Source organism: Micromonospora lupini str. Lupac 08, assembly GCF_000297395.2.
Classification (GTDB): domain Bacteria; phylum Actinomycetota; class Actinomycetes; order Mycobacteriales; family Micromonosporaceae; genus Micromonospora; species Micromonospora lupini.
Window position 1 is genome coordinate 4033493 of the sequence record NZ_HF570108.1, and the last position, 57671, is coordinate 4091163.

Consider the following 57671-nt stretch of genomic DNA (forward strand, 5'->3'; position numbering starts at 1 on the left):
TCGTGAACGGGTCGGCGCCGCCGCCGACGGTGGCGGTGATCGGGGCGAACGGGCACGGCCGCTGGCACCGGCGGGTGATCGCGCCGCTGCACGCCGAGGGCCGGCTGCGGCTGGTCGCCCTCGTCGACGTTCAACCGGTGTGCGACGAACCGGACGCGCCGGTGCCGCCCGGGGTCGGGGTGTTCACCGACCATCGGGCGATGCTCGCCGCCACCCGACCGGAGGTGGTGGTGATCTGCACTCCGCCGCACACGCATCTGCCGATCGCCCGCGACGCCCTCGCGGCCGGCGCGGACCTGCTGCTGGAGAAACCGCCGGTGCTGTCGCTGGCCGAGCACGAGGAGCTGACCGACGCGCTGGCGGCGACCGGCCGGGTGGCCCAGGTCGGTTTCCAGGCGCTCGGTTCGGCGGCGCTGACCGCGCTTACCGACGCGCTGGCCGCCGGCCGGCTCGGCGCGGTCACCCGCATCGCGACAGTCGCGGCCTGGCAGCGGCCGGACGCCTACTACGCCCGTTCCCCGTGGGCCGGCCGTCGGGTCCTGGACGGTCGGCCCGTGCTGGACGGTGCGCTTGTCAACCCGCTCGCACACGCGGTGATGCAGTGCCTGGCCGTCGGCGAGGCGCTGGGCGGGGCTCCACCGTGGCCGGCCGCCATCGAGGTGGAGCGCTACCGGGTGCGGCCGATCGAGGTGGAGGACACGGCGGTGCTGCGGGTCCGGTTCCGCGCCGGCCCACCGGTGCTGGCGGCGGTCACCCTCACCGCCGAGGAGTTCGTGGCGGGCGAGGTGGTGGTGACCGGCACGACCGGACAGGCGGTGTTGGAGTATCCGACGGACCGGTTGCGCCTGCCCGGCGACGTGGTGACCCGTCGGGTCCCCGGTCGACGGGGTCTGCTGGAGAACCTGCTCGCCCACCGGGCCGATCCCGGCGGGGTGCCGCTGATCGCGCCGCTGGCCCGTACCGCGCCGTTCACCGCCCTGCTCGACGCGCTGCGGGCCGCGCCGGAGCCCCGACTGCTCGACGGTGACCTGGTCGACGTGGCGGGCGACGGCGGGGGGCGCGTCCGCCACCTGCGCGGCGTTGTCGACGTGCTGCGCCGCTCGGCCGAGCAGGGAGCCCTGCCGAGCGAGTGGGGCGTGCCGTGGGCCGCACCGCCGTACCGGGCCGAACTGACCGTCTAGCCCGACGTGCCGCGGGCGGGTGCGTCGAGCAGGAAGATCAGGTGATGAAAGTAGGTCGGAAACGGTTCTGGGACCTACTTTTCATCACCTGATCGAGGCCGGACGATCGGCCGATCCCGACGCTCGCGTGCGTGCCTTAACGTCTGGCCGCATGGATTCCGTGGACCTGGTCCTGGCCGCCGCGGCCGCCGTCGCCAACCTGGCCCTCGCCGCGGTCCTGCTCAGCCGCAGCCGTGGCGGCAATTCGGTCCCCCGGATCCTCGGCCGCCCGCAGCACCTGCCGCGTCTGCGGGCGGCGATGCACATCTGCCTGGGATTGGGGCTGGGCGTCGGCTGGCTCGCGCGGGACGTCTTCCCGCCGCACTCCACGGGCGACACGGTGGTGTTCACCACGGCGAGGATCCTGCTGGTGGCCGGCGTCGTCACCGCCCTGCTGGGCGCGTTCCGGCATCCGCGCCCCGCCCCTGACACCACCGCCGGCTAGCGCCGTAGCCGCCACCCGTGCGCCAGCGCCACTGCAACATTCCTGCAAACAATAAATATTGACCGGGATAAAAGCGTGAACCTACCGTTCCTGGTGGATGCCGAACCATCACCAGCGAATGGAAACAATCAATGCGTACACCCCTCGTGGGCGCGATGGCGCTTGCCCTCCTGCTGGTCGGCGCACCGGCCGCCGCTTCCCGCTCCGACGTCGTCTCCGCCGACGGGCTGTCCTGGTCGGCCCGTCAGCTCGGCCGGCAGGCGCTGCCCGAGCGGGACGGCTGGGCGGCCGAGGGTGTCGGCACCACAGGCGGTTCGGCGGCGACGCCCGAGCGGACGCGTGTGGTGCACGACCGCGCCGGGCTGGTCGCCGCGCTCGGCGGCGACAACGCCCGCAACGCCACCGACGCCACTCCGAAACTGATCTACGTCGACGGCGTCATCGACGGCTTCGAGGGGCCGGACGGCACCGCGCTGAGCTGCGCCGACCTGGCCGACCCGGCGTACCGGCTGGACGACTACCTGGCCGCGTACGACCCGGCGGTCTGGGGTTGGATGCCGCCGGCCGGGCCGCTGGAGGAGGCCCGGGTGCGTTCGGTGGCCAACCAGACCCGTCAGACGCAGATCAACGTCGGCGCCAACACCACTGTCATCGGGCTGCGCGGCGCGCGGCTGACCGGCCTCACCCTGATGATCGACCGGGCGTCGAACGTCATCGTGCGCAACCTGACCTTCGTGGACGCCCGGGACTGCTTCCCCGCGTGGTCCCCCACCGACGGCGACGCGGGCAACTGGAACAGCCAGTACGACCAGATCTCGGTACGCCGCAGCGAGCACGTCTGGGTCGACCACAACACGTTCACCGACGGCGACAACCCGGACAGCGCGCAACCGACCTGGTTCGGGCGGCCGTACCAGGTGCACGACGGGTCGTTGGACGTCACGCACACCGCGAGCGGCGTCACCGCCTCCTGGAACCGCTTCACGGGACGGGACAAGCTGATGCTCATCGGTTCGTCCAACACCGTCGGCCCGGACGTGGGCCGGCTGAAGGTCACCCTGCACCACAATCTCTTCGACGGCGTCCTGCAACGGCTGCCCCGGGTGCGTTTCGGCCAGGTGGACGTGCACAACAACCTGTACCGGCTCGGCGGCGACGGCTTCCAGTACGCCCTCGGCGTCGGTGTGCAGTCGGCGATCTACGCGCAGAACAACTTCTTCGCCCTCGACGCCGGCGTCGAGCCGGCCGATCTGCTCTACGACTGGGGCGGCACGGCGCTCACCGAGCGGGGCTCGTGGGTGCGCCGGGGCGGCGGCCCGGCCCGGCCGGTCGACCTGCTGGCGGCGTACAACGCGACCCACGATCCCGACCTGGGCGCCGACGCCGGCTGGGTGCCCACCCTGCGCCGCGACCCGGTCCTACCCGCGCCGCTGGTCCCGCTCCTGGTGGGCCCGCTCGCCGGCGCCGATCGGCTGCCGCTCTGACCGCCCGGCTGCGCCGCCGAGGGGCTGCCCGCGGTGATCGACTCCGTTTCCTTGATTCCGCGCTGTCCGAGCGCTCCGGACACCCCGACATCAGGCGGCCGAGTCGATCACCACGGGAACGCGTGGTCGGGTCGGCGACGTAGGGGGCCATCGATGGGGGGAAGATCGGCTATAAGTGACGCATGGACTTCCCGCCGCACCTGGGCAGCATGCCGATGCACGCGATCACCGAGATCCACGGCGAACCGGGCCTGCTGGAGCGCTTCCGGCTGGAGGTCGAGCGCTTCGACGACGCCGAACGCGCCCGCCTGACCGCCGCGCTCGACCTGGCCGCCGAGCTGCACCGCGACGACCGGCGGGTCCGCGAGCCCTACCTCAACCACCTGCTGCGGGTGGCCATCCGGCTGATGCACCACTACCAGGTCCGCGACGTCGACGTGATCGTCGCCGGCCTGCTGCACGACGCGGTGGAGGACCACCCGGCCGAGCTGGCCGAGTTGCCCAACGGCGGCAGCGACCCGACCGGGGCTGCGCTGGCCGCGCTCGCCGCGCGGTTCGGGCCGCGGGTGGCCACCCTGGTCGCCGCCGTCACCAATCCGGTGTACGACCCGCAGCGCGACCGCAACGTCCAGTACCGCGAGCACCTGGCGGTCAGCCTGGACCGGGAACCCTGGGCCCGGGTGATCAAGGTGTCGGACTTCACCGACAACGGCGTCGGGGTGATCCACACCGTCGGGCCAAAGGTCGTCTCGTCGGCCACGAAGTACCGGCCGCTGGTGCCGCTCTTCCGGGATCTGATCGGTCGTCCGGACACTCCGCTGTCGCCGAAGGTCAAGGCGCACATCTTCGGCCAGCTCGACCTGGCCGAGGAGCGGTTCAGCGCCATCCTCGACCGGCCGGCCCACTCGCGCTGACCCGCCGAGCGCGGTCGACGGACGCGCGGCGGATCACACCGGCACACCGCCACCGACTCCCGGCGCGAACGCCGGTGCGTGCAGGCCCGCGCGGACCAGGTGCTCCAGCCAGGGCGTCGGGGCCACACCCAGCTCCCGACCCAGGTCGGCGCGGAACAACTCCAGCCGGCGTACGGCCTCGTTGATGTTGCGTTCGGCCAGGTGCACGGCGATCAGCACGCGGGTGGCGCTCTCCCGCAGCGGCTCCAACTGCACGGCGGTCAACGCCACCTGCACCGCCTCGCTGAACCGACCCTGCGCGGTGAGCCGTTCGGCGAACGCCTCCAGCGCGTACAGCTGGGTCTGGCGCAGCCGCTCCCGCTCGGTCAGCACCCAGTCCTCGTACCAGCCGGGCAGCAGCTCACCGGTGGCCAGCGCGGGCACCCCGGCGCCGACGCCCGCCGGCACCCCGCCGGCCAGCAGCGCCGCCGACGCCGCGCCGAGAGTGGCGACGTCGCTTGTCACACCGGCGGCCAGGGCCAGCCGGTCGTCCTCCTCGACGAGGGGCTCGGGCGTGACCCGGTGCAGCCGCCAGAGCATGGTGCGCAGGTTGGCGCGGGCCCGTTCCTCATGCGATCCGGGCCAGAGAGTGCCGGCCGCCTCCCAGCGGGCGCACCGCTGGCGTACGCCGAGGTAGGCGAGCAGCCGGCGGGCGCCCTGCGGCACCGGGACGGACCGGCCGTCGCGTTCCAGCCCGAAGCCGCCGAGCAGACGCAGCGTGTACCGGGTCGTCCGCCCCGCGCCGGCCTCGTACGCCCCGGAGCGGAGGTCCTGCGTCACCTCGTGAACTGGCATCCCTGCGCCCTTCGCACCCGATCGCCGGTGTGGGGGTCCACGCTCGGGTGTGGACGGTCGGCACGCCAGCGAAGTGTCGTCACACCGACCCGGCGAACGACGGGGATCAGCCGTTCGCCGGAGTCCGCGCCGACCGTTCAGCGCAGCTTGCTCAGCGTCCGGGCGTAGCCGGTCCACTCGGCGGCGTCGCCGACCTCGGCGCGTACCCCCGCGTCCTTCATGATGCCGAGCACCCGCTCGGGCGGCGTGTCGGCCAGCTTGCCGAGCGTGCTGATCCCGGCGCGGGTCAGCGCCGCGCGGGCCTTCGTCGGCACCCCGGCGAGCATCGCGATGTCGGCGTCGGCGACGTTCTCCAACTCGGACTCGATGCCGAGCGCCGCGGCGACCGCCGACTGGGCGCCGACGGTGGTGCGGACGATCACCGCCTCCCGCTCGCTGACCTCGGCGAACATCGCGTCCACACTCTGGTAGGAGGTCTCGGCCGGCAGCACCTTGAGCACGTCGCGGACGGTCCGGCCGTCGGCCAGCTCGTCCTCGCCGAAGGTACGGATGAACTCGGTCAACCTCACCTCCTGCGGGAAGCGCTGCCGGACGTCGCCGTTCTCGGCGGCGTACCGCTCCAGGTAGGCGGCGCCCCGGACCTTCGGGCCGGCGACCACGTCCACGCCCAGGGTCTCGACGGCGGGCAGCACTATCGTGCCGGCCTTGGTCTGCCAGATGCTCACCTTCTTGTCCATGAACATCGTGGTGCCCATGTACCTGCCGAAGTCAAGCGTGCCGATGTAGTTGGGGATCTGCTCGAGCTGGTACGGGCCGGGGCTGACCTTTGTCTCGTGCACTGTGGAGTGCAGCCTGTTGATCTCGGCGCGGATCTCGTCGAGCAGGTGGCGCAGGCTCACCCGCATCGCGGCCATGCAGGAGAACGCCTTGGCCAGGTCGGTGCCGAGGTGGTCGAGGTCGTGCTCGATGCGGTGGAACCGTTCGTTGAAGCCCTGTTCGCCGGGGGTCTGCCCGGCCTGTACGACGTCCTCGCCGTCGACCCAGTCGCTGTGCGCGAAGGTACGGGCGAACGGCGGCGGCGCGCAGCCCGGCTCCACCGCCGAAAACGGCTCGGCGTAGTTGAACACCCGCTTCGCGGTGCCCACGTTCTCGTAGATCCAGGAGGAGACCAGCACGCTGGCGTCCGACTGCGGGATGCCGTGTTTGGTGAACGCCTCGTACAGCTCGGTGACGGTCACCCCGTCGTAGTTGATCTCGCTCGCCATGATGGTGTCCCTCTCAGAGCTGGTCGTACACGCCGCGGTGCCGGCGCTGCTGGAAGGTGCGGAAGGTGCGGGCCACCGCCGGGCGCAGCGGCTCGGCGTCGCCGTCGGCGTCGAGGTCGACGTGGTCCCGCCGGATGCCGAAGGTGTTGATCTCCACGCCGAGCGGGCAGACCCTCGTCAACGTGTTCATCAGCCGCTCGTACTGGGCCAGGGTCAACGCCACCGAATCGGGCAGCTCCACCCGGAACTCGTACGGGTCGGTCCGGCCGGTCCGCACGTAGGACAGCGCCACCACGGCGACCAGGCCGGCGTGGGTGGGCCGCAGCGTGGTCCGCGCGCCGACCGCCTTGATGTCCGCGGTGCCACCGCCGAGCCCCACGGTGTACCAGCGGAAGCCGGTGGTCCGCCGCTCGGCCAGGTTGAGCCCGGCCTGGGGCAGTCCGATCACGCTGCACACCAGCAGCACCCGGTTGCCGGTGTCGACGAGCGGCAGCGCGGCGGCGAGATGCTGGTCGCGCAGCAGGCCGACCAGGCGGGCCAGCCGGTCGGCGGCGGCGGGCTGCCCGGCGATCAGCGCGGACGCCAGCGCCGCCGGCAGCTCGATGGTCTCCACCAGCTCGTCGGGGAGCCGGTTCAGCGCGGCCACCACGGGCGCCGGGTCGCGTACCGCGGGCAGGCCGGCGGCGGCGAGCACCTGGTCGACAGGCTGCCCGGCCGGCCGGGTCGGTACGCCGGCCCACCGGGTCCGGGCCGCCGCGTCGGTAAGCGGCGTCCACGCCGGCTCCCCCGCGCCCGTCCAGGCCGTCGCGGCGGCGGCCAGGCCGGCCAGCAGCAGCGCGTTGCCACCCGGGTCGCCCGGCGCGTGGAACTGCGCCTCGACGGCCGCGTCGGCGCCGACCGTGGCGGCGCTCGGCGCGGTCACCGCCAACCCACGGGTGGGCAGGTGCGACAGGTACATCCTGGTGGTGCTGACCCGGTGGGTGGTCTGCACGCCGCACACCCGCCACAGCCAGACAGCCTCGCCGTCGGCGGCCACCGTGGGCAGACCGGCGGCGCGGGCGGCGGCGATCAGGGCCTCGGCGGTCCGGTCGGCGGTGACCGTCCGGCCGGTGTCCAGCACCCGGTTGCGCAGGTCGGTGGCCTGCGCGGGGGTCGGAAGGCTGACGTCCACGCCGAGACCCAGCTCGTAGCGGCTGCCGCCGGCGTCGTCCTGGGCCCGAGTCACCTGCCACACAAGCGTCGAGCCGAGCGCCCGGCAGACCCGCCCGGCCCGGTCCAGGGCGGTGGCCAGCGGCGGCGCGACGGCGTGCGCGCTGTCGAAGGCGTACGACTGGCGCAGGCTGGCGCGCAGCGCGGTGATCTCGGCCAGCCGGCCGGACGGCAGCGCCCGGCCGGCGTGCGTGGTGTTGTTCGGCGGGGTGTTGGCGGGCAGCACCAGGCGGTCGCGGCGCAGTTGGGCGAGGAAGTTGGTGCGGTGCTGCGGGTCACCGGCGGCGACCAGCCGGATCGCCACCGCGAACCGGTCGTCGTCCTCGCGCACAGTGAACCGGGCGCCGCCGGGCAGGTCGGCGAAGAGCCCCGCGTTCGGGTCGGTGTCCGCGCCGGGACCGTTGAGCAGCCGGCGTACCGCACCCGGGGTGGGCAGCAGGAACCGTCGGTAGAGCCCCAACCGCTTGGCGTACGCCGCGTCCGGCTCGCGGGCCGGCGGGGCGAGCCGCCGCGCGTACACGTCGCCGCTCGCCGGCTCGTGCACCAGCTCGTCGACGAACCGGGCCACCCCGACGTCCGCGCCGATCCGGTCCAGCGCGTCGCGTCGGGCGTGCGCGAGGGTCCGGTACGCGTGCACCTCCCGCGCCGCGCGGCGCAGCCGGTGCTTCTCGTACGACACCAGGTAGAGCAGCCGGCCCAGGTTGCCCTCGACCACGGCCAGCTCGACCAGGGCGGTGAGCGCCGTGCCGGTGACCGCCGTGGCGGCCGCCCCGTCGACGCCACGCTCGGCCGTCACGCCTACGGAGAACGGCGCGACAAGCGGCTCGTCGGCGGTGTCCGGCGCGTACGCCGGCACCGACGCGCCCGCGGCGGACCAGGGCGCGAACACCACCGGCGGCAGCACCCGCTCGCCCGCGCCGCCCGGGTCGACCGTGACGCTCACCCGGACGGTCTCCTCGACCAGGTCGCGGCGCAGCACGACGGTGAGCAGCGGGTGCCGGCTGGTCCAGTCCACCGCGGCGACGCCGGTGGCGGCGAGCGGCACCACGACCCGGCGGACGGTCCCCGGGTACGGGCCCTCCAACTGGTCGACGAGGTTGCGTTCGACGGACGGGTCGGCGCCGTCCACGGGCACCCGGATGTCGGTCATCGCGTCCCCCCGCTCAGACGATCCGGAACGGCCGGGGATCGTCCCGGTCGACGTAGACGGGCACCTGGTTCGCGGCGAGCACCGCGTTGTCCCCGACCGGCAGCCGCTGCACCCCGTCGCCGGTGGGCGCGCTGCCGGTCACCACCACCGCCGAGTCGGCCGGGAAGCGCACGAGCCGCAGCCCGCGTACGTCGGCGACGCCCGGCTCGTTCATCAGCGTCCAGATCACCTCGGCGGCGCGGACCGGCTCACCGAAGGGCAGCTCGTCGACGTAGCGGCGCAGCCGGGCGTGCAGGCGGGCGCGCAGCTCGGTGGCGGCGGTGGACGCGTTCACCGTCTCCTTGGAGCCGGTGGGCAGCGGCAGGCCCCGGATCACCAGGTCCGCCTCGACGCCGATGCCCACCTCGTCGGCCCGGTCCACCGAGGCGAAGATGCCCACCGGGCGCAGGTCCTCGATGACCGACTCGACGGAGGCGTGCAGCCCGTCCGGGCCGTCCCAGATGGCGGCGGCGGTAGGCGCGACGAGCACCGTGACGTAGTACGGGTTGCCCAGGTCGCGTTCGGTGCTGAAGACCCGCTCGATGAAGTTGAAGTTGCCGAAGATGGACTGGTTGAGGTCCAGCCCGCCCCTGCCGTCGAAGACCTGCACCTGACGTACGCCGGGCACGGTGGCCACGGCCAGGCCGATCGCCTCGGCCGTCCAGATCGAGCGGGGCGCGGCCAGCAGGAGCTGTCGGTAGCGGGCGTCGGAGACCTGCTGCTCGCCCCCGGTCAGCGCGACGGTGTGGGTGATCTCCACCAGCTCGGCGCCGGCGGCCTGCTCGGCGTCGTCCAGGTCGGTCAGCAGGGTGTCGGCCCGGTTCCACCTGTCGATCTTCTGCTGAGGCTGGGTGGGGTCGAGGTTGTGCGCCGGGCCGGGATAGAACGCGGCGACGGCCGGTTCGCGCTCGCCGACGGCGGCGGAGAGCACCACCGTCTCGTCCAGGGCGACGTGGTGCCCGCCGGGTGTGGACAGCCGGGCGCCCCGGGGCAGCGTGAGCGGGCTGTGGCCGCTGGGCAGCGCGGCCTTCAACTTCAGCTTCACGGTCCCCCGCGCCGGCAGGTACGGCCGGGCGATGCCCAGCTCCTCGCCCAGGCGGGTCAGCGCGTCGGCGGTCGCCGACACCACGAACGAGTTGTCGTAGACCGCGCCGAGCGCCGCCCACAGTCGCGCGTCCTCCAGCGCGGCCAGTTCCAGGACCTTGCGCAGCACCGCGCCGCTGGTCAGGTCGACGTCCTCGCCGAAGAGCAGCCGGGCGGTGGCCAGCTTCTCGGCGAGCAACCGGGCGAAGGACTTCGGCACGAATCCGGTCTCGACGATGCCGAAGCCTGTCGAGCCGGTGGCGCGTAGCGCGGCAGCGTCGACGGCGAGGACGTCGGCCAGCTCGGCCGGGAGGGTGGGATCAGACACTGGGCAGCTCCCCGAGACGCACCGAGAGCCGGTCGTCGGTGATGGTTTCGAACTGGACCTGCACCTGGAGGGTGCGGGAGGAGCGCAGCGCGGCGGCCACCGCGTCGTCGGCACGACCCGCGCCGAGCCGGCCGTCGTCGAGGTTGACGTCGACGATCTTGCGGACGCGGGGGTCGCGGTCGAGCAGCGTGATGATGCCGATGCGCACCTGTTCGCGGATCAGGTTCGGCTCGATCTGCTCGGCGAGGGCGTTGAGCCCGTCGAAGCCGAAGGTGGCGTCGAAGACGTTCGAGCCGCGCAGCGTGGTCAGCGCCACCGCGAGGCTCTGGGCCACGTTGCCGGTGCCTTCGACGAGGGCCAACGCCCGGCCGTTGGGGCCGTCGTCGAAGACGATGTCGCGGGCCAGGTCCACGCCGGGCATGGTGGGTTCGAAGGCGAGGCCCCAGCCGAGGTAGCGGCGCTGGGCGGCCTGCCGTTCCCGCTCGGTCCGGTCCACCTCAGACCGCCTTCAGCGTGGTCTGCCCGGCGGTGGCCGAAAGGCCGGGGGTGCTGCCGTCGGTGGCGCCGCTGAGGGTGGCCAGCGCCACCCCGACCCCGCCGACGTGCAGCTTCTGGGCGGCGCCTGTCGCCGACACCACCTTCTTGCACTGCACGGTGGAGCTGCTGTCGGTGATCGCGCACCCGGTCACCGACTTGCCGGTGATGCCGTCGAGGCGTGTCACCTGGGCGCCGGCCACGACAAGCTTCGCCTGCCCGGCCGGGGTGACAGTGCCCTGACTCGGGCAGTGCACGTCGCTCGACGTGGTGAGCACGAAGGCCATTCCGATCTCCTCAGTGGACGTTCATCGCGTTGTCGACCTGGACGTCGACGTCGTCGGCGGCGATGTTGACGGTGCCGCCGCTGATGTTCACCGCGCCGTTGCCCGCGTCCAGGTCGATCCGGGTGCCGGTGATGATGATCGAGCCGTCCTGCTTCATGACGATCGACGATCCGCCGGCGGCGTGCTCGATGGTGATGCTGTCAGCCTCGTCGGCGCGGGCCGGGCGCTGGCCGCGCCCCTGGAGTTGGGCGCGGCCCACCCGCACGGTCAGCTCACCCAGCTCGATGACCCGGTTGCCGTCCCCGTCGGTCAGGTCGTGCGCCACCTTGCCGTCGTGGTCGGCGGGCACCACTGTGTCACCGATCGACGAGCGGCTGTTGCTGGCCACCCCGACCGGCAGGGACAGCCACCAGTCCCCCGGCTGAGACACCGGGGCGTGCCCGGTGGGCCAGAGCGCGCCCACCTCCACGGGGTCGTCGGGAGCGCCGTTGCGGTAGGCGAGCGCCACCCGTGTTCCCGGATAGCGGGGCAGGATGAGCCCGCAGCCGCCCCACGCGAACGGGGTCAGGTAGGTCACCCCGGGTAGCGGCGCGGGCTGCTCCCGGCGTACCGGCAGGCGGCGGGCGGCGTTGGGCCGGCCGTCCGGGCGGAGCAGGCCCTCCCACACCGTCTCGGTCTGGGCCGGCGGCTCGACCGCGCCGCTGGCGTTGGTCGGCCGCCGCGCGGACCTCGCCGATCTCCAGGCCACGCGTCTCGCCCCGGGCCGCGCGGGCCGCCCGGCGGACCGCCTCGGCGGCGGCCACTCCGGGCGAGGACGCCGGGCCGGCCGGCTCGGCGGCGGCCACACCGGACGCGTCGCTCCAGGTGTCCCACGCCTGGGCGCCCGAGGTGACCTCGACGCCCTGCACGACGGTCACGAACCCGGCGGTACGCGACAGGGTGTGCCGGGCGGCGCTGAGGTAGAGCAGCTTCGCCCCCGCGCCCAACTCCCCCGTCGACGGGGCGAACGGGGCCGCGAACGAGCCGAGCAGCGCCGCGCCGACACTGCCCAGCGTGGTGGCCTCGTCCACCGCCGGCGGATCGAAGCGCACCAGGTCGCCGGGCTTCAGGTCGGGGCGGCCCTTGAGGGTGAGCGTCCACGCCCGACGGCGCGGCGCGGCGGTGCCGCCGGCCTCGGTGGCCGCGTACGGGTCGGTGTCCTGGGTGCCGTTCTCGGTGCACTCCAGCAGGCCGGTGGCGAGGGTGAGCGGCTTCGGCTCCCCCTCCGGGTACGGGATCGGCCGTTTCCCGACGTGCACGGTGCCGTCGCGGATCAGCAGCATCCCCCGCCCGTACGCGTTGAGCGACTGCTGCACCGCGCCGCCGATGCGCTCCAGGGCGGCACGGTAGAGCAGCCCGGCCCCGAAGGCGACCCGCTCGTCGCCGGCCGCCTCGGTGGCGCCTCGGGTCATCGTGCCGTCCGGGTTGGCGCCCCACCCGGTCACGTCGACCCGGGTCCGCTCGCCGATGGCCCGGATCGCGGCCGTGAAGGTGGTCGCCTCGAACCGTTCGGCGATGCGCTGCCCGAGCCGGGCGTACGCCTGCTCGACGAGGGTCAGTTCGGTGTCGTACGTCCGCTCGCCGGTGAGCCGACGCACCTTTGTCACCCGCAGCACGGCGACGAGCGCCTGGGTCAGCTCGGCCGGGGTCGGGCCGGCGTTGACGCCGACCAGGTTGGTGAAGAACGCGCCGACGGAGGTGTTGGCGTCGCGCCAGTACAGGTGGAGTTTCGCCACCAGCGGCGGCTGCCCCTCGGCGGTGCGCAGCGCGGCGAAGTGCTCGTCGATCAGGCCCTGCACGGTGATCGTGTACGCGCCGGGGCCCAGCCCGTCGGGCAGCGCGGCGTCGATTGCCGCGTAGTAGTCGGCGCTGGACAGGGTGAGCGCGACGTCCGGGCTGAGCCCGGTCGGGGTCTCCCGGTGAAACGTCAGGGTCCAGCCGGCGTCGTTGCCGACCGCGCCCTGGCGCACCTGGCCGGTCTGGAACGGCGTGAGCGTCACCGCAGCACCCTCCGCATCTTCTTGTCGAGCAGGTAGCGGTAGCGCAGCCTGCCGGGGCCCAGCTCGGATTCGACGCGCTGCGCGGGCGGGCGGCGACGCCAGACGAACTCGTTGATCGGCGGCGGCCCGAAGGCGTCGACCGCGCGGTCGGCGGGCCGCCACGCCAGCGTCAGCGTGGAGCCGTAGTCGCCGGAGCCGCGTACCGTCCCGGCGTGCAGCAGCCAGGCGAGCACGACCACCTCGACGGCGACGGGGGTGGGACCGGTGGCGGCTGCCGGACCGGCGTCGGGGCAGACCCGGCGCAGGCCCGCGGCGAGCGGCACCGAGCCGAGGATCCGGGTGCCCTGGCGGACGACCAGGCGCAGTGGCACCCGGCCGACCAGGGCCGGCGTCCGGGGCGTGGCGGGCGGCGCGGGTCGGGGCGTCAGGTCGTCGGCGGAGGTGCTGACCACGGCGAGGGGGTCGGTGTGCAGCCACTGCCGGGCCAGCCCGGTGGGCAGGATCAGCACCGCGTGCACGCCGGCGCCCAGCTCGACGCGGTGCGGCAGGCCGGCGGTGAGGCTCTGCCGGACCTCGGTGAACCCGGCAGGCGCCTCGATGGGCGTCTCCGGCAGCAGGTAGCGGTCGATCGGGAACGGTGGCATCAGTTGCCCAACCCGTCGGCGAGCGCGCCGACTCCGATGCTGGCCACGTCGAGCAGCTTGCCGAGCAGGCTGGGACGGGGCACGTGGACGAGGGTGACGGTGGTGTCCAGGACGTCGCGGCGGGCGGCCGAGGCGTTGAAGGTCAGCGACTGCACCTGCATGTCGGTGCGGATGGTCATCGACGTGACGAGGATCAGCCCGCCGAACTTCCCCCCGGAGTACGCCGCGAGGGCGGTGCCGCGCTTGCTGGCCTCGGCCATGGTCTCCAGGGCGAACTTCCAGGCGTAGCGTTCCGCGCCGACCAGCACCCCGGTCAGCGTGATGGTGTCGTCGTGGGTGGCCACGATGGCCTTGTGCGCCGTCGAGCCGATCGGCGGCAGGTGGTACGTCTGCGCGAGGGAGATGGCGGTGACCGCCCAGAGCGGGATCGGCAGCACCCCGTCGCTGATGATCGCCGACGGCACCGTGCCGTACCGCATGAAGCTGCTGGTGATGGCCATGCTCAACGCCCTCCGACGGGTGGCAGCGGCACCGGCGTGCCGGTGGGTTGGACGGCCAGGCCCAAGTCGCGCAGCGCCTGGGTGATCTCACGGACCTCGCCCGCCGCGCTTGTCACCCGCAGCCGCAACCGCCGCTCCTGAAGGGCCGCGCTGATCCGCGCGGGCCTGGTGGACGCCGAGCCGCGCCTGTTGATCCGGTCGATCTCGGCGGCGGCGTCCTCCATCCGGGAGATCGCGTCGAGGATGCGCGGGTCGGGCGTGAAGCCGGGGTCGTCGCGGCCCAGCCGGGCGAGGGCGTCGCGGAAGTCGGCGGCGTCGCGGCGTAGGTTGACCACGAGGTTGTCGGTGAGCGCGCTGACCCCGCCGACGCTGCTCGACCGGTGCGACTTGTCGTCGATCAGCCACACCCACCCGTCGTGGCCGATGCCGACCAGGTCGGTGCCGGCGACCTTGACGTTGGCGTCCGGGCCCTTGAGGAACAGCTCGATGCTGCTCAGCGAGAACGCCGCGCTGTACTCGCCGAGGACGCCCCGGCCGTAGGTGACCATGTCGTGGCGCAGGTAGGCGCGGAAGCCGGGGCCGTCGTCGGCACGGCCGCCCCGGTCCCGGAAGCGTCGCCACAGGGTCGCCAGGGCCTCCGGGTTGTGCACGGCAAGCTGCTGGGTGAGCCAGACGTCGCCGCCGGCCACCACGGCCCGCAGCTCCGGGTCACCGATGCGGGCCAGTGCCTCGGCGAGACGGGCGTCGCTCATCTGCAGACCGCGCGAGCGGGCCCGACCGAGGTCGTCGACGGCGGTGCGCAACCGGGCCACTTCGTCGGAGCTGAGCCGGCCGCCGAGGCGGGTCTCCAGGTCGGCGACGGCGGCCCGCTTGCCGCCCTCACTCTCGGCCGCCACCGCACGCCACAGCGCGGCCGGTTCCAGCTCGGCGGCGCGGCGCAGCGCGGCCTGCCGGTCCGCAGGCATGGCCCGGAACGCGTCGCCGACGATCGCGGCCGGCTCGGCGTGCCGACCGGCCGCGCCGCCGCCGTCGAACTCGCGCAGCAGCGAGTCGGCGTACGCGGCGGAGTCGTCGGCCAGCCGCAGCGGCGCGTCCCCCACGATGCCGTCGCGGGGTCGGCTCAGCTCGCGCATCTCGGTGTTGAGCTGGTCGAAGTACTCGCCGAGGGTCGCCACCCGCACCCCGTCGGGGAGGGTGCCGCCCTCCAGCACGTGGTCGAGGATCGCGGCGATGTTGTCCCGCAGCACGGCGATGCGTTCCAGCCGGTTGAGCGCGTTGCCCAGGTGCAGGTCACCGACGTCGTCGACGATACGGCGGATGAGGTGTTCCAGCAGGCGGCGGGAGCGCACCTCGCCGGCCTCGCTGTGCGCGGCCACCGTCCGCATGAACTGGCGCAGCCGGGGGTTCGCGTCGGCGGCGGCGTGCACGGCGGCGGCGTCGAGGAACCGGCCGGCGCGGAACCGGCGCGGCCCGGTCACTGTCGCACCACCGGCACGCGCGGGCCGGACGCGGCGGCGTGCGGCGAGTCGAGCACCATGAGGATGAACCGGGCGCCCTCCGGGCCGCCGACCGCGCCGCTGAGCATCGCCTCCCGCTCGACGTACGCGAGCACCGGTTCCATCAGCTTCTGCACGACCCGTTCCAGCACCTCGTTGAGCAGGATCTCGGTGAGGAACCCCTGGAGCAGGTCGCGGGAGGCGGCCTCGACGATCTGCCGGGTGACCCGGCGTACCACGTACCCCCGGGCGGCGCGCAGCCCCGCGCGGACGCCGAAGCGCAGCGCGACCCGGCCGCCGCGCACGGCCGCGCCGCCGATGGTGCCCACCTCCGGGATCAGCGACAGGGCCAGCCCGAGGTACGCGGCGAACAGCTCGACCTCGACCTCGGTGCGGGTGAGCACCAGCTCCGGGTCGAGCATGGAGGAGTAGAGGCGCTCGCGCTGGTGGGCGTGCGCCACGTCGACGGCGGCGACGGCCACCCCGACCACGAAGCCCAGCGGCGGGCAGAGCAGCGACAACGCGATGATCCCCACCATGATGGCGAACGCGCTCAGCGCCTCCCGGCCCAGCTCGGTGCCGAACAGCTCGTCGACTCCTGTGGCGTAGTAGAGGTTGCCGCCGAAGAACTCGCCGAGCTGCTGGTGGGTGACCAGGTGGATGCCCTGCAACGCGAACCGTCCACCGGGGATGGTCGCCGACGGGATGTGCTCGCTGATCCGGCTGGACCGGAAGGCGAACCGCGCGTCGGTGCGGGCGCGGCCCAGCATCTCGGTGTTGTTACGCCGCATGTCCTGCAGCACCCGCCACAGCTCGTCACGGATCGCCGACCGGTCACCGGCGAAGCGGGCCAGCACGTCGGGCACGTCGGTGATCTGCTTGACCAGCGGGTCGATCCCCTCGGCCTCGCCGCGCTGGATGACGAGCGCCTGCTCGATCTCGGCGAGGGTCCACAGCACCGCGTGGGAGTCGCGGATCCGCGTGGCGCCGTCGCGTTCGACGATCTCGCCGGCCGCGCCGGGGCTGGTCAGGGCGGCCTCGGTGGCGAGGAACGCGCTGGAGATGGCGCGGGCTGCCCCGTACCAGGCGGTGGACGGGTTGGCCACGCTCACCGTGGCGAGGACACCACCGCCGGCGTCGGTGTGCGCGGCAGTCCACCGGGCCGCCTCGTGACGGCGCAGCCGCTCGCGCAGCCCCTGCAACTCGGCGTAGTCGGTGAGCTGGGAGACGATCAACCGCTCGAAGATCGGCGCGTACTGGTCGAAGCGGGCGATCCGCGCCTCGATGCCGGTGCGCGAGCTGAGCAGCAGTTGCACAAGCATGGCCTGGCTGCCGACGACGAACAGGTGCCCGACCGCGGCCTTGACGGCCGGGCTGAACGCCTGGACGAAGTGCAGGTTCCAGGAGGCGGACGAGTCGATCCAGCCACCCTGGACGCGGGCGAAGTGCTCGGGCTGGCTGTAGCGGCGCATGACGAGCTGGGCGAGGTGGTCCAGGCGGGGCACCACGCCGGCCAAATGGCGAAGGAACTGCACGGCGGGCGAGGCGACCGGCCGGAAGTCCAGCGGGCCGAGCCCTCCGGTGCCCTGGGGTACGGGTCGAGTGGACGCCTCACGCTCGGCAGCGCCGACCAGCAGGCTGATGGCCGCGGCCCGGCCGCGCAGCACGGCGGCGGCCTGGAGGCAGAAGTTCGCCGGGTAGCGGCACGGCTCGCCCATCTGCAGCCGGAACGCGATGTCGTCCATCAGCCGGCGCAGCTCGTCGCCGTCCGCACCGAGCGCGGCCAGCTCCGGTTCGCCGTTGAACGACGCACACGCGGGCATCGCCGAGTGTCCCGCGCCGACGACGGGGAACCGGCTGCCCTCGGCGCCGACCGGCGCGCTCGGGCTGCTCGGATCGAAGACGAACCCGCCCCGCCGACCGCTGCCGCTGCCGTCACCGACGCCGCCACCCGGGCTGGAGCCCGTCCCGTTGCCAGTGCCGTCGCCCGTGCCGTCGCCCGTGCCGGTGCCGCCCGGCCCGCTGCCGGACCCGGTGCCCGTGCCCGTCCCGGCGCCGGTGCCCGTGCCCGTGCCGCCACCGGGTGGCGCGTTCGGGTCCGGCGGGGCGGCCGGGTGCTGCTCGACGCTGATCGGCAGCAGGTTGGCCGTGCCGGTCCAGTGCATCGTGGCGTCGGTCTCCTCGGTGCCGACCAGCAGCAGGGACACCCCGCCGATGCTGACCACCACCAGGCAGGTAGGCGTCGCCCCGCCCACCGAGGCGAGGATCGCCTCGACCCGCCGGGTCACCTCCGCGTCGACGGCCCGCTCGATCTGCGCCTGGTACTCCTCGGCGCTTGTCGTCTCACCGCGCGGCGAGGCGGTCCGCAGCCGCTGCCGGATGTCGGCGCTCAGCTCCTCGTCGACCATGGCGACCAGGGCGTTCCGGTCGGCTACCGGCCGCCGCTGCACCGTCCCGGGCTGCGGGCTGGGCACCCGCTCCTCCACCTCGAAGTGCGGCTGCGGCGTGGCCCGGAACACCGTCTCGCCGAACCGCTCGAACGTGAGGACCGACAGCGGGGTCGTGGTCACCATGATCGCCCAAACCTGGCGTCCGTCGGAGCCGACCACCCGGGCGATGATCCCCTGGGGGGCGCCCGAGGGCAGACCACCGTGCTGGCGTACCGCCTCGCGGGCCAGCTCGGCGAAGTGGCCCGCCAGGTAGGTGGCCGGGCGCAGCAGCCACTGGTAGGTGACGGCGGGCTGCTCGTCGCCGTCCACCGGCACCTCGGCCGCGTCACCACCGTCGTCGTAGGACGGCACCCGGTAGACGGCCAGCAGGTGCCGCATCCGCTGCGGATCGAACAGCTCGGTCGCCGGTCGGCTCAGCGGCGCGGCCACCCCGGCGGGCAGCCCCGGGTCCAGCCGCGCCGCGCCGAGCACCTCGTCGACGCGCCGGCGCAGCCGGGCCTCGAAGGCCCGCCGGTCGTCCGGGGACACCCGCTCGGCGGCGGCGCCGGTCCACCGGAAGTCCGGCGCCGCGGCGCGTACCTCCAGATAGCCGCCGCGCGGCGCGACCACCTCCTGCCGGGAGCGTTCCAGGGCGCGGGCCAGGGCCGCGGCGAGCGCGTCGGTCACGGCCGCCGGCCGCTCGGTCACCGACCGGGCGTCCAGCCGGATCCGCACCGGCACGTGCACCGAGATGGCCACCGTCAGAACCGCCCGTCCAGGTGCTCGGCGAGGCGGGCCAGCGCGAGGTCGGCGAGCGCGTCGGCGTCGAGGGCGCCGCCGGCCGCGACCACCTCGATCTCCACCGGGAAGTGGTACGCGATGACGGCGCGATCGTCCTCGGCCACCTGCTCGGCCTGCGCCTCGCTGCCGGCCGCCGGCAGCACCAGCTCACCCGCGTGCACCAGGGCCAGCCCGGTACGGGTGACCCGGGCGGCGCGGCCCGCTCCGGTCGCCATCTGCTACCTCCGGTCGATCGTCGGGGTCACGGCAGGACGGACGGGTCGCCGGTCTTCGGGTCGACCGAGGCGGCCAGGCTGAAGCCGCTGAAGGTCGCCGCCGGGGCGCCGGAGATGGTGGCGGTGGTCGGTGTCGCGCTGGTGATCAGGCAGTCCCGCAACACGAACGACGAGAACGACCAGTCGTCGCCGGTGTGCTCCAGCAGCGCGATGTCGAACAGCTCGCCGTCCAGGGCCAGCTTGGTGAGCCGGCCGGCGACGTCCCCGATCGCCTTGACCGTCATCGTGAAGTTCATCGACACCGGCGCGTGGATGGCGCCCAGGTGGGTCACCTCGCACGAGTGCAGCGCCTCGACGTTTAGCGAGAAGGACGGGCTGAACGAGTCGATCGGGCTGATCAACACCGTCTCGGTGCCCTTGGTGTACTGCACCGCGAGGCGGGTCTTCCACTCCATGGTCTGGTTCCTCCGGGTCAGAACTTGGCCACGAGCGTGACCAGCAGGCGGCTCACGGCCGGGCCGTACGTGACGGTGACGACCAGGTCGACCGTGCGGTCGGCGCGGGCGGCGGTGACGATCGAGGTGTCGGTGGCGGTACGGGCCACCTCGGGGATGGTGAGGATGTCCAGCACCGGGATCTCGACGCGGTAGTCGTCGATGACGGCCTGCCGCTTGAGCGGGCCGAGGATGCCGTCCACCTGGGTCTTGAGCAGGGTCATGCCCGGTTTGGTGATGCGGGCGTCGCCGACCAGGCCGATGAGGCCGGCGCGGAGCATGAACTCGATCTGGTCGAGGGTGCGGACCAGGTCGACGTGCAGCAGGCTCGCGTCGGAGGTGAAGAGCCGCCCGTCGGCGAAGTGCAGGCTCTCGCCGGTGATCAGCGTCGGGTCGATGATCGGGGTGAGGTTGGCCTCGGAGAGGCCCTTGATCTCGGCCGGGCTGTACTGCTTGGCCACCGGGATGGCCACCCCACGGATCTTCTTCAGCACGATGCTGTGGTGCACCGGCAGCCCGGCCACGGCGGCCATCGCGGCGGTGGCGGCGTCGCCGTCCGCTCCCCGGGCGGCGATCATCACCATCCGGCTGGTGCTGCTCTTGAGTGGGTTCGCCGTGGCGGTGACGTCCGCGACGTAGGTGGGGACCTTCTCGGTCGCCGGGTTGACCATGGCGAAGCCGATCCGCCGTTGGCCGGCTGCCGACATCGTCTCCACGTGCGCCTTGAGCGCCTGCAATCCGGTGGGCGCCCCCGCTCCGGCCGGGTTGCCGACGCTCGACTCGTTGGCCAGCGACACCATCGTCACGTCGTCGGCGGCCTCCAGACCGCCGAGCGCGGCGGCGTAGTCGTCGCCGGCCACCTTGACCCCGTACACCTTCGCCGGCCGCGGGTCCTGCAGGAACGCCAGTTCCAGGGAGTTGTAGAGGGCGTTGCGGACCACGTTGCCGGCCTGCCGGCGGGCGAAGTTGGTGACGGCGTCGTCGAGGGTCTCGATCCGCACCGGCGTGTTCGCCGGAGCGGAGCCACCGTCGGCAGTGGACGGCGCCTTGCCCACCACGGCGATGACGCCCGGCGAGCGCTGGGCCAGCGGCGCCGGTGGCGGCACGATCCGGACCTCGATGAACGGGAATGCTGCTGTCGGTGCCACGGGTCCTCCCGGACGAAGTTGCTGCTGCGGTCGTTGTGCGGCTGCCTGCCGCTGGTGCTGCCAGCGGCCGGGAGTCTCAGGTCGTCAGGGCAGCCAGGCCGATGCCACTGCGGGCGAGCCACTGGCCGGCTCGGGCGAACCGGGCGGCCCGCTTCTGCCCGGCGGTGCCGGCGTCGCCGCCGGGCCAACCGTCGTCGTCGAACGTCTCGACGGGGACCACCCAGACGGCGACCACCCGGTGCCGCCGCCGGACGTCGTCGGGCGCGGGCGTCTCCAGCCCCAACTCCTCGGCGCGGGCCCGGACCAGCCGCGTCTCGACGAGCAGGTCGGCGAGGGAGAAGCCCCGGTCGCGGATCAGCACGGCGGCGGCGAACGGCAGCGGACGGGGCGTGGGCGGCGCGGCCGGCGGGTCCGCGTAGCGCAGCCGCACGGTGGCGCCGGCGGTCTGCCCGCGCATCCGCGCCACCAGGTCACCCGCGTTCGCGGCGCCGACGCCCGCGAGCAGCCGGTCCAGGTGCGCGTCGGTGAACGCGGCCGGCTGGTGCAGGCCCGCCCGCAGTCGGGCGACCAGTCGGGTACGACGCTCGGTCTCCAACAGCGCCGGGTCGGTCGGCAACGCGCCGAGGTCGGCGATGATCTGCGGATCGACGTCGAAGGCCGGCACCGCCACGTCGAGGTCCTCGACCCGGTCCCGGGCGAGGCTCGTGCGGACCACCAGGCTGCCCCGCCAGAGCGCGTCGATGCGCAGCGCGGACCCGCCGAGGCCGTGCAGGCGCACCCGCAGCTCGGTACGGGTCGTGCCGCCGGAACCCAGCCACTCCCCCTCGGCCAGCGTCGCGGGCGCGGCGGCGAAGCCGAGGGTCAGCTCGTCGAAGACCGCCGCGTACGGGGGCGCGACAGGCATCGCCTCGGTGTCGTACGCGGCCTCGACCAGGTGGGCCAGCGACGCGTCGTCGAAGACGGCGGAGCGGGTGCCCGGATCGGCCAACCGCACCAGCACCTGATCGACGAAGTCCACCGCACCGGCCTCCCCGCTGCCCCCGCCGGGGCACACCGCCCGGCTGGGCACGAGGATCGCGAAGGGGCCGTCACCCGAGCGTCACCACCACCGTCACCGCGCCCGGAGCCGGCCCGGACTGTCGGGAACTGAGCACCGACACAGCGATTCGGTGCCCCCGGCCGGGCACCAGGCGTGATGTGTCGTCCCCCTACCGCGCAGGGCGGGTCCGGGAAGCGGTCAGGAGGGCGGGGCCTCGTCGAGGGTGACGCGCAGCGGGTGCGGGGCGTTGGTGGCGAGGTCGCCGAGCACGGTGAGCAGCAGGGCGTACTGATCGGTCGGCTCGTCGACGAGCAACTGGCCGGCGTCGGTGATCAGCAGGGTGAGCGGGCCGGCGTCGAGCCGGTCGGCGAGCACGTCGGAGAGGGCGTCCCAGGTGTCCCCCAGGTACGTCGGCAGGGCCAGCGCGGTGGCCAGCGCGGCGAACAGGCCGGCCCTGGTCCGGGTAGCCGCTCCGACCAGCACCACCGCGTCGGACACGTCGTGATCGTCGTCGCGGCGGACGATCAGCCAGTCGGGTGTGCGACTCGCGTTCTCATCGACCATCAGGTGCCTCCTGATCGGACCGGGCGACATCGGACCGGGCAACGTCTGACCGGGGCGACGCGGGCCGGCCGACCGCCGCCGGCCGGCCCGGGTCGGTCAGAGCCGGTAGAAGTCGGTGTAGTGGTTGGGCGAGAACCAGGTGGCCCCGGTGCTGCGGTTCACCACGATCCGGTACGCGTCGCGGGCGGCGCCCTGGGTACGCGGATACACGTCGTACTCGTAGTAGGTGGCGTTGGTGGGCAGTTGACCCTCGTAGTTGTAGAACTGGCCGCCGGCGAAGTTGGACAGCCCGCCGCTCCACGAGTACCAGCCGCGGCTGGTCGGGAAGCCCTTGGCGGACCAGCCGGAGCGGGCGGTACGCGCGTCCGCGCAGCGGCTGACGGTGCAGGAGCCGTAGACCGCCGCCGACGCGGAGTCGGTCAGGCGAGGGGCCACCACGGACGGGCCGACAAGCGCGGCGGCGACCATGGTGAGGAGCAGGGCGAGGGTGGTGGTACGCCGGCGGATCGCGCCGAGCGTGGCCAGCGGGGACACGAGGGTGGACACAGGCTGCCTCCAGACCATCCGATCCATCGATCCGCGTCGCTGGCGGATCGGAGTCAGTCTCGCCGTTGCCGGCCGCCAGCGACAGCCCTCGCCAGCCCAACTGCTCCACAATGCTCGGTGAACCGCGGACGATCGGCCCCTCACCGGGCGGGGGCAGCGGGAGCAGCCCGACGCCGGCCCAACCTGGGGCCATCGGCGCGGCTACGGGCATATCGGTCATCGGTTGTTAGCGTGACAGACGGATCGGTGACCGTGAAGGGGTGCCATGACGGACGCTCCCGAGGAGAGGCCGAGGCCCGCGGACCTGTGGCGTCGGCGGGGCGTCCGTGGGCTGACCATCGCCCGGGACGTGAGTGTCCGCGGTTGGCGGTGGTGGGCACGGACGTGGGATCGGCTGGTGGCCGCGCTCCAGGACGAGGCGCCCGTCGGGGCCGGGGCCGGCCCGTCCCCGCCGGGGCCGCTCATCGAACAGCGCGACGCGCCCCGGCTGATCGCGGTCCCCGCCCGGGGCTACGTGTACGCGTTCTACGTCCGCGCCACGTTCGCCTGGTCGTCACCGGCGAGCCTGCGCGCCGAGGTGTTGAGCTGGTACGTGCAGTACTTCCAGCCGAACGCGATCCAACGGCTCACCCGGCTCGCCGCCGACGCCGCCCGGGACCTGCCGCCGCACCGGGCAGGTGATCTGGAGGTGGCGTTGCAGCGGGCGCTCGCCGACGAGCCGGAGTGGCGCTACCAGCGCGGCGACGTCCTCATCACCTGCCGACCCGACGCCGCCGTCCGGCTCGACGAGCGGATCATGCCGGCGCTCCAGCCGCACGTCGACCGGATGGTGAAACTGGAGTACCAGTTCGACGAGCAGTTGCGCAGGGCCACGTACGCCGAGGAGCTGAGCCGGCGGTGGACGACGATCCTGGGCGAGCACCTCGACGCGGACGCCGACCAGGAGGTGGCGGACGCCCGTCAGCACCTGCTCGACGCCCAGCGGGAGGCCGCGCGATGGATCGGTGAACTCCTTCACCTCCGCGCTACCAAATCTTGATCACGTAAACGAGGAAAGCTGGCTAGCATCCTTCCGTCCTTCCGCTCGGGAAGGCACGGGGGAGGAACGTACGCCATGGAACTCGAACGCAACTGGAAGCCGTACGCCAAGGGCCCGGCGCTGCTCGTGCTGGCGGTGGTCCTGGCGTTCTCGCCGGAGATCCTGTCGGCGATGGGCCGGGAGTTCACCTTCGGCAACTGGGTCGGCTACGTGATGGCTCTGCTCGCCCTGATCGGCGGCCTGGGCGCGGTGCGGGAGAGCCGCCAGGCGTTCGCCGTCCGCATCGGTGAGCAGGGCATCAACTGGACCAGGGGCGAGGCGACAGTGGACTTCGCCTGGTCGGACGTGACCCGGGTCGCGGTCGAGAAGAAGCCCAACGCCGGCAAGCTGGAGAAGCCGAGCATCCTGACCGTCTGGGTCGCCGACCAGACCGAGCGGGCGCTGTCGCCCGACATCGAGCTGACCGGGCTGCGTGGCTACCACGTCGCCGACCTGAAGAGCACCAAGCAGTCGCGCGACCAGGTCGAGGCGGCCCTGCGCCAGTACGGCGGAGACCGCTACCCCGCACCGGCCAACTGACCCGTCGCCCTCTCGGAGCCCACAATGTCGACGATGCCCACGCCCGGGGCCGTACCGCCCCCCGCCCTCCGCCCGCCCGCCGACGGGGAGTGCCAGTTCTGCGGCAGCCATCCCGCCGCCCACGTGTCATTCCAGTCGATGACCAGCATCGTGATCCTGTACGTCGTCTCCGCACAACGCGGCTGGATGTGCCGCAACTGCGGCCTCTCGCTGTACCGTCACCACGCGAACAAGACCATGCTCGCCGCGTGGTGGGGCGTCGGCATCATCGGCATTCCGATCTTCCTCGGCATCGACCGCCTCCGGCTGCGTCGCATCCTGCGGCTCGCCCCGCCCCAGCCCACGCCGGGGGTCGCGGCATCGCTGCCGGCGCCCCTGGACCCGGGCAAGCCGCTGATCCAACGCCCGGGCGCCATCCTGAGCATCGTCCTGGTGACAGTGCTCGTCCTGGTGATCGGCTGCGGAGCCCTGGCCTTCGGCGCCTCGGAGTAGCACTCCTCCCGCTCATGATCACTTGATGCTGAGCAGTTGTCAGAGGCCCCGGAGAACTGTTCAGCATCAAGTGATCACGAGTGAGTGCGGCGACTGTCGAGGATTGCCAGGGTTTCCTGCCGGATCTGGGCGGGGTTCGCCACGAGGCGGCGGTGAGTGAAGCGGACGACGAGAATCCCGATCGTGGCCAGTAGGGCGTCGCGGCGAAGGTCGATCTCGCGCTCGGCCGGATCGGCGTGGGTGCCGGCGCCGTCCAGTTCGACGTTGACGCGCTCCACCTCGGCGAACATGTCGAGATAGATGGTTCGGGCACCGACCCGCACCCGCACCTGTCGGGTGAACGCCGGCATACCGGGGCCCGTGAAGACTCGATCGTGGCCCCAGATCTCCAGCGGGCTGCGGCAACCGGCGGCGAGCCGATCCAGCAGATCGCGCAGCGCGGCGCGATCGGTGATCCGTGGCACCTCGGCGAGGGCGGCGACGAGTCGCTGTGGCGTGGTGAGCCGGTCGTTGACCGCCCTGATGAGGGGCCCGGGGCGGTCAACTGGCGGCAGCAGCGGCCAACAGTCCACCAGGGTCCGGTCGAGCCGCGTCACCGGCAACCCACCCCGCACCACCACCTGCGGCGGCCCAATGGCGAAGCCGGCGCGATGGCGTACCACGAGATGCGGCCGACCCCGCAGGCCCGACCCGGCGGGCAGGTCGAGGTGCACCGGCTCGTTGGGTGGCTGGCAGCGTAGACCCCAAATGTCGAGCGCGGTCAGTCGACTGAACGCCCCACGGCCGTCGGCATACGCGAGGGCTGCCCCGCGCGCCAACTCGGGCTCGACCCGGGCCAGAATCGGCCCCTCCGCACCCGTGCTGGCGATCAGGGTGGCGTCCAGGTAGACCCCGGGCAACGGGCGCACCAACCGACCCGCCCGACAGGCAGCCTGGACTGTCCAGTCAGGTGCTACTCGCACCACGTCCTGCCAGGTGCAGATTCCACCGCCGGAGACCAGCAGGGCACGCAGTCGCGGGTCCACGGGCCCGACCCTGCCGCACCAAGCTGCGTGACATTGCTGGTTTGAAACCCACTGTGGACAAGGCATGAACCTGTGGACAGCGGCCCACACCTGGTCCGTTTGTGATACGGCCCGTCAGGCTCCCCGGAAAGAGCATGAATGGAGAAAGACACTCGGCGGACGGGATGAGATCGTGGCTGCGCGGCGACTGTCACGCCGCCCCGCACGGGCAGCCCGCCGCGAGAGGCGCGGCCCGGTCGGGCCGCGGTTAACGGCTGGAGGGCGGATCATCATGGCGCACATCGATCTCGGGATCGACGAGAAGGAGTTTCCCGGCGTCACCGGCCCGATGCGGTACCGCCCGGAGACGGCGAAGCCGCTCAACGAGCTGGCCGAGGTGCTGCTGCGCGGCCCGCACACGCTTCCGGCCGGCGAGCGCGAGCTGATCGCCGCGTACGTCTCCGGGCGCAACGAGTGCACCTTCTGCTGCGCGTCGCACTCGGCGTTCGCCGCCGCCCAGCTCGACGAGGGCATGAGCCTCGTCGACCAGGTACGCGCGGACCTCGACACCGCCCCGATCTCGGCCAAGCTGCGGGCGCTGCTGCGCATCGCCGGCGCGGTGCAGATCAGTGGCCGCAACGTCACGACCGAGCTGGTCGCCGACGCCCGCGCCGAGGGCGCCACCGACCTGGAGATCCACGACACCGTGCTGATCGCCGCAGCGTTCTGCATGTTCAACAGGTACGTCGACGGCCTGGGCACCTTCGCGCCCGAGGGCCAGGAGGCGTACGCCGGAATGGCGCACCGGATCGTCGAGTTCGGCTACGGGTCCCCGGCCGGCGCGCCGGCGGTCTGAGCACAACCACGGGTGACCGCACCCCGATCCCCCTGCGATCGTCGACTGGCACGCCCGATGAAGCCCGTCGGCCGTGCGGTTGGAGGGATCGATGGACCGTCCCCGTTTTCTGCTCGACGCCGCCCAGCGGCTCCGAGCCGACATGGTCGACCGGCTGAGCACACTCGTCTCCCGCGAGTCGGCGCCGGGTTCGCTGCCCCAGCTCGAATCCTGCGCCGACCTGCTCGCCGACTGGGGGCAGGAGGTGCTCGGCCGGCCCACCCACCGGGTCGTGATCGACGGTCTGCCGCACCTGCTGTGGCCGGCCACCGACCAGCGTGTGCTGCTGCTCGGCCACTTCGACACCGTCTTCCCGGTGGGCACGATCCGGGCCCGGCCGTTCGACGTGCGTGGAGACGTGGCGACCGGGCCCGGCGTGTGCGACATGAAGGCCGGCATCGTGCAGATGGTCACGGCCCTGGGCCTGGTCGAGGACACCTCGACCGTCGGCGTGCTGCTCACCTGCGACGAGGAGACCGGGTCCGGCACGTCGCGGGACCTGATCGAACGGGAGGCGCGACGCTCGGGCGCGGTACTGGTCTGCGAGGCGGCCACCCCGGACGGGCAGCTGAAGGTGGCCCGCAAGGGTGGCTCGGTCTACCGCGTCACCGTCTCGGGTCGGGCGGCCCACGCCGGCGTCGAGCCGCAGCGCGGGGTCAACGCCACTGTCGAGGTCGCCCACCAGGTTCTCACGCTGGGCAGGCTCGGCGCGGCCGACAGCGACGGCACCTCGGTCACGCCGACAGTGCTGTCCGCCGGCACCACGACGAACACGGTGCCCGAGCGCGCCAGCCTGGCCGTGGACGTCCGGGCCTGGACGAGGGACGAGCTCGAACGCGTCGACCACGCCATCCGCGGGCTCGTTCCGTTCCTGCCCGAGGCGACGCTCGCCGTGCACGGTGGCATCAACCGCTACCCGATGTCGGCGGAGCTGGCGCGGCCACTGCTGGAGGTGGCCCAGTCGATCGCCCGCCGGCTGGGCATCCCACGCCTGACCGGCGCGTACGCCGCCGGCGCCTCCGACGGCAACTTCACCGCAGCGCTCGGCGTGCCGACGCTTGACGGCCTGGGCGCGGTCGGCGGTGGAGCGCACGCCGCCGACGAGTACGTCTGCCTCGACCGGATGCCCGAACGAACGGCGCTGCTGGCCGGGCTCGTCGACGCGCTGTCCACGATGGAGCGTCTCGGACCGCGACGCGTCGACGACATCCCGTAACGTTCTCGGTGCCGGCGAACGACCGGCAGCGAGGACGCGACATGACGACGGGACAGCAATTGGGCCCGCCCCCGCTCGGCGTCGAGGAGGAGTTCCTCGTCGTCGACGCCGACCGGGGCGAGGTCGTACCGCGGGCGGCCACCGTCGTCGACGGCGCGCGCCCGACGCTCGGCGCCCGGGTGGGCGGCGAGATCACCACCTTGCAGATCGAGACGCGCACCGACCCGTGCCAGAGCGTCGACGACCTCGCCGCCCAGCTCGTCGAGGGCAGGGCCGCCATCCAGGCCGCCGCCCGCTCGGCGGGCCTGCGGGTGATCGCCAGCGGCTCGCCGGTGCTGGGCCAGGCGGTGCCGCCGCCGCTGACCCAGGGGCCACGCCAGGATCGGGGCACCGCCACCTTCCGTGGGCTGCACGACGAGCTGGCGATCTGCGCCGTCCACGTCCACGTGGAGCAGCCCGACCGGGACCGGGCCGTGCTGATCGGCAACCACCTGCGCGCACACCTGCCGGCGCTGCTCGCCCTCACCGCCAACTCGCCCTACTGGGCGGAGCGCGACACCGGCTACGCGAGTTGGCGCAGCGTCACGTGGGGGCGCTGGCCGGTGGCCGGCCCGCCGCCGTACCTGACGTCCGCCCGGCAGTACGACGACCACGTGGACATGCTTCTCGACGCGGGCGCACTCGTCGACCACGGCACGATCTTCTGGGATCTCCGGCTGTCCACACACCACCCCACGCTCGAGGTACGGGTGGCCGACGTGCCCGTCACCGCCGCCGAGTCCGCAGCACTCGCCGCCCTGGTGCGGGCCCTGGTGGTCGTCGCCGGCGAGGCCGTCGACCGGGGCGACGAGGGCCCGCGGCTGGTCCCCGAGCTGCTGCGGCTCGCCTACTGGCGGGCCGCCCGCGACGGCATGGGCGGCCACGGCGTCGACGTCGCCACGGGTCGGCTGCTGCCCGCGGCGGCCCTCGCCGAACGGCTTGTCGAGCGCGCCCGGCCGGCGCTGGACGCGGCGGGCGACCGCGAACGGGTGCAGCGCTGGCTGACGTGGCTCGCGGCGGACGGTGACGGCGCGACCCGTCAGCGGGCCGCCCACGCGGTGCGCGGACGACTGACCGACGTCGTCGACGAGATCGCCAGCCGGACCGCGCCCGAAGAGGGCACACCTGCGTAACGACAAGCCTGCCGGGCTCGGCGATGCTGGAGGAACCGGATGTCGGCGGCAGGCAGACGCTCCCCGCGCAGACCGGCACACTGAGGCAGGGGAGGCCACAGGTGAACGACACCGACCTGATACCCAGGGTCCCCGTCCAGCACCACCGCAGGCCGCCGGCGGAGATGGTGCGCGAGGCCGAGGCGTTCGCGCAGCGGATGGCGCAGCGCCGGTCGGTGCGCGACTTCGCCGGCGATCCCCTGCCCGACGGGGTGGTCGAGGCCGCCATCCGAGCCGCGTCGACAGCGCCCAGCGGCGCCAACGTGCAGCCGTGGCGGTTCGTCGTCCTGACCGACCCGGCCCGCAAACGCCGGCTGCGCGAGGCCGCCGAAGCCGAGGAACGCGCGTTCTACGACCGTCGCGCCTCGGCGGAGTGGCTGGGTGCGATCGCCGCTCTCGGCACCGACTGGCGCAAGCCGTTCCTGGAGACCGCACCGGCCGTCATCGTCGTGTTCGAGGTGCACCAGGGGCCGCACAGCCCGAAGCCGTACTACGTCAAGGAGTCCGTCGGCATCGCGGTCGGCCTGCTGATCACCGCGCTGCACCACGCCGGCCTGGTCACGCTCACCCACACGCCCAGCCCGATGCGGTTCCTCAACGAGGTGTGCGAGCGGCCACCGGAGGAGCGCCCGTACGTCGTCATGCCCGTCGGTTATCCCACCTCGGACGCCCACGTCCCCGACCTGCCCCGCAAACCCCTCGACGAGATCATGATCCGGTGGTGAGGTCCCCGGTCAGGAACTCGACCAACGGCTCCACGTGTCGGTCCGGACGTCGCCACTCGGCGAGCAGATCCTCCAGCAGATGCTGCTCGGCGACGAGTTCAGCGCCGCGGTAACGCCTGATCACCGGGTGGATGAAGGCGCTCTCCCGGGCGCGGTCGGGGGTCGGGTGCCGGTCGATGGCGAAGACGTCGCCGTAGTCGTCGCGGCCCCACCGCAGCGCGAGCGTGTACCACTGCGTGGCTGCCGCGAAGCGCTCCACTGCGTAGTCCTCCGGCAGGTCCTCGTAGTGGTGGATGTCGCCTGTGGCGTCGTCGCGGACGAAGACGTCACACAGGTACTCGAACTGCGTCCACAGCGCCGAGGACCAGTTGACCCGGTCGAGCATCAGCTTCGTCAGCGACACGGCGTCGGCCGGCGTCGTCGCGTACGACAGCGGCACGCCGTCGTAGCGCTCCCGCAGGATCCGGGTGAACGTCCGCAGGTTGTACCGGAAGCCGTCGATGAACGGCGACGACGCGTGCTTGGCGTCGCGGGCCTGGGCGATGGTGCCGGCGAAGTACAGGTCGTCGACGTTGCTCGACTGCCAGTCGGGGCGCAGACCGGGCATGCGGCCGTCGCGCACCATGTCGGGTCGGGACGTCTCGTCGAACAGCGCCGTGTCCATCCGGAAGCCCGTGCACCGCAGCACCGTGTGGTAGTCCAGCTCGGCGGTCTCCCCCTGGGCATGGGTGTACGTGATCGACACCCGGAACCGCCCGTCGACGGGCCGGATCTCGTCGATCGTGCAGTCCAGCACCGAGTGCAGCGTCTTGAACTGGTAGCTGTCGAGGATCGCGCCGTACTGACCGCGTACGTCACCGGGGTGTTTGGTGTTCCACGCCAGCCGCAGCGGCTGCCGGCTGGCGAGGTGCACCATCGACGCCCGGCCGAGGATGGCCGACGCGGTCTCGAAGGCGGAGTTGCCCTTGCCGATGATCAGGACCCGCTGACCGTCGTACGCCGTGGGGTCGACGACCATGTCCTCGTACCCGATGGCATGTTCGATGCCCTTGATGGCCGGCACGAAGGGCCGGCCCCAGCCGGTCGCGACGACCAGGCAGCGCGCACGCACGTCGCCTCGGTCGGTGCTGACGGTGAAGCCGTCGTCGGTCCGCGTGATCCGCTCGACAGTCGTGCCGAAGCGGATGTTGAGCTGGTGGACCCGCTGGAACTCGGCGAGGTAGCGCACCAGGTCGTCGGCGGCCGGCAGATACTCGTCGCTGAAGCGTGGGAACAGCAGGTCCGGGGAGTCGTTGAGCAGCGAGTTCCAGTCCCAGCGCAGGCGAATCTCCGGATCGGCGCTGTCGGTGTGCACCTTGTTCAGCGAGATGAGCCGCCGGTGGCGCGGAAACCGCCGGAAGAAGCCGCCGGGCTCGTCGCCGCTCTCCAGTGTCAGGTAGTCGGCGCCGTGTTGCTGCAGGTAGTAGCTCAGTTGGAGGCCGGCGGGCCCCGCCCCGACGATGACGTACCGGTGTTCGCTGCTGACCATCCTGCGGCCCTTCGACGGAGGAACGAATCCATCGACCATGGGATGCGAAGCGAAAAGTGTCAATGCCCGGTCACTGCCGGTCACTTCGACGAGATTTGTTGGCGGCGAGGCCGACGAGTGCGGTGACGATGGTCCCGACGGCCGCCACCGAAGCGGTCGCCGTACCCTCGGGGCCGGGCAGCGGCGGCCACCAGAAGTACCGCGCTGGGCCCGCGCCGACCGCCAGGGTTCGCTGCGGCAGGGCGAGCGGCGACAGCCAGCTCTCGTGCCGTCAGGGGGAACCGTCGAGATCAGCGACGGCGCGTAGACCATCACTGTCCCGGATGACAATTTCGCGGTAACCCGTGCCGATGATTCCGGCCCCACGCAAGCTCCCGAGCGCCTTTTGCACGCTGATCTCTGCGGCTCCACACAGAGTGGCCAGTTCACTCTGGGTGAGGCGCACGTTGATGACGAGCCCTTCGCAGCTCCGTCGGCCGTACGCCGCAGCAATCTCCCACAGCACGCGCGCCAACCGGACCTTGACCGAATAGGAGGCGAAGTCCACCCGTCGTCGGTTGGCCCAGCGCAACCTGTCGGCCACGATGCCGGCGACCTCCATGGCGGCGTCCGGATTGGCTCGGAGAAACGCACGGAACTCGCTGCGGTGGACGATCCGAACGATCGAAGATCGGCAGGCGGTGACCGTCGCGGTCCTCGGCGTTCCGTTCAGCGCGGAGATCTCGCCGACGAGATCGCCGGACATCCGGATCGCCAGCAGCGCCTGTCGGCCGTCGGCCATCTCGACGGTGACCTTGGCGAGTGCATCGTCCAGCAGGATGACGTGCGATTCGAGAGCACCCTCCCGCAGCACGACCTGGGACTCCTTAACCGAACGACGGATCGCAACGGCCAGAAGACGATCCCTAGCGGTCTTCTCGATTCGGCCGAGGAATGTCCCGGGCAACCAAGTGGTGTTGTCCACGTACCACCTCCGTCCCGCTTGGAGATCATCCTTCACGTTCCGCTGCAAGATCGCTACCGACGGCAGCCCCGGTTTAGGGCATCAGCCGGGTCGAGAAGGTCGAGAGAAGCATCAGTCCCGCAGCCGACGCCATCGCCACCATGAGCCATGGCATGCTCCGGCGTACTCGTAGGTGCTTCGCCATAGCGATGCGGGCGAGCACGGTGACGAGGTCCCACACCTCGTCCCTGTGGCGTCTGATCGGCGCCGCAGAAGGGCTTCCCCTTCCTCGGACGAGGTTCGGAAAGGCGAATCGGTTGGCGGTTCTGGCACCGTCGAGACGAGGTCGAAGCGCCAAGACCAGCAGCCAGGCGGCCGACGCAATACCGATGACGAAGAGGATCACCAGAAGCACAGCCAGCAAGACGGTGACCGGGGCTCCTCCAACCACGTGTGGCACGACTTTGTCCACTACTGCGGCGGCCACTCCACCCTCGATCGCGAGCAAAGCAAAGGCCTTGGTGTCCGCGTGACGAATCGAGGTCTGGAGCGAGGCTACCGTGGCGAGGCCAACCTGGAGATCACGCCAGGGATCGAGGTGAGGCTGTCTGGCGGTGCGCCGAGCGTTTCCCATGCTCCCAGTGAAGGCTGGCGACCAGACGAATATGGAGTCGAAGTACGTGTTGTCGTCCACCCGACGGTGTAGCCACAACCCCTATTTCTATGGAATTTCCAGCGCGCCGAGCCGATAGAGATGACGTTGACCAGCTCACCGTCATCACTGGAAGGGTGGATCGCGTGCCTGACTTTGCCGATCCGGACCGTCGCATGCTTGTCGCAGTGGATATGGAGCGCTACAGCGGGCGGGACAACATCCTGCAGCATCGGGCTCAACTGGCCTTTCAGAAGATCATGACGGAAGCGTGTGAGGAACTGGGCTTCGACCGGACCAACTGGCTCATCCAGCAGGGAGGCGATGGAGAACTGGCGATCCTGCCCCCTGGAGCGAGCGAGCGGGCCGTGGTGACGCGGCTGACACCAACCGTTGACCGCCTCCTGCGCGAGCACAACCTCGGCCTGGCTCCGGAGGCGCGGATCCGGCTACGCATCGGCGTCCACGAAGGGTTGGTCCATCTTGACGGCGCGAATGGCTATCCAGGGGACGCGGTCGTGACCGTTTGTCGGTTGGTCGACTCACCGCAGCTCAAGGACGCGCTGCGACAGTTCGCCGGCGCTGCGGTTGCTCTGATCGTCTCGGACCGGATTCACCAGGACATCGTCCGCCACTACCAGGACCTGAGGCCGGAGCATTTTCAGCGGGTGTTGGCGGAGGTCCCGGGGAAGAACTTCGAAGCCGTCGCCTGGATCTACGTGCCCGGTGAGAACATCGCCGATGCGGTCACGCACGACGGCGAGAGGAGCTTCTCTCCTCGTAATGATCCGAAAGAGAATGGTGGGGGCGCGGGCCGGCGCAGCCGCGTCCCATCTCCGCAGCCCTCACCTGGCGGACAGACCTTCCAGAACATCACCTCCCACGGGGTCAACGCCTTTGGAAACGGCAACATCATCTCCACATCAGACAGGCCTGACGACACGGAGTCATGGCGGTTGAACTCGTGAACGGATCGCAGCCCGTAGACGGTACCGCTGTGCCGGGCACCCCCGAGGACGGCAGTGGACGCAAGGCGGTCGTCCCGCTACAGGTTCCGGCGGACGACCCGTCTGTGCAGATGGGGGCTCACAGCCAATCGGACAGCGGTCAGGAGGAGAACATTCCTCCAGATTCACTCCGGCTGGACCCACATGTGGGCGAAGAGCTGTACGGCACCAGCTTCGAGGCCAACTACTCCCGCGTTCACGCCCGCGGGGCGAACGCCTTCGGCAACCACAACACGATCCACTACATCACTTATCAAGGCCAACCAGCCGCCAAGCCATTCATTCGGGATGCCGTCGAAGTGCCGGACCTCCTCGCGGTCTACACCGGGACGGATTCGGACAGCGAGCTGACCGCCTTGCTCGACCAACGCTCCACCGCCTGTCTGACCGGCCGACCCAACACCGGCCGATTCAGCACAGCATGCGCCGCGCTGGCGCGACGCCACGATGCGAAGCGTGTGCGCGAGGTGCTGCTGCCCGAGGAGATCAAGGCGGAGGCCCTCCATCACGCGGCTGACAGCCTCATGACAGATCACGGTTACGTCCTCCGACTGCCCGGCAACGGACATGTCGAGGCAATGCGTGTGCTGGCTGACATCTTCCGGCAACGCTCGGCCAGCCTGCTCCTGATTCGGAATGACGAGTCGCGCGCCCGCAACAGGCACAGCGCGGAGGTCCCGCACCGCGGTCCCGACCCGGTGGCTGTGTTCCGCAGACACCTGCAGCACCAGCTCTGCAATCGTGCGGACCTCAGCGAGGAGGAGAGCGAGCGCCACGTCGAGACTTACCTCCTGCACCCAGATCTCACTGCGTCGATCGAGAGGACGTACAGGCCCCTCGAGGTGGTGCGGCTCGCGAAGGATGTCGCGAATCGCCATCCCGCTGACCAAGAGGCACTCGCCGACATCATCGGGATGTCCCAGCCGAGCCGTAGGGCACGCGCAGCCGAAATCCTTCGTTCCGAGGCCACCGGCGGAGATCGACGTCCGCGTCGAGCCGACCAGCACGAAAGAGCCTTCCGCATTGCGTACGCCGTCTTCGCCCAGCAACCCCTGCACTACGTCTTCGAGGCCGCGAGCCTGCTGCTCGAGGAGATCGACGGACAGGCCAATCGGCCGGACTGGGGCCGGATGGCTTTGCAGCACCCGGTGTCCGAGCTGCTCGGACCACTGGATGTCGACTGGCGGGAGGGCCAAGAGGCCGTGCGGGCACGCGGTGGCGTGTCCCGGTCGGCATGGCTACGTGACGCCGCCCTGCGTGGCGCCATCATCGACGAAGCGTGGCACGAATTCGACAGCACCAGACCCGCGATACTCAAGTGGCTCGACACCCTGGTCGCTTTCGACGAAGAGCTGGTGCGCCGCGCGGCCGCCGAGGTGGCGGGGTTGCTCGCCCACCATGACTTCGAGCGGGTCTGCACAGACCTGATAGACGGCTGGGCGTCCTCGCCCAAGCCTCGGACCCGTCAAGCCGCAGCCCGGGCGATCGTCGCGGCGGACATGGGCGGCCAGGTGCACCACCTCGTCCGCCGAAAGGTGCAGGAATGGACCGGCGGTCACCGCAACTACCAGCGGGACGCGGCCGCTCTCGTCTACGCCAGCGGACTCCAGCAACCGGACCTGAGCTGGAGCCTGGCAGATCTGCGCCGCATCGCAACCGATCGGATGCAGCAGCACACCTCCGCGGTGGCGGAAGGTATCCAGCAGCTCTTCAACCACTTTCCCGACCGCGTGGACGAGGTCGTCTCCGAGCTGGCGCGGTGGTCGGACGACCGCCAGTTGCGGCGGCACGCCGGCAACGCGCTCCTCAGCCTGACGCAACGGACCGTTGACGACCTTCCAAACGCCCCGTTTGACCTGATGACGAAGCTCGCGGCAAGCCAGGTTGACGCCGACGACCTCGCTCGACTTTGGCGTGTGTCGCTGCTCGCCTCACGCACCTCTCGGCAGGCATGGCCGATCTTCGGCCAGTGGCTGCACAAGGCCGATTCCGATGACACGTTCCGTAAGTCGATCAGTGCGTTGGTGACGGACCTGGCGGCCGATCCGGCCCTACGGCGTCGACTGCAGTTCCATCTCGTCCGCCTGACCGAGTTCCAGAGCGGCCTGCCCACGTGGCTCGAGAACGCGATGAGGGAGTGGTGACATGACAGACACCCCCAGGGCAGGATATCCGCGGACGGCACTCTGGAGTCGATTCGGGGCGTGGTGGCTGAAGCTGTGGCGTCGTCTGCTCCTTGCACTGCAGGGGCCAGAGCCGATCCCCGCGCCGTTTACGCCACCACCGCCACCCCCGGGGCGGTTGACCGAACGCCGCGACGTCTCGGCGCCGATCGTCGTGCCCGCCCGTGGGTACGTCTTCACCTTCCACGTCCGCGCTGCGTTCGTCTGGTCCTCCGAGGGATTAATGCGGGAGACGCTGACCGGCTCGGCGCAGTACTTCATGCCGTACGCCATTCGCGCGCTGACCCGCCTGGCCGCTGGCCGCGCCCGCAACTTCGCCGCCCACCGGGCAAGGGATTTCGAGGTGGAGTTGCAGCGGGCGCTGGCCGAAACCACACCGTGGCGTTACGAGCGCGGTGGTGTGCAGGTCACCTGCCAGCCGTATGTGTGGGTTGAGCTCGACGAGAGTGTCAAACGCGCCATCCGCCCTTACTGGGAACAACTCATCAAGCTCGACTGCGAGTACGACGTCGACGTGAAGCGCGCTCAGTATGCCGATCGCCTCAGCCGGCAGTGGTTGTCGATTTTGGAGCAGCTGGCAGAGAATCCGGTCGCCGGGGGCGCAGCCAAGATGACCAACGAGAGCCTCGCCGCCGTCGTACAGGAACTCATTGCTCAGCAGCAGGCCGCTAAGCAGCGACTGGACGACCTGCTCGCCGAGGGCCTGCGTAGCGACGACGCCTACGAAAAGGCAACCTCGTTCGACTACCTCTTCGAACGGCTCAAGGCGCAGGGAAGGCCGGCGTCCGCAGAGCAGAGAAAGCAGGCTCGGAAGGGTTCCGCACCCGATCCCGGCAGAACCTGACAGCCTGAGCCACGCGCGGACGTTCGGGTGTCCCTGACCCGCTCTCTCGAAGAGGCCGGGCCAGGGGCCAGGAGCCGCCGATCGCTCAGTTATCAGGAGTCCCATCGGGGAGGCTAGGTGGCTGGCGGTCGACGTCCACTCAATCTTCCTCGTCGTCCCCGCGCTGGCGGAGCGCCCGCTCGGCAATTCGGCTCGAGAGCTTTCCCGTCGCCCACTTGGCCCGGCCGAGGGTCTCGTTGCCAAGGCGCCTGGCGGCACCAACGCCGTCTGCTCCGGTCTCGAGCGCCTTGTCCCTCGCCTCCTTGGCCGCATCGGTCCATCGTCGCGCCTCCGATGACTCTCGAGCGCCCTCGATCCCGAGCCGCCCGTGGAAGTCGACGATGGCAATCGAGACGTGATTGCTCGACTGCACCACGGCCGGGGAGTCCATTGGATGCATCAATACCTTGGAGTTGGCCTTGCCAGCAGCAGCATCCATGCGGGCCAGCAGGCGCTCGGTGCACCGTGAGATGAGTTCGAGGCGGTTCTTCCGGGCAGCCTTCAGGCCGAGGCGATGCCCGTCCAACTCACCTGGTGACGCGTCCAGAACCCGGTCGAGTTCAAGCACGGCGATCGCGTCCTGCAGCTGGAAGCAGCGCGCCAGGACGGCGAGCCACTCCTGCCCTTTGGACTCTGCTTCCTTGGCTGCCTTGGCGAGATCCCCGATTGCGGTCTTGCGCTCCAACTTCTCCGCGAGCGCGTCGAGTTGACGCAACGCATACGCCTGGGTTTCCGCGATTGTTGTCGGGGCTCCCTGCACCTTCGACCACGTAACCTCCTCGACCCGACCCCTCGCCTCTCGGATGGTCATGGCCTCCTCGATGACGAAGCCGACTCCGATCATGCGGGCCAACACCGCGTCCTTCTGGGCGCGAAGCACATCGTCGACCTTCTCGTCGATCGTGGCGAGATAATCGGTGATTTCCTTCATGCTCTGCTGCATCGCAACCTGCGCCATAACTCCCGCAGCACCAGCCAGAATCGCCGGATTGCCCAGCATCGGCGCCTTCGAGATCTGGAGCCATGACTTGATCGAGCCCGGCTGTCCCACCATCGCATGGCTAACGCCTGGCGTCTTGCTCTGCATCAGCCCAAACCTCTGGACACGCTGTGCGGACTCCTTGGTCAGTTGCACCCAGCGGCCTGAGTTGGCAGCTACCTCGGCACCTGTCTGTGCGGCTGCAGCCCCGGTGCTGAGGACTGATCCGAGCCGTCGCAGTCCGAGATCTTTCGATGGCAGTCCCTCAGAAATGAGGAAGCGATCAACAGTCGCCGGATCCCCGATGACCGCCAGACCATCGCCGTCACTGATCAGCTGAATCTCGTTGTCCATCGTGGGCTCCTGAGGTGCGGGAAGGGTAGACAGGATTGTCCTTAGCGTTGTTCGCTGCTTCGCTCTGCGGCCACGAGCAGCCATGACCGGCCGCGCCGACGTGAGCCGCCAGTGACTCCGGCGCCTGCTCGCCAGCCGTTTCGACTAATCCGAGGTTGTGGTTGCCCTCGACGACGGCGATCAGCCGCTCCACGATCGCCCGGCACTCCTCCGACCAGTGTGCCGACGGCGGGGCGATCAGCGTCGTCCAGGTCTCCGACCTGCTTCTGCAACTCGGACAAGAGCAGGTCTCGGTCGATCACGCGCCGACTCTAGTCGTCCTGTGGACGGGACGGGGATGCCCAAAAAGGCTCGTGTAGGTAGCTGGACCGTTACCTACGGCTCACGCATCCAGGTCTTCGGGTCGGTCACGAAGATTCCCTTGCCCTGATGCCGCCGGATCACTCGAAGCGCTTCCAGCCGGACGTAAACCATTTGAATCGTGGATGAACTGACTCCGAAGCGGTCAGACATGTCAGCGATCGAGGGCAGCTTGTCCCCCGACTTGACCTTCCCGCTGCGCAGGTCCCCGATGATCTCGTCCGAGATCCGGATGTAGTCCGGTGTCTGTGGCATGGCACTCCTTGCGTGGCACGCCAATTTGATCACGACACGCACCGGCGAGACAACTATGCGTTGCGGGCGACAACTTAGGCATATATGGTTGATCGCGAGCTGCTCCTCGCGTGGCAACGAGTTCGGCTCATCCCCTGGTCGGGGCGGGTGCGTGTGCCCGTCCCGACCCCACCGGACTGCTCTGCTGTCGTACCGCCGAATCGGGCTGCGGCGGCGGAGCGGGCGGGTCGTCCGCGGCCCCCGCGCGGACGGCCCGCCCTTCCCACCTACCACTGGGACCGTCCGCGCTCCCGCCTGCCCCAGAAAGGACCGACGTGGCTCAGGTGTACGGCTACCCGGCCCGGTTGACGCCGCACGAGGTGCGAACCCGCGCGTTCACCGCGCAACTGCGCGGCGTCGACCCCGATGAGGTACGCGAATTCCAGGCCCGGGTGGCCGACGAGCTGACCATGCTCAACGAGACGGTACGGCTGCTCAGTCGTGAGAACGACCGGATCGGGCGGGCGCTGCGTGACTGGCAGATCATGCACGCGCAGGAGTGCCGGCCGCCCCACCACAACTCCGGGCACTGGTGACCGGGCGCCCCTCCCCCGGCGACCTGCTCGCCATCGACGGTCACACCTCGGTGCAATTCGGCGGCGACCGCGCGCTCCGGCAGCTGATCTGGTCGAGCAGGATGGTGAGGTGCCGAGGAGCCTGCTCGCACTCCACCCGCACCTAATCTCGCCCGCCCTTCGGCACGCCAGCTCCGCACCGACGCCACGTCCTGCTCGGGAGGCCCGCCCATGAAACAGCCTCTCATCAGCTCGACGGTTGGGTCGCCCGACGCGTAGCCAGGATGGCAAGCGTTTCCCGACGTACGTCGTCGGCCTCGTGAACCAGGCGGCGGTGGGCGAAGCGGACCACCAGGATCCCCACGGTCGCCAGTAGGGCGTCCCGGCGCAGGTCGATCTCCCGCTGGCGTGGGTCGCCGTGTGTGGTGGCCCCGTCCAGTTCAATGTTGACCCGTTCCCGCTCGGCGAACATGTCGAGGTACACGGTGCGCCGCCCGAGGCGCATCGGTACCTGCCGAAGGAACGCCGGCATGGCCGGGCCGGTGAAGACGTGCTCGTGCCCCCACATCTCCAACGGGCTGCGGCATCCGTCGGCGAGCCTCGTCAGCAGTGTCCGGAACGTTGCCCTGCCGATCAGCTTCGGCGCACTGTCCAGTGTCTCCGCCAGCCGTTCGGGTGTGGTCAGCCAGTCGTTGACCGCCCGGATCACCGGTGCCCGCCGCTCGACGGACGGCAACATCGGCCAGGAGTCGACGAGCGCCTGGTCGAGCCGGGTGACCGTCAGACCCCTGCGGACGACGACGTGGGGCGGTTCGATGCGCAGGTGCCGGTGTCGATGCACGACCAGTCCGGGTCGGGTGCGGAGGCTGGCGCCCACCGGTGTACTCAGGTGCACCGGTTCACCAGCCGCCTGCGGGCGCAGCCCCCAGGCGCTGAGGGCGCTCAGATGACTGAGAGCCCCGCGGCCGTCGGCCCAGGCGAGAGCGGCACGCTGGCCCAGAGCAGGGCCGAGCCGGCTGAGGACGGGGGCACCCGACCGGCTGTCCAGCAGGTGCGCCGCCACGAACACCTGAGGCAGTACTCGCACCAGGTCGCCATTGACGCAAGCCTGCCGAAGCGTCCAGGCGGGCACCACCTGTCGGGCAGCCCCGAAGGTCACCAGCCCACCGTTAAGCTCCACCAACTCCCGAAGCACGACGTTCACGCAAGTAACCGTGAGTGCAGGCCAGGAGCCCTCGCAACCACGCCACGCGCCCTCTGTGGACAGCCACCGACCTGTGGATCGCGCCCCGCGAGCACACGATTTCTGCTACCGCACGGATCGGTGGCAGCTCAGCAGGGCGGGGCTCGGCGTGTCGAGTTGCTCAGCTGCCACCGATTTTGGGACAGCGGCCATCCGAATCGCGCCCACGCCGCTCAGTTCCGCGCCGTCGGGATCCGTCCCTCGGCCGGTCGCCGAAACTGCTCGACGGTGCCGCCACGCACGCCGAGCCCACTGCGCGCGGCCTGGTAGAAGCCGTCGCGGGCCTCGTCGGCCTGCCGGACCATGCCATCGAGGTCGACCGGTGGATCCGGCAGACTCCGCGCCGCCTGCTCCAGGTTCCGTACCGCACGCCGCCAGGTGGAGGCCGCCCGTACCGTGGCGGCGTCGCCGAGCAGCAGGACCGCCTCCCAGGTGAGGGTATGACGGACGTCCGCGTCGGCCAGCCGGGCCATCCCGTCCTCGCGGTCAAGCGCGGGGGTACGGGAGCCGGGTCGGTGGCGGCTCAGCATGCCCAGCGAGACCAGATGGATTTCCTTCACCGCACGGGTGAAATCGGCGTACGCGTCCAGCCGCCGCTCGTCCCAGCGGACCGTCTGGCTACGTCGCCACCGGCCACGCTCGGTCACCGTGGTGGCGGCCATCGTGCCGATGGTGCCGACCAGCACGCCGAGCAGGGCGGGTAGCTGCGTCAGAACGTTCTCCATGTGCTGAGCCTGTCATCCCGCCAGCGTGTTGGTCTCGCCGTACTCGCCGCAGGTCAGGCGGAGGGTCGCCCCCGGTCTGTGTGTCGACCGTCCCGACGCGGTCAGGGACGGATCCGTTTTCGCGTACCGTTGATCAGCAGTTCGACGAGTTTCGCGAGCCCGGCGGCGCCGTACCTGTCGTGCGCCTGCCGGACGGTCTTCAGCAGAGGCGCCGCGCGGTCGAGGATCACGCCTTCCCGGGCGAGCACGAAGTAGAGCGCCAGCATGGCCGAGCGCGCGTTGCCGTCGTCGAACGGGTGGAAGAACGCCACGTCGAGGTAGACCCGCGCGGCTCGGGAGGGCAGGGGCAGGGCGTCCTCGGTCGCTTCCCGTAGACACGCCTCGAACCGGGTGGGGAGGTCGGCGTGCCAGTAGTAGCGTTCACGGCCGCCCTTGGCCCAGGCCGGGCCGTTGCGGAACGCCGGCGCCGGCACACCGAGCAGCATGCCCTGCCACTGCGAGAGCATCGCGAACGTGAGCGGTCCGCCCGCTGCCGCCGCCCGTCCGGCCTGCTCGACAGCGGCGGTCAACTGCGGGCCGTCCGTTGGGCGGTCGGCTGCGTGGCGGGCGATGGCGTCCTCGCCGGTACGGACGGGACCGGCAACGGGTTCGGACGCGGTTGCCCAGTCGACTCGGACACGAACGGCCTGCCACGTCTCCAGGTCATCGGGGCGCCTGCCCTCGGGCCTGCGCTGGTGTCGGGTCCGCGCCTGTCGGGTGGGTGTTCGGGACGACGGCCAACCCTGCGGCCAGGTGTCGGGCCACTCGTCGGTGGCGTGGACGAACGAGGGCGGCGGGTCGACCAGGGACTCGCCGACGAGCTGCCGCGCGAGGCGCTCCGCGACGTCGACGACCTCGGCGGCGGACGGCTGCGTCCAACTCCGGAATCGTCCGCCGATCGCGTCGTCGATCAGGGTCGAGTGTCGGTCCTCGGGCACGTCGGCAGCGACGAGAAACCAGGAGAGAACCTGTTCGCAGTGGCCGTACCAGCCGCTGTCGCTGCTCGTGCGGTCCACGGTCAGGTTGACGAGTTGCGCGACCGCGACCTCCCAGGCCGCGACGAGGTCGTGGGGCGACTTGTCGGAGTCGGGTAGCGGCAGGAAACGATCGAATCGCTCGGCCAGGTCCTCCAGCCACCCTCGCCACTGCAGCAGTGAGTCGGCGACGAGGGCCAGGGTCTCCTCGGGTGAGCTGATCGAGTCCGAGGCGCAGCACCAGCCGTCGCCCGGGCCACCGTCGTAGTCGCCCTCGCCCTGGGACCAGCACCAGCCGTTGGCCCAGCGTCCGTAGTGGTCGACGAGGGCGTGGCTCACCGTCTCCCGCCACCGATCCGCTTCGGTGCGGCCGACGAGCCGGGATCCCTCCCATCGGCACGGTGGCGGCACCGGAGGCGCGAGGGACCGCACCACCTCAAGCGCCTCGGTGGGATCGAAGGGGTGTCGTGCGGGGTCGACCTCCGGCCAGGTGAGTGAGCGTGGAAAGATCCGGTGCCACGATTCGTCAGCCGTCATCGGCAGCCATCCTGCCATTGGGCGGCGCGTCGCCAACCGGGTGTACGACAGAACGCCTCTGCGCTGTCGGCCGGACGAGGAGCCACCGTCCGCCTGCTGTTGGCCGAAAACGTCACCTGATTGACGGACGTCGTCGTCACACCGAGCGTCCATAGTGGTGGGCGATCGGCGATGTCACACAGAACGGACAATCGATGAGCGCAGTGGCGAATCTGGGTCGGATGGGCATCTCGTCTCTTCCGGCCGACCTGCTGGCGCGGACCGACCTCGAGGTGCTGTCCCTGTACGGCAACGACATCGACGCGCTGCCGCCCGAGATCGGCGCTCTCGACCGCCTGGAGAAGCTTGACCTCGCCGGGAACATGTTGACCACCCTGCCGCCCGAGATCGGGGACCTGAAGCAGCTTCGCGAGCTGGACCTCGGCGCGAACCAGCTCTCCGTCCTCCCCGACGAGCTGGGCGCGTTACCCGAGCTTCAGTTGCTGGATCTGCGGAGCAATCAGCTCACCAGTCTCCCGACGACCCTCGCGCCACTGCTGATGCGAGGTCAGTTGACGATCCGGCTCGACGACAACCCGCTCAACCACGCCCTGGCCGAGACGCTGCGCCGGGGGGACGCCGCGCTTGGCGCGTACCTGCAGAGCCTGGAGGACGGGGTTCCGCAGTTCGAGGCCAAGGTCCTGCTGGTGGGCGAGGGCAACGTCGGCAAGACGTCCCTGGTGGGGGCGCTCAACGACGAGCAGTTCGTGCCGGGACGGCCGACGACGCACGGCATCCAGATCCGGGAGTTGACGCTGCCGCATCCGTACCTGGACGAGACGTTGACCCTGCGGACGTGGGACTTCGGTGGCCAGGAGATCTACCGGGTGACGCACCAGTTCTTCTTCAGTCGGCGGGCCATCTACCTGCTGGTCTGGCACCCGCGGGAGGGGCAGGAGCAGGGCGAGGTGGAGGGTTGGCTGCGCCGCATCCGACTCCGGGTGGGTACGGCGGCGTCGGTGATGATCGTGGCCACCCACGCCGACGAACGACGGCCGGAGCTGGACTTCCCGCGCCTGCGGGAGGTCTTCCCGGACATGCTCGCGGGGCAGTACGCGGTGGACAGCGAGACGAACAACGGCGTCTGGGCGCTACGTGACGCCATCGCCGCCGAGGCGGCCCGGCTGCCGCAGATGGGCCAGTTGGCCAGCCGCCGGTGGGCGAGCGCCCGGGACGCGATCCTGGCCCAGGCCGGCGCCCAGCCGCAGATGTCCTTCGAGGACTTCTCCGCGATCTGCCGGCGTCATCGGGTACGCGACGACGAGATCGGCCACCTGGCCGAGTTGCTCCACGACCTGGGCCAGATCATCTACTACGGCGACGACGACGGCCTGCGCGACATCGTGATCCTCAATCCCGAGTGGCTCACGAAGGCGATCAGCCACGTCATGGAGGACCGCGGGGTTCGGGCCGACGACGGGATCCTCGACCACCACGAGTTGCGGCGCATCTGGCGACGGCGCGACGACGGCCTGTCGTACAACCCGGTCCACCATCCGTTCTTCCTCCGGTTGATGGAGAAGTTCGACGTCTCGTACCGGCTGAGCGACGGCGACCGGAGCCTGATCGCCCAGTTGGTTCCGTTCGAACGCCCCGCGTTGCCGTGGGAGGCGTCGCATCCGGTCGCGGACGGTCGCCGGGTGCTGCGGCTGACCTGCGAACTCGACGAGAGCGCTCCGCCGGGCCTGGTCGCCTGGCTCACCGTGCGGCACCACGACGCGTCGACGGGTCGGCACTGGCGGCGGGGCGTCTTCCTGCGCCACCCGATCGACGCGTACCAGTCCGAGGCGTTGGTGGAGTTGGAGGCGGACCACAAGTTGGCCATCGAGGTCCGCGCCCCGTCGCCGGACCTCTTCTTCAACGTGCTCCGGGACAGTCTGGAGCGTCTTCTCACGACGCGCTGGCCGGGTCTGCCCTTCAAACTGTTCGTGCCCTGTCCGAGTCGCGGCGCCGGTGGCGTGGCGTGCGCCGGCCGTTTTCCGCTCGACGGGCTGATCAAGTTTCGGGAGCGTTCGATGCGGCCGCCTCCGGTCCACACCGTCGGCCTGTTCGACCCCGAGCTGACTTCCTGGCCGTCGAACCGGCAGGAGGTGATGCTGCCCTGCCTGACCTGCCAGCGGGACCACGATGTCGCCGGCCTGCTGACCGGGTTCGTGGTGCCACAGCCCTTCGGTGTCGAGCTGAACCGGCTGGAACGGCGGTTGAGCACCCTCAGCCAGGAGGTCGGTCTGATCGGGGACCACATGGCGGAGACGGCCTCGTTCGCCGCGGACACGGCCCACCACCTGCGCCGGCTGGTGCAGGCCGTCGGTACCGAGGTGACCGACTGCCCACGGCTGTTCACGGTCGCCACGATCCCGCCCGTCGGTTGGCGCCGTTTCTGGTTCGGGCAGCGCTCCATTCGGATCACGCTGTGGTGCGAGCAGCCCGGGGAGTGGCACACCTGGGACGGGGCCAGCTACGTACTGACCCAGCCGCGAGCGTGGCTGCGCACGGCCGCCCCGTACCTGAACCTGGTGTTCAAGACCCTGCGCCTCGTGTATCCGGTCGCCGCCTCGGTCGCCAGCTATGTCACGCCGGATCTGGACAAGGCGCAGCGGGAACTCGACCTGATGAAGAGCCTGGTCGACGCGTTGCCCACGTCGCTCGCCGAGGACGCGCTGACGCCGCCCGAGTCACGGCACACCCTGTCCGTGGCGGAGGGCGCGGCCCTGCGCTCGTTCAAGGTGCTGCTCATGCAACTGGACGCCACGCGAGCCTTCGGCGGCCTCGGTCGGGTGCTCACGCCCACCGGAGAGTTCCTGTGGGTGTGCCCGAGCCACCGACGACTGCACGACCCGGGGCTGCCGGTGCTGCCCGCCTGACCGTCCGGGTCAGGCGGCCAGGGTGGCGTAGCGGCCGTTGCGGTCGAGCAGGCTGGCGTGGTCGCCGGACTCGACGATGCGGCCGTGGTCGAGCACCGCGATCTGGTCGGCGTCGCGGACGGTGGACAGGCGGTGGGCGATGGTGATCGTGGTCCGCCCCTGCGCGAGCACGTCGAACGCCCGCTGCACGGCGCGTTCGGTCTCCGTGTCCAGCGCGCTGGTGGCCTCGTCGAGGACCAGGATGCGCGGGTCGCGCAGCAGCGTACGGGCGATGGCGAGCCGTTGCTTCTCGCCGCCGGAGAACCGGTGCCCCCGGGAGCCGACCATCGTGTCGTAGCCGTCGGGGAGGCCGGCGATGAGGTCGTGGATCTGGGCGGCGCGGGCGGCGGCCTCGATCTCGGCGTCGGTGGCGTCCGGCCGGGCGTAGCGCAGGTTCTCCCGGACGGTGGTGTGCAGCAGGTACGTCTCCTGGCTGACCACGCCGACGATCGCGGCCAGGTCGGCCAGGCGCAGGTCGCGCAGGTCGACGCCGTCGATGGTGATCCGGCCGGCGGTCGGGTCGTGCAGGCGGCTGACCAGGCCGGCGAGGGTGCTCTTGCCGGAGCCGGTCTCGCCGACGAGGGCGAGGCTGGTGCCGGCGGGCACGTCGAGGGTGATGCCGGCGAGGGCTGCGGTGTCGCTGCCGGGGTAGCCGAAGGTGACGTCGGACAGGCGCAGGTGCCCGCGGACCCGGGCGGGGTCGAGGCGGACCGGGTCGGCGGGGTCGGCCACGTCGATCGGCAGGTCGAGGTACTCGAAGATGCGGGCGAACAGGGCCAGCGAGGCGGTCAGTGACACGCCCACGTTGAGCAGGCCCATCAGGGGCCGGAACAGGCCGCCCTGCAGGGCGGTGAAGGCGACAAGGGTGCCGATGCTCAGCGTGCCGGCGGTGCCGGGCAGGCCGGCGGCGAGGTAGATGACGGCCGGTACGGCGGCGAAGATGATGCTCATCGAGGCCATCCGCCAGCGGCCGGCCAGCTCGCTGCGCAGCTCCAGGTCGACGAGGCGGGCCGAGGAGGCGGCGAACCGCTCGATCAGGGCGGGGCCGGTGCCGAGGGTCTTGGCGAGCTGGACCCCGCTGATCGACAGCCCCTCCTCGACTGTGACGTTGAGGTCGGCGAGTTCGCGCTGGCGCTGGTCGGTGATCTCGCGGCGCATCCGGGCGACCCGGCGGGTCAGCCAGATGGCCGGCGGCAGCACCACGACCGAGACGAGGGAGAGCTGCCAGGAGAGCGCGACCATGGCGACGGCTGTGGCGACGACAGTGGTGAGGTTGGCGGCGACGGCGGTGGCGGTGGAGGTGACCACCGACTGCATGCCGCCGATGTCGTTGGTGATGCGGGACTGCACCTCGCCGGTGCGGGTGCGGGTGAAGAAGCCCAGCGACTGCCGCTGGAGGTGGCTGAACACGTCGGTGCGCAGCCGGTGCATGACCCGCTGCCCGACCTGCGTGGAGATCCAGGTCTGGACGACGCCGAGGGCGGCGGTCACGGCGGCCACCGCGACCATGCCGAGGACCAGCCAGACCAGCAGGGTCACGTCACCCTGCGGGAGGGCACTGTCGATGACGGTACGCAGCAGGAACGGGCTGGCCATCGCGACGATCGAGGAGAGCACGATGATCGCGGTGACGATGATCAGCGCGGGTCGGTGCGGGGTGAACAGGCGGCCGATGCGACGCAGGGACACCTGGCGGGCCTGCGTCGTCTCTTCGGGGCTGACGGTGCGGTGGCCGCGGTCGCGGCGCGTGGGGGTGGGTTCCAAGGGGCACTACCTTCCGTTCGGGATATGCTGAGGTTACCTCAACATGAGGTAGCAACGGTATCGGCTGCTACCGTATTCCGGTGACCGAGGACACCACCACCGACAGCGGCGACGAGAGCCTGGCCGAGACGTTCTGGGCGGTCGCGTCCCGTCTGCGCCGACAGACCCGGGATTCGTTGGCGCCCTGGGACGTCACCCCCAGCCAGTCCCGGGCGCTCGGCGTGCTCGGGCGCCATGGAGAGGTACGCCCCGGCACGCTCGCCGAGCACCTGCACATCGCGCCCCGCTCGGCCACCGAGGTCATCGACGATCTCCAGGCCCGAGGGCTCGTCGAGCGCCGACCCGACCCGGGCGACCGCCGGGCGACCCTTGTCGCGCTCACCGCCGAGGGCACCCGGATCAGCGCCGACATCCGGGCCGCCCGCCGCGCCGAGGCGGACCGCTTCTTCGGCCACCTCGACGACGGCGACCGCGCCGAACTGGCCCGCATCCTGCGCACCCTGCGCGCCTGAGACCAGCGGGTTTGCCCCCGCCGCGCTTGGGTAGCCAGCGGCCCCGTTCGTTAGCCGGACCCCGCCACCACCAGCCGGGGAGAGGTGACAGGAGGCGCTGATGTCTGCCCTGAACCACCACCGTCCCGGCTGATGTGCGGGATCAGCGGGGAGGCGCGCTTCGACGGCCGGCCGCCAGACGCGGCGGCCGTCACCCGGATGACCGAGGCGATGCGCTCGCGCGGCCCGGACGACGAGGGCCTGTGCGCCGACGACTGGGTGATCCTCGGACACCGCCGGCTGACCATCATCGACCTGTCCGATTCCGGCGGCCAGCCGATGGTGCGCGACGACCTGGGCCTGGCGCTGGTCTTCAACGGCTGCGTCTACAACTACCCCGAGCTGCGCGAGGAGCTGCGCAACGCCGGGTACGAGTTCCACTCGACAAGCGACACCGAGGTGATCCTGGTGGCGTACGCCCACTGGGGTGAACGCTTCGTCGACCACCTGGTCGGCATGTTCGCGATCGGGCTTGTCGACCGGAACCGGCGGCGGCTCGTCCTGGCCCGCGACCGGCTCGGCATCAAACCGCTCTATCTCGCCGAGACCCCCGGGCGGCTCCGGTTCGCCTCCACCCTACCCGCGCTGCTGCGCGCCGGCGACGTGGACACCGGCATCGATCCGGTGGCGCTGCACCACTACCTGTCCTGGCACTCCATCGTGCCGGCGCCCCGGACCGTGCTGCGCGGCGTCCGCAAGCTGCCACCGGCCACGGTACGGGTGATCGAGGCCGACGGGCGCAGCCGGGAGCAGGTGTACTGGCAGCCCGACTACGTGCGCGAGCCGGCCGACGCGGGCATGGACGCCGCCGACTGGCGGGCCGCGATCGGCGACGCGCTGCGCACTGCCGTACGGCGACGGCTGGTCGCCGACGTCCCGGTCGGGGTGCTGCTCTCCGGCGGCCTGGACTCCAGCCTCATCGTGGCGCTGCTCGCCGAGGCGGGCCAGGAGCACCTGCGCACGTTCAGCATCGGCTTCGACAGCCGGGGCGACGAGTCCGGCGACGAGTTCCACTACTCCGACCTGGTGGCCCGCGCGTACGACACCGACCACCACCGGATCCGGCTCGCCGACGACGACCTGGCACCCGCCGTACGACGGGCGGTGCTGGCCATGACCGAGCCGATGGGAAGTCACGACGTGGTCGCCTTCCACCTGCTGTCGGAGCAGGTGGCGCGGCACGTGAAGGTGGCGCAGTCCGGGCAGGGCGCCGACGAGGTGTTCGCCGGCTACGGCTACCACCAGCCGCTGACCGGGGCGCCCCGCCACGGCGCGGCCGAGACGTTCGCCGCCGCCTTCTTCGACAGGGACCACGACGAGCTGCGCGCCATCGTCGGCCCGGCGTACACGCTGGAGCACGACGCCAGTCGGGACCTGCTCACCGAGCACCTCGCCGCGCCCGGCGCGCAGACCGCGCTGGACGCCGTGCTGCGCCTGGACACCCACCTGATGCTCCCCGACGATCCGGTCAAGCGGGTGGACAGCATGAGCATGGCGTGGGGGTTGGAGGTGCGCACGCCGTTCCTCGACCAGGACCTGGTCACCCTCGCCGCGCACTGCCCACCGGAGCACAAGGTGGCGCAGGGCGGCAAGGGCGTGCTCAAGGAGGTCGCCCGGGAGGTGCTGCCGGCCGAGGTGATCGACCGGCCGAAGGGCTACTTCCCGGTGCCGGCGCTGCGCAACGTGGACGGGCCGGTGCGCGAGCTGGTGGCCGAGGCGTTGCAGGCCCCTGTCGCGCGCGAGCGGGGGCTGTTCCGACCGGAGTACGTGGCGCGGCTGCTCGCCGAGCCGGACCGAGCCGAGGCCGCCGCCGGCAGCAACAAGCTGTGGCAGCTCGGCCTGCTGGAACTGTGGTTGCAGACCCACGACATCCGCTGAACCGCACCGCCGTACCCGCCAGACACGGGCCGCCCGTCAGCCGGCGGCGGTCTGGACGGCGAGGTCGTCGATGACCGCGCGCAGGTCGCCGGTGTGCTCCAGCACCCGTCGCTGTCGGGTCGCGCCGGTGCCGTCGCGACGCAGCCGGGCCAGTTGGGCCAACACGTACCCGAGGTCGCCGTGGCGCAGCAACGCCGGGGCGATCGCCGCCATCAGGTCGTCGACCAGGTCCCAGGCCGGTCGGGTGCCGCCGGCCCGCAGGTCGATCAGTTCGCCGTCCAGGCCGTCGTGGGCCGCCCGCCAGTGCGCCGCGGCGACGAGGCAGTCGCGCACGGGCGAGGCGGGCACACCGGCGCGTACGTCGTCGGCAAGCGTCGCGACCAGGCTCCGAACCAGGGCGGCGACCAGCACGGCGTCGTCCACGGTCGGGCAGACGTCACCGACGCGGACCTCCACCGTCGGGTACGCCGACGACGGCCGGGCGTACCAGTAGACCATCGCCGCGTCCAGCATGATGCCGGCGGCGATCAGCTCGTCGACGGTGCGGTCGTAGTCGGCGACGGAGTCGAAGTACGGCGTGGGGCCGATGCTGGGCCAGCGTTCCAACTGCATCGACCGCCAACTGGCGTGGCCGGTGTCCTGCCCGTCGTGCAGCGGCGAGTTGGTGGTGATCGCCTGCACCACCGGCAGCCACACCCGCAGGTGGTTGCAGACCTGCACGGCCAGCTCCCGGTCCGGCAGCCCGACGTGCACGTGACAACCGCAGACCGCCGGGTCGTGCGCCACCGGCCCGTACCGGCGTGACATGGCGTGGTAGCGCGGCCGGTCGGGCACCGTCCGGTGCGGCTCGGCCACCGGGGTGGCGCCGACCGCCACGAGCCGGGCCCCGGCTGCGGCGGCGGCCTCGACGGCGGATCGGCGCAGCGCCACCAGGTGGGTGCGCAGCTCGGTGAGGTCGGCGCAGACCGGCGTGACCATCTCCACCATGCTGTGCCGGAACTCCTGGCGGCTCTGGTCGCGGGCCGGGCCGCGCAGCGCGGCCAGCACCTGGTCGGCCACCGGCAGGTTCCGGCCGCTGTCCGGGTCGAGGAGCAGGAACTCCTCCTCGACGCCGAGGGTGAGCGTGCCGAGGTCGGGCACGGTGTCGACGGTCGTCGGACGGTACGCCATGGCCCCTCCCATCCCCTGCTGTGGCCGGCCGCTCGGCTTTCCCGGCCTACCCCGGTGACAAACGCGCGCTCAGGGCCGTGGCGCGTGCGGTGAGGAAGGCGCGTTCGGCCGCGTTGTCCGTCAGCGCGGCGGCTGTCCGGTACGCCTCGACGGCCTCACCGGCGCGGCCGAGCCGGGCCAGCAGGTCGGCGCGGACGGCGTGCCGCACGTGGTAGCCGTCCAGGTCGAGGCGGTCCACCTCGGCCAGCGCCACCGCCGGACCGGCGACCTCGGCGAGCGCGACGGCCCGGTTCAGCGCCACCACCGGGCCGGGGGCGACCACCGTCAGCTGGTCGTACAGCTGGAGGATCTGGCCCCAGTCGGTGCCGGCAGCGCGAGGCGCGGCGCTGTGCACGGCGGCGATCGCGGCCTGGATCTGGTACGGCCCCGGCCGGTCGCGGCGCAGGCAACGACGCACCAGCGACTGCCCCTCGGCGATCAGCGCGCTGTCCCACAGGTTTCGGTCCTGCTCGGGGAGCGGCACCAGCTCGCTGTCCACAGTGGTCCGCGCGCCCCGGCGGGACTCGGTGAGCAGCATCAGCGCGAGCAGGCCCAGCGCCTCCGGCTCGTCGGGCATCAGCTCGACGAGCAGCCGGGCCAGCCGGATCGCCTCGACGCACAGTTCGGCGCGGACGAGCTGGGGGCCGGCGCTGGCCGTGTAGCCCTCATTGAAGATCAGGTAGAGCACGGCGAGGACGGCGTGCAGCCGGTCGGGCAGGTCGGCGTCGCGGGGTATCCGGTACGGGATCCGGGCGTCACGGATCTTCGACTTGGCCCGGACCAGCCGTTGCGCCATCGTCGGCTCGGGCACCAGGAACGCGCGGGCGATCTCGGCGGTGCTCAGGCCGCCGAGCAGGCGCAGGGTGAGCGCGACCCGGGTGGCCGGGGCGAGCGCCGGATGGCAGCAGGTGAAGATCAGACGCAGCCGGTCGTCGCGCACGGGTCCCTCCTCGGCGGGTGGATCGGCGGCGCGCAGCAGAGCCGCCTGGGCGTGCCGGTCGGCCCGGGACGCCTCCCGGCGCAGCCGGTCGATGGCCCGGTTCCGTGCCGTGGCGATGATCCAGCCGGCCGGGGCGGGCGGCAGGCCGGCCTCCGGCCACCGCCGCACCGCGATGACGAACGCCTCCTGGACCGCCTCCTCGGCGAGGTCGATGTCGCCGAGGAGGCGGGCCAGCACGGCGACCGCTCGGCCGTACTCGGCGCGGAACACCGCCGCCACATCGAGCACGGTCAGTCTCCGGCCCCGGGCCGGAAGGGGCGGACCTCGATCGGCAGGGTGGTGGCCAGCGCGTAGCGTCGACCCCAGTCCAGGGCGGCGTCCAGGTCCGGCACGTCGATGATGGTCACGCCGCCCAGGTACTCCTTGCCCTCCACGAACGGTCCGTCGGTGACCAGGACGTCACCGTCGCGGACGCGCAGCACCGTGGCGGTCTCCGGCCCGTGCAGACCCTGGCCGAAGACCCAGGACCCGGCGGCTGCCAGCTCGTCGCGCAGCTCGCCGACCTCGCGCATCACCTGTGCCAGGAACTCCGGCTCCGGCACCCCACCCTGGGGCTGGTGCATGCTGAGCAGGTAGAGCGTCATCGTTCCTCCTCGTGGCGGCCGGCGCGACGCCGACCTCTCATCCTCCATACGAACGACTACCGCCCACCTCGACAGGCCGGCCGGAAAAAAATCGGCCGTCCCGGCCGCGGGTGTGCAACCGTCCGCCGGCGGCCCCTGTCGTACGCCAGGTAACGGCACGGTGGCCAGCGCGTACGGGCTGCGGTGTCGCGCCGTCCGGGGCCGGGTGCGATGGTGTAGAAAGGCGGAGTGAGCGCAGCGGTGACGCAGGTGCCGGTCTTCGACCGAAGGACGGTCCACGGTGGCTGACCACGACCAGCCGCCCATCCCCCGCACTGTCGGCACCGCTCTGGTGCAGCTCGGCGACGTACCCCTGGCGGATCTGCTGGCCGGCGCCGGTGACGGCGTCCTGGCCCACGTGCTGGGCTCGTTGGTCGCCGAGGGTGAGCCGGGCCGGCCCGGCGACGTGTCGGCGTTCGAGTCGAGCTTCTGACCGTGCCGGCCGACGCCCCGCCGTCGGCCACCCGACACCGCCCTGCCGTGGCCGCGCCCCGCATCCGCCAGGTGGTGCTGAAGGTCCACTCGCGATGCAACCTGGCCTGCGACTACTGCTACGTCTACCAACACGCCGACCAGGACTGGCGGGCCCGGCCACGGGTCATGGGCCCCGGCACCGTGCGCCGGGTCGCCGACCGGCTCGCCGCGCACGTGGCCCGGCACGGCACCGACCGGCTCCGGGTGGTGCTGCACGGCGGGGAGCCGCTGCTCGCAGGCCTCACCGTGCTCGACCGGACGGTCCGCACGCTGCGCGCCGCGATGCCCTCCGGCGTCATGGTCGACGTGGCGATGCAGACAAACGGGCTGCTGCTGGACGAGGCGGCGCTCGACCTGTGCCACACGCACGGCATCGACGTCGGGGTGAGCGTCGACGGCGACCGCGCCGCCAACGACCGCCACCGTCGCCACGCCGACGGGCGGGGCAGCTTCGACGAGGTGGCTGCCGCGCTGCGCCTGCTGAGCCGGCCCGAACACCAGGCCCGCTACGCCGGTCTGCTCTGCACCGTCGACCTGGCCAACGACCCGATCGCCGTCTACGAGGGCCTGCGGGAGTTCGACCCGCCCCGACTGGATCTGCTGCTGCCGCACGGCAACTGGACCGCTCCCCCACCCGGACGCCACCCCGACGACCCCGCCACCCCGTACGCGGACTGGCTGATCGCCGTCTTCGACCGCTGGTACGCCGAGACGCCCCGGCGGACCGGCATCCGGCTGTTCGAGTCGGTGATCGCGCTGCTGCTGGGCGGACGCAGCGGCACCCAGGCGCTGGGCGCCGCCGAGCCGGACGTCATGACGATCGAGACCGACGGCACCATCGAGGGCACCGACACGCTCAAGACGACCACCGCGTCGGCGATGCGGACCGGCTTCGACGTCTTCCGGCACAGCATCGACGAGGCGCTGCGGCACCCGTCGCTGGCCGGGCGTCCCACCGGAACCGCGGCGCTCGCGCCGGCCTGCCGGGCCTGCCCGGTCGTCGACGTCTGCGGCGGCGGCCTGTACGCGCACCGCTTCCGCGACGGCGCCGGCTTCGTCCACCCGTCGGTCTACTGCCGCGACCTGCTGCGGCTCATCGGGCATGTGCGGACGGTGGTGACCGCCGACCTGGCCGCGCTGCGCCGCCGCGTCACCGCGGCGAGCGTGCCGACGCCGGCGGCCCAGCCGTGACGGCCCCGCTGTCGGCGGCGCAGCTCGCCGGGCTGGCCGGCGGCCACGGGGACGCCGCCACGGTCGCGGTGTTGCGCGGCGGGCAGCTCGGTCGCCGTCGCCTGCTGACCGTCGCCGCGGCCCGCGCCTGCCACGGCGAGCCACTGGTCCGGCAGAGTCTGGACCTGCTCACCCGGGCCGAGCACGCCGACCCGGCGGCGGTCGCCGCGGTGCTGGCCCACCCACCGGTCACCGGATGGGCCCGCGCCGCGCTCGACGGCGCCGCCGGTCCCGTCTACCTGGCCGCGCTCGCGGCGGCGGCGGCGACCCGCGCCGGGCTGACGTTCACGCTGACGCTGCCCCGCCCGGCCGACGGTGTGCTGCCGCTGCCCACCGTCGGCGCGGCGACGGGCCTGCCCCTGGACAGCCCGGTGCGGTTGTGCGGCGAGGCGGGCACGCTGCGGATCGACGCCGGCCGGGGCGGCGCGCACGACGACGGCGTACGGATCGAGGCGGGCGGTGGCCGGCTGCTCGACGCGGGCGTCGGCGGGATCGGCTGGTTGCCGGTGCGCAGGACCACGCCGTTTCCCGCGGTCGAGGTGCTAATCGACGACCAGGACCCGTGGCGCGACTGCTACCACCGGCCGTCCGCGCCCCGACTGGACGACGTGTCGGCCGACCGACTGGACCGGCTCACCGTCGAGGCCGGTAGGTGGCTACGGGCCCACCTTCCGGCGCACGCCGACGCTCTGGCCGGGCTGCTGCGCACACTCGTGCCGCTGCGACCGCCGCCCTCGGGCAACCCGGTGAGCGCCACCAGCAGGGACGCGTTGGGCGCCATCGCGCTCTCCGTGCCGGTCGACGCGCGTACCCTCGCGCTGCTGCTCGTCCACGAGTCGCAGCACACCAAACTCGGCGCGCTGCTCGATCTGGTCCCACTGCACCGGGTAGGTGGGCAGGCCCGCTACCGGGCACCCTGGCGACTGGATCCGCGCCCGGTCGGCGCGCTGCTGCAGGGCGCGTACGCGCACCTGGGGGTGGCCGAGGTGTGGCGCTGCCGACGGCACGAGGGCATCGCCGCCGCGTTCGAGTACGCGTACTGGCGGGAGCAGACCATCCGCGCGGTCCGGCAGCTCGCCGACGCGGCCGAGCTGACCGAGGCCGGCCGGTCGTTCGTGGCCGACATGGCGAGCACCCTGCGCGGCTGGCGTGACCCGGTCGACGGCGCGGTCGAGGCGGCGGTGCGCGACGTGGCGGACGCCGGCGCGGTGCGCTGGGGCCTGGCCAACCTGGTCCCCGACCCGGACGACGTGGAGCGCCTGGCGCGCGCGTGGCGACAGGGCGTGCCACCGGATGCCGGCCGTTCGGTGTCGACAGTCGTCCCGGCCGCGGCCCGCCCCGCCCTCACGGTGGGCGGCGGTCCCGAGGGCGCCGTCCGCCATCGCCTCCTGGGCGCCGGCGGGCCGCCGGGGTCGAGCCCGAGCGACCAGGCGTACGCGGCGGGCAACCGGGAGGACGCGTTGGCCGGGTACCGCCGACGTGTAGCGGCCGACTGCGGGGACGTCGACGCCTGGGTGGGGCTGGCTCTGAGCGCCCACCACACCGGGCAGCCGGCGGCGGCCGGGGTGCTGACCAACCGGGCCGAGCTGGTGCGGGCGCTGAGTCACACGCTTCCCGACGCCGACCCGCTCGCGCTCGCGGCCTGGCTGGCGCAGCCCACCCCACCGGTCGCCCGCGGGCAGTAACGCCGCCGGGCCCGGGAATCGACGCCTGGGCGCAGTCGCGTCCTTTGCTCTGCTTCAACGGACGCAACACCCGCGGCCACGCGGGGTGTTGCGGGCCGCCGGACGCCCCGCCGGGGGTGCAGTCCGCGTCCTTTGCACTGCTTCAACGGACGCAACACTCGCGGCCACGCAGGGTGTTGCGGGCCGCCGGACGCCCCGCCGGGGGTGCAGTCCGCGTCCTTTGCACTGCTTCAACGGACGCAACACTCGCGGCCACGCAGGGTGTTGCGGGCCGCCGGACGCCCCGCCGGGGGTGCAGTCCGCGTCCTTTGCACTGCTTCAACGGACGCAACACTCGCGGCCAATCTCTGTTGCGTGGAGTGAAGCAGAGCAAAGGACGCACGAGAGGTGGCCGAGGCGGAACCGAGACGCGACCGAGGCGGGACCGCGACGCGACCGAGCCGGGACCGCGACGCCGCCGGGGCGTGGCCGCGCAGGACGGCGAGGCGGCGAGGCGAGGTGGCGAGGCGAGGTGGCGAGGCGAGGTGGAGGCGAGGTGGCGAGGCGAGGCGAGGTGGAGGCGAGGTGGCGGGGCGGGGCGGGGCGGGTCAGAGCAGCGCCGGTTCGATGTAGGCGTTGGAGCGTTCCCGCTGGCGGGCCTGCATCACCCGGGGGTTGTCACCGCCGAAGAGCTGCACCAACTGACCGAACGCCTCGTCGTAGAGGGCCCGGCCGGCGTCCGCCTCGCTCTCGGTTGCCTGCCGACTCAACGCCAGGTTGACCGAGGCGGAGAGCGTGTCCGGGTGCTCGGCGCCCAGCGCCCGGGTCAGCTCCACGTACGCGGTGGTGTCCAGCAGCAGGGCGTTCTCCCGGTCGCCGAGGGCGAACAGGTCGTTGGCCAGGTTGAGGGTGGCCAGCAGGGTGTGCGGGTGTCGGTCGCCGAGGCTGGTCAGCAACTGGTCGCGGACCCGCTGGGACAGCTCCCGGGCCTGGATGTGGTCGCCCTGCTTGCGCAGCAGCACACCGAGGTTGTTCAGGCAGGCCAGGGTGATGGCGTGCGACTCGCCGAGCACCTCGTTGTAGCCGTCGCGCAGGCGACGTGCCACCCGCAGGGCGGTCTGGTTGTCGCCCACCGCCGACCAGGTGGTGGCCAGGGCCATCTCGGCGGAGAGCGTGTCGGCGTGCTCGCCGCCGAGGGTGCGCTGGTAGCGGACCACGGTCCGCTCGATCAGCCGGTGCGCGTCGGTGAAGC

53 protein-coding genes (1 of these 53 cut by a window edge) are annotated in these 57671 nt (G+C 71.8%); 21 read left to right on the forward strand and 32 right to left on the reverse strand.

Annotation, left to right across the window (positions count from 1 at the left end):
* Window positions 1-2: 2 nt before the first annotated feature.
* The 4 genes from MILUP08_RS19650 to MILUP08_RS19665 all read left to right on the forward strand — a co-directional run bounded on the left by MILUP08_RS19650 (window position 3) and on the right by MILUP08_RS19665 (window position 4063).
* Window positions 3-1181 (forward strand): Gfo/Idh/MocA family protein, encoded by a 1179-nt coding sequence (locus MILUP08_RS19650; RefSeq protein ID WP_007460798.1) that lies wholly within the window; start codon window positions 3-5, stop codon window positions 1179-1181.
* 151 nt (window positions 1182-1332) lie between these two features.
* Window positions 1333-1665 carry a hypothetical protein gene (locus MILUP08_RS19655; RefSeq protein ID WP_007460799.1) on the forward strand — a complete coding sequence of 111 codons (333 nt, stop codon included), beginning with the start codon at window positions 1333-1335 and terminating at the stop codon, window positions 1663-1665.
* Window positions 1666-1796: 131 nt separating this feature from the next.
* Window positions 1797-3149, forward strand: coding sequence for a pectate lyase family protein (locus tag MILUP08_RS19660; protein WP_007460800.1), 1353 nt, complete (start codon window positions 1797-1799; stop codon window positions 3147-3149).
* Window positions 3150-3331: 182 nt separating this feature from the next.
* A complete protein-coding gene (locus MILUP08_RS19665; protein WP_007460801.1) occupies window positions 3332-4063 on the forward strand; it encodes an HD domain-containing protein in 732 nt (243 codons plus the stop codon).
* A 33-nt stretch (window positions 4064-4096) separates the two neighbouring features.
* Here the strand turns inward: MILUP08_RS19665 and MILUP08_RS19670 are convergent, their stop codons facing one another.
* From MILUP08_RS19670 to MILUP08_RS19755, 18 genes are all read right to left on the reverse strand, one after another.
* Entirely contained in the window at window positions 4097-4897 is an 801-nt protein-coding gene (locus MILUP08_RS19670; RefSeq protein ID WP_007460802.1) for an AfsR/SARP family transcriptional regulator, read from the reverse strand.
* A 137-nt stretch (window positions 4898-5034) separates the two neighbouring features.
* On the reverse strand, window positions 5035-6162 hold the full coding sequence (locus MILUP08_RS19675) for a hypothetical protein (protein ID WP_007460803.1): 1128 nt from the start codon (window positions 6160-6162) through the stop codon (window positions 5035-5037).
* 13 nt (window positions 6163-6175) lie between these two features.
* Window positions 6176-8521 (reverse strand): hypothetical protein, encoded by a 2346-nt coding sequence (locus MILUP08_RS19680; RefSeq protein ID WP_007460804.1) that lies wholly within the window; start codon window positions 8519-8521, stop codon window positions 6176-6178.
* A 13-nt stretch (window positions 8522-8534) separates the two neighbouring features.
* A complete protein-coding gene (locus tag MILUP08_RS19685) occupies window positions 8535-9971 on the reverse strand; it encodes a baseplate J/gp47 family protein (protein WP_007460805.1) in 1437 nt (478 codons plus the stop codon).
* The gene (locus MILUP08_RS35985; RefSeq protein ID WP_007460807.1) at window positions 9964-10467 is read right to left on the reverse strand and encodes a GPW/gp25 family protein; all 504 of its coding nucleotides are present in this window, start codon (window positions 10465-10467) and stop codon (window positions 9964-9966) included. The genes MILUP08_RS19685 and MILUP08_RS35985 overlap by 8 nt, the downstream gene beginning before the upstream one ends.
* A 1-nt stretch (window position 10468) precedes the next feature.
* Complete coding sequence (locus MILUP08_RS19695) at window positions 10469-10792, reverse strand: hypothetical protein (protein WP_007460809.1); 324 nt, start codon at window positions 10790-10792, stop codon at window positions 10469-10471.
* A gap of 10 nt (window positions 10793-10802) precedes the next feature.
* Window positions 10803-11222, reverse strand: a complete 420-nt coding sequence (locus tag MILUP08_RS35990; RefSeq protein ID WP_167626057.1) for a hypothetical protein — start codon at window positions 11220-11222, stop codon at window positions 10803-10805.
* Window positions 11149-12831: a hypothetical protein gene (locus MILUP08_RS19705; protein WP_007460813.1), complete on the reverse strand. Its 1683-nt coding sequence runs from the start codon at window positions 12829-12831 to the stop codon at window positions 11149-11151. The genes MILUP08_RS35990 and MILUP08_RS19705 overlap by 74 nt, the downstream gene beginning before the upstream one ends.
* Complete coding sequence (locus MILUP08_RS19710; RefSeq protein WP_007460815.1) at window positions 12828-13475, reverse strand: hypothetical protein; 648 nt, start codon at window positions 13473-13475, stop codon at window positions 12828-12830. The genes MILUP08_RS19705 and MILUP08_RS19710 overlap by 4 nt, the downstream gene beginning before the upstream one ends.
* Window positions 13475-13975 (reverse strand): hypothetical protein, encoded by a 501-nt coding sequence (locus MILUP08_RS19715; RefSeq protein WP_007460817.1) that lies wholly within the window; start codon window positions 13973-13975, stop codon window positions 13475-13477. The genes MILUP08_RS19710 and MILUP08_RS19715 overlap by 1 nt, the downstream gene beginning before the upstream one ends.
* Before the next feature lie 2 nt (window positions 13976-13977).
* Complete coding sequence (locus MILUP08_RS19720) at window positions 13978-15453, reverse strand: hypothetical protein (protein ID WP_007460819.1); 1476 nt, start codon at window positions 15451-15453, stop codon at window positions 13978-13980.
* A complete protein-coding gene (locus MILUP08_RS35995) occupies window positions 15450-18659 on the reverse strand; it encodes a hypothetical protein (protein ID WP_007460821.1) in 3210 nt (1069 codons plus the stop codon). The genes MILUP08_RS19720 and MILUP08_RS35995 overlap by 4 nt, the downstream gene beginning before the upstream one ends.
* A 2-nt stretch (window positions 18660-18661) precedes the next feature.
* Complete coding sequence (locus MILUP08_RS19730; RefSeq protein WP_007460822.1) at window positions 18662-18916, reverse strand: hypothetical protein; 255 nt, start codon at window positions 18914-18916, stop codon at window positions 18662-18664.
* Between the two features lie 26 nt (window positions 18917-18942).
* Window positions 18943-19371 carry a hypothetical protein gene (locus MILUP08_RS19735; protein ID WP_007460824.1) on the reverse strand — a complete coding sequence of 143 codons (429 nt, stop codon included), beginning with the start codon at window positions 19369-19371 and terminating at the stop codon, window positions 18943-18945.
* A gap of 17 nt (window positions 19372-19388) precedes the next feature.
* A complete protein-coding gene (locus MILUP08_RS19740) occupies window positions 19389-20558 on the reverse strand; it encodes a hypothetical protein (protein ID WP_007460826.1) in 1170 nt (389 codons plus the stop codon).
* 76 nt (window positions 20559-20634) lie between these two features.
* A complete protein-coding gene (locus MILUP08_RS19745; RefSeq protein ID WP_007460828.1) occupies window positions 20635-21576 on the reverse strand; it encodes a hypothetical protein in 942 nt (313 codons plus the stop codon).
* Between the two features lie 219 nt (window positions 21577-21795).
* Window positions 21796-22161, reverse strand: coding sequence for a barstar family protein (locus MILUP08_RS19750; protein ID WP_007460830.1), 366 nt, complete (start codon window positions 22159-22161; stop codon window positions 21796-21798).
* 96 nt (window positions 22162-22257) lie between these two features.
* Complete coding sequence (locus MILUP08_RS19755; RefSeq protein WP_420329274.1) at window positions 22258-22629, reverse strand: ribonuclease domain-containing protein; 372 nt, start codon at window positions 22627-22629, stop codon at window positions 22258-22260.
* Between the two features lie 343 nt (window positions 22630-22972).
* Here MILUP08_RS19755 and MILUP08_RS36000 point away from each other — a divergent pair, with 343 nt between their 5' ends.
* From MILUP08_RS36000 to MILUP08_RS19770, 3 genes are all read left to right on the forward strand, one after another.
* Window positions 22973-23746, forward strand: coding sequence for a hypothetical protein (locus MILUP08_RS36000; RefSeq protein ID WP_007460833.1), 774 nt, complete (start codon window positions 22973-22975; stop codon window positions 23744-23746).
* 75 nt (window positions 23747-23821) lie between these two features.
* Window positions 23822-24325 (forward strand): hypothetical protein, encoded by a 504-nt coding sequence (locus MILUP08_RS19765; protein WP_007460834.1) that lies wholly within the window; start codon window positions 23822-23824, stop codon window positions 24323-24325.
* A gap of 33 nt (window positions 24326-24358) precedes the next feature.
* A complete protein-coding gene (locus MILUP08_RS19770; RefSeq protein WP_144056972.1) occupies window positions 24359-24817 on the forward strand; it encodes a hypothetical protein in 459 nt (152 codons plus the stop codon).
* Window positions 24818-24891: 74 nt separating this feature from the next.
* Here the strand turns inward: MILUP08_RS19770 and MILUP08_RS19775 are convergent, their stop codons facing one another.
* Window positions 24892-25842 (reverse strand): DUF559 domain-containing protein, encoded by a 951-nt coding sequence (locus tag MILUP08_RS19775; protein WP_007460838.1) that lies wholly within the window; start codon window positions 25840-25842, stop codon window positions 24892-24894.
* 271 nt (window positions 25843-26113) lie between these two features.
* Here MILUP08_RS19775 and MILUP08_RS19780 point away from each other — a divergent pair, with 271 nt between their 5' ends.
* The 4 genes from MILUP08_RS19780 (at window position 26114) to MILUP08_RS19795 (ending at window position 29868) form a co-directional block, all read left to right on the forward strand.
* On the forward strand, window positions 26114-26677 hold the full coding sequence (locus MILUP08_RS19780; RefSeq protein ID WP_007460840.1) for a carboxymuconolactone decarboxylase family protein: 564 nt from the start codon (window positions 26114-26116) through the stop codon (window positions 26675-26677).
* Window positions 26678-26768: 91 nt separating this feature from the next.
* A complete protein-coding gene (locus MILUP08_RS19785; protein ID WP_007460842.1) occupies window positions 26769-27932 on the forward strand; it encodes a M20/M25/M40 family metallo-hydrolase in 1164 nt (387 codons plus the stop codon).
* Window positions 27933-27973: 41 nt separating this feature from the next.
* Complete coding sequence (locus tag MILUP08_RS19790; protein WP_007460844.1) at window positions 27974-29104, forward strand: carboxylate-amine ligase; 1131 nt, start codon at window positions 27974-27976, stop codon at window positions 29102-29104.
* 164 nt (window positions 29105-29268) lie between these two features.
* Window positions 29269-29868 (forward strand): nitroreductase family protein, encoded by a 600-nt coding sequence (locus tag MILUP08_RS19795; protein ID WP_144057167.1) that lies wholly within the window; start codon window positions 29269-29271, stop codon window positions 29866-29868.
* Here the strand turns inward: MILUP08_RS19795 and MILUP08_RS19800 are convergent.
* From MILUP08_RS19800 to MILUP08_RS19810, 3 genes are all read right to left on the reverse strand, one after another.
* On the reverse strand, window positions 29852-31396 hold the full coding sequence (locus MILUP08_RS19800; protein ID WP_007460850.1) for an NAD(P)-binding domain-containing protein: 1545 nt from the start codon (window positions 31394-31396) through the stop codon (window positions 29852-29854). The genes MILUP08_RS19795 and MILUP08_RS19800 overlap by 17 nt on opposite strands.
* A gap of 271 nt (window positions 31397-31667) precedes the next feature.
* Window positions 31668-32360, reverse strand: coding sequence for a Crp/Fnr family transcriptional regulator (locus MILUP08_RS19805; RefSeq protein ID WP_007460853.1), 693 nt, complete (start codon window positions 32358-32360; stop codon window positions 31668-31670).
* A gap of 73 nt (window positions 32361-32433) precedes the next feature.
* Window positions 32434-33033 (reverse strand): Pycsar system effector family protein, encoded by a 600-nt coding sequence (locus MILUP08_RS19810; RefSeq protein WP_051065756.1) that lies wholly within the window; start codon window positions 33031-33033, stop codon window positions 32434-32436.
* A gap of 134 nt (window positions 33034-33167) precedes the next feature.
* Here MILUP08_RS19810 and MILUP08_RS19815 point away from each other — a divergent pair, with 134 nt between their 5' ends.
* The 3 genes from MILUP08_RS19815 to MILUP08_RS19825 are packed head-to-tail and all read left to right on the forward strand — an operon-like array spanning window position 33168 to window position 37025.
* Window positions 33168-33959, forward strand: coding sequence for a hypothetical protein (locus MILUP08_RS19815; RefSeq protein ID WP_051065757.1), 792 nt, complete (start codon window positions 33168-33170; stop codon window positions 33957-33959).
* A 29-nt stretch (window positions 33960-33988) separates the two neighbouring features.
* A complete protein-coding gene (locus MILUP08_RS19820) occupies window positions 33989-36142 on the forward strand; it encodes a hypothetical protein (protein WP_144056973.1) in 2154 nt (717 codons plus the stop codon).
* A 1-nt stretch (window position 36143) separates the two neighbouring features.
* Window positions 36144-37025, forward strand: coding sequence for a hypothetical protein (locus tag MILUP08_RS19825; protein WP_007460858.1), 882 nt, complete (start codon window positions 36144-36146; stop codon window positions 37023-37025).
* Window positions 37026-37164: 139 nt separating this feature from the next.
* Here the strand turns inward: MILUP08_RS19825 and MILUP08_RS19830 are convergent, their stop codons facing one another.
* Both MILUP08_RS19830 and MILUP08_RS19835 read right to left on the reverse strand, forming a co-directional pair.
* On the reverse strand, window positions 37165-38397 hold the full coding sequence (locus MILUP08_RS19830; protein ID WP_007460859.1) for a hypothetical protein: 1233 nt from the start codon (window positions 38395-38397) through the stop codon (window positions 37165-37167).
* 375 nt (window positions 38398-38772) lie between these two features.
* A complete protein-coding gene (locus tag MILUP08_RS19835; protein ID WP_007460861.1) occupies window positions 38773-39012 on the reverse strand; it encodes a winged helix-turn-helix domain-containing protein in 240 nt (79 codons plus the stop codon).
* Window positions 39013-39326: 314 nt separating this feature from the next.
* On the opposite strand from MILUP08_RS19835, the gene MILUP08_RS19840 reads away from it, so the two are divergent.
* Window positions 39327-39587, forward strand: coding sequence for a DivIVA domain-containing protein (locus MILUP08_RS19840; protein WP_007460862.1), 261 nt, complete (start codon window positions 39327-39329; stop codon window positions 39585-39587).
* A gap of 226 nt (window positions 39588-39813) precedes the next feature.
* Here the strand turns inward: MILUP08_RS19840 and MILUP08_RS19845 are convergent, their stop codons facing one another.
* The 3 genes from MILUP08_RS19845 to MILUP08_RS36360 form a co-directional block, all read right to left on the reverse strand.
* Window positions 39814-40770 (reverse strand): DUF559 domain-containing protein, encoded by a 957-nt coding sequence (locus MILUP08_RS19845; RefSeq protein ID WP_007460865.1) that lies wholly within the window; start codon window positions 40768-40770, stop codon window positions 39814-39816.
* Between the two features lie 212 nt (window positions 40771-40982).
* Complete coding sequence (locus tag MILUP08_RS19850; RefSeq protein WP_007460868.1) at window positions 40983-41534, reverse strand: hypothetical protein; 552 nt, start codon at window positions 41532-41534, stop codon at window positions 40983-40985.
* A 101-nt stretch (window positions 41535-41635) separates the two neighbouring features.
* Complete coding sequence (locus MILUP08_RS36360) at window positions 41636-43084, reverse strand: Fic family protein (protein WP_007460870.1); 1449 nt, start codon at window positions 43082-43084, stop codon at window positions 41636-41638.
* A gap of 194 nt (window positions 43085-43278) precedes the next feature.
* Here MILUP08_RS36360 and MILUP08_RS19860 point away from each other — a divergent pair, with 194 nt between their 5' ends.
* Window positions 43279-45987, forward strand: coding sequence for a COR domain-containing protein (locus tag MILUP08_RS19860; RefSeq protein ID WP_007460872.1), 2709 nt, complete (start codon window positions 43279-43281; stop codon window positions 45985-45987).
* Window positions 45988-45996: 9 nt separating this feature from the next.
* On the opposite strand, the gene MILUP08_RS19865 is transcribed toward MILUP08_RS19860, so the two are convergent.
* Window positions 45997-47790 (reverse strand): ABC transporter ATP-binding protein, encoded by a 1794-nt coding sequence (locus MILUP08_RS19865; RefSeq protein WP_007460874.1) that lies wholly within the window; start codon window positions 47788-47790, stop codon window positions 45997-45999.
* An 80-nt stretch (window positions 47791-47870) separates the two neighbouring features.
* On the opposite strand from MILUP08_RS19865, the gene MILUP08_RS19870 reads away from it, so the two are divergent.
* Both MILUP08_RS19870 and MILUP08_RS19875 read left to right on the forward strand, forming a co-directional pair.
* Entirely contained in the window at window positions 47871-48302 is a 432-nt protein-coding gene (locus MILUP08_RS19870; RefSeq protein ID WP_007460875.1) for a MarR family winged helix-turn-helix transcriptional regulator, read from the forward strand.
* A gap of 132 nt (window positions 48303-48434) precedes the next feature.
* Entirely contained in the window at window positions 48435-50219 is a 1785-nt protein-coding gene (locus MILUP08_RS19875) for an N-acetylglutaminylglutamine amidotransferase (protein WP_007460876.1), read from the forward strand.
* A gap of 36 nt (window positions 50220-50255) precedes the next feature.
* On the opposite strand, the gene MILUP08_RS19880 is transcribed toward MILUP08_RS19875, so the two are convergent.
* From MILUP08_RS19880 to MILUP08_RS19890, 3 genes are read right to left on the reverse strand one after another with little or no spacing between them, the layout of a single operon-like run.
* On the reverse strand, window positions 50256-51389 hold the full coding sequence (locus MILUP08_RS19880; protein WP_007460877.1) for a carboxylate-amine ligase: 1134 nt from the start codon (window positions 51387-51389) through the stop codon (window positions 50256-50258).
* Between the two features lie 46 nt (window positions 51390-51435).
* On the reverse strand, window positions 51436-52656 hold the full coding sequence (locus tag MILUP08_RS19885) for an RNA polymerase sigma factor (RefSeq protein WP_007460878.1): 1221 nt from the start codon (window positions 52654-52656) through the stop codon (window positions 51436-51438).
* Window positions 52657-52658: 2 nt separating this feature from the next.
* Entirely contained in the window at window positions 52659-53012 is a 354-nt protein-coding gene (locus MILUP08_RS19890; protein WP_007460879.1) for a YciI family protein, read from the reverse strand.
* Between the two features lie 280 nt (window positions 53013-53292).
* On the opposite strand from MILUP08_RS19890, the gene fxsA reads away from it, so the two are divergent.
* From fxsA to MILUP08_RS19905, 3 genes are read left to right on the forward strand one after another with little or no spacing between them, the layout of a single operon-like run.
* On the forward strand, window positions 53293-53484 hold the full coding sequence (gene fxsA / locus MILUP08_RS19895; RefSeq protein ID WP_007460880.1) for an FxSxx-COOH cyclophane-containing RiPP peptide: 192 nt from the start codon (window positions 53293-53295) through the stop codon (window positions 53482-53484).
* Window positions 53485-53486: 2 nt separating this feature from the next.
* Window positions 53487-54716: an FxsB family cyclophane-forming radical SAM/SPASM peptide maturase gene (locus MILUP08_RS19900; RefSeq protein ID WP_007460881.1), complete on the forward strand. Its 1230-nt coding sequence runs from the start codon at window positions 53487-53489 to the stop codon at window positions 54714-54716.
* Complete coding sequence (locus MILUP08_RS19905; RefSeq protein ID WP_007460883.1) at window positions 54713-56440, forward strand: aKG-HExxH-type peptide beta-hydroxylase; 1728 nt, start codon at window positions 54713-54715, stop codon at window positions 56438-56440. Before MILUP08_RS19900 ends, MILUP08_RS19905 begins: the two co-directional genes overlap by 4 nt.
* A gap of 587 nt (window positions 56441-57027) precedes the next feature.
* On the opposite strand, the gene fxsT is transcribed toward MILUP08_RS19905, so the two are convergent.
* On the reverse strand, window positions 57028-57671 hold the end of the coding sequence (fxsT, locus tag MILUP08_RS19910) for an FxSxx-COOH system tetratricopeptide repeat protein (RefSeq protein WP_007460886.1). The gene runs 3268 nt beyond the window's last position; 644 of the gene's 3912 nt are visible here — the last part of the coding sequence; the start codon falls outside the window, past its right edge; it ends in the stop codon at window positions 57028-57030.

Bases quoted from the DNA above. Each gene is read 5' to 3' on its own strand.
- MILUP08_RS19655 (WP_007460799.1), top strand. From the start codon at position 1,333: ATGGATTCCGTGGACCTGGTCCTGGCCGCCGCGGCCGCCGTCGCCAAC.
- MILUP08_RS19660 (WP_007460800.1), top strand. From the start codon at position 1,797: ATGCGTACACCCCTCGTGGGCGCGATGGCGCTTGCCCTCCTGCTGGTC.
- MILUP08_RS19665 (WP_007460801.1), top strand. From the start codon at position 3,332: ATGGACTTCCCGCCGCACCTGGGCAGCATGCCGATGCACGCGATCACC.
- MILUP08_RS19670 (WP_007460802.1), bottom strand. From the start codon at position 4,897: ATGCCAGTTCACGAGGTGACGCAGGACCTCCGCTCCGGGGCGTACGAG.
- MILUP08_RS19675 (WP_007460803.1), bottom strand. From the start codon at position 6,162: ATGGCGAGCGAGATCAACTACGACGGGGTGACCGTCACCGAGCTGTAC.
- MILUP08_RS19680 (WP_007460804.1), bottom strand. From the start codon at position 8,521: ATGACCGACATCCGGGTGCCCGTGGACGGCGCCGACCCGTCCGTCGAA.
- MILUP08_RS19695 (WP_007460809.1), bottom strand. From the start codon at position 10,792: ATGGCCTTCGTGCTCACCACGTCGAGCGACGTGCACTGCCCGAGTCAG.
- MILUP08_RS19710 (WP_007460815.1), bottom strand. From the start codon at position 13,475: ATGCCACCGTTCCCGATCGACCGCTACCTGCTGCCGGAGACGCCCATC.
- MILUP08_RS19715 (WP_007460817.1), bottom strand. From the start codon at position 13,975: ATGGCCATCACCAGCAGCTTCATGCGGTACGGCACGGTGCCGTCGGCG.
- MILUP08_RS19730 (WP_007460822.1), bottom strand. From the start codon at position 18,916: ATGGCGACCGGAGCGGGCCGCGCCGCCCGGGTCACCCGTACCGGGCTG.
- MILUP08_RS19735 (WP_007460824.1), bottom strand. From the start codon at position 19,371: ATGGAGTGGAAGACCCGCCTCGCGGTGCAGTACACCAAGGGCACCGAG.
- MILUP08_RS19750 (WP_007460830.1), bottom strand. From the start codon at position 22,161: ATGGTCGATGAGAACGCGAGTCGCACACCCGACTGGCTGATCGTCCGC.
- MILUP08_RS19755 (WP_420329274.1), bottom strand. From the start codon at position 22,629: ATGGTCGCCGCCGCGCTTGTCGGCCCGTCCGTGGTGGCCCCTCGCCTG.
- MILUP08_RS36000 (WP_007460833.1), top strand. From the start codon at position 22,973: ATGACGGACGCTCCCGAGGAGAGGCCGAGGCCCGCGGACCTGTGGCGT.
- MILUP08_RS19765 (WP_007460834.1), top strand. From the start codon at position 23,822: ATGGAACTCGAACGCAACTGGAAGCCGTACGCCAAGGGCCCGGCGCTG.
- MILUP08_RS19770 (WP_144056972.1), top strand. From the start codon at position 24,359: ATGCCCACGCCCGGGGCCGTACCGCCCCCCGCCCTCCGCCCGCCCGCC.
- MILUP08_RS19780 (WP_007460840.1), top strand. From the start codon at position 26,114: ATGGCGCACATCGATCTCGGGATCGACGAGAAGGAGTTTCCCGGCGTC.
- MILUP08_RS19785 (WP_007460842.1), top strand. From the start codon at position 26,769: ATGGACCGTCCCCGTTTTCTGCTCGACGCCGCCCAGCGGCTCCGAGCC.
- MILUP08_RS19790 (WP_007460844.1), top strand. From the start codon at position 27,974: ATGACGACGGGACAGCAATTGGGCCCGCCCCCGCTCGGCGTCGAGGAG.
- MILUP08_RS19795 (WP_144057167.1), top strand. From the start codon at position 29,269: ATGGTGCGCGAGGCCGAGGCGTTCGCGCAGCGGATGGCGCAGCGCCGG.
- MILUP08_RS19800 (WP_007460850.1), bottom strand. From the start codon at position 31,396: ATGGTCAGCAGCGAACACCGGTACGTCATCGTCGGGGCGGGGCCCGCC.
- MILUP08_RS19815 (WP_051065757.1), top strand. From the start codon at position 33,168: ATGCTTGTCGCAGTGGATATGGAGCGCTACAGCGGGCGGGACAACATC.
- MILUP08_RS19825 (WP_007460858.1), top strand. From the start codon at position 36,144: ATGACAGACACCCCCAGGGCAGGATATCCGCGGACGGCACTCTGGAGT.
- MILUP08_RS19830 (WP_007460859.1), bottom strand. From the start codon at position 38,397: ATGGACAACGAGATTCAGCTGATCAGTGACGGCGATGGTCTGGCGGTC.
- MILUP08_RS19835 (WP_007460861.1), bottom strand. From the start codon at position 39,012: ATGCCACAGACACCGGACTACATCCGGATCTCGGACGAGATCATCGGG.
- MILUP08_RS19850 (WP_007460868.1), bottom strand. From the start codon at position 41,534: ATGGAGAACGTTCTGACGCAGCTACCCGCCCTGCTCGGCGTGCTGGTC.
- MILUP08_RS36360 (WP_007460870.1), bottom strand. From the start codon at position 43,084: ATGACGGCTGACGAATCGTGGCACCGGATCTTTCCACGCTCACTCACC.
- MILUP08_RS19860 (WP_007460872.1), top strand. From the start codon at position 43,279: ATGAGCGCAGTGGCGAATCTGGGTCGGATGGGCATCTCGTCTCTTCCG.
- MILUP08_RS19875 (WP_007460876.1), top strand. From the start codon at position 48,435: ATGTGCGGGATCAGCGGGGAGGCGCGCTTCGACGGCCGGCCGCCAGAC.
- MILUP08_RS19880 (WP_007460877.1), bottom strand. From the start codon at position 51,389: ATGGCGTACCGTCCGACGACCGTCGACACCGTGCCCGACCTCGGCACG.
- MILUP08_RS19890 (WP_007460879.1), bottom strand. From the start codon at position 53,012: ATGACGCTCTACCTGCTCAGCATGCACCAGCCCCAGGGTGGGGTGCCG.